Raw genomic sequence first — 55,072 nt, 5'->3', positions numbered from 1 at the left:
ATCTTCTTCTGAAGCTGTGCCATATTTCTCGTCATAGGCGGACAGACAGTGTTACAGGAGGTGAATACGAAATCGGCAATCCATACTTTCCCTTCCATACTTTCCATACTGAAGGACTCCTTGGCCTGGGTAGTGGCTTCAAAACTCCCGGTTTCCCAGTCCACCGGGTCCTCAAGTTCTTTTTGGCCGCATGCTGCAAGAAACAAAGTGAATAATATAAGAATCCATAGTTTTTTCAACGAGGGTGAAGCTCCTTTCCGTATGTATCTTTTATTAGTGTAACTACTCGCGTGGCGATGTACAATGAACAAATTGAGAACTTTCACTTTTTCTCCACACGCCCTCCTCCCCCTGCTTAGGCCAGCGCTTCTAAACGGAAGTTTCCGCTTTTCATGATCCAGCTGCAGCGTCCAGAAATTCATGTCACAAGCAGCTCGGACCAGTGAAAGGAAAGGTCGTCTTTCACGTGACCGGTCTGCTTGTGCCTTCATTTCTAATCGGACGCTTCCGCTTTTCTTTGTCCAGCTGCAACTTCCAGAAGCTCATGTCCTAAGCAGTACCCTTATTTTCGGGATAGGGCACCCGAAAAGTAAGCCTCCTGCTTACGCCAGCGCTTCTAAACGGAAGTTTCCACTTTTCTTTACACCTGTTCGATGTGCAGATATACTGTTACGAAACGATAAGCGGAGGGGTTTATTCATGAGAGATTCATCATTTTTCACTAAAGTTGTTCATCATAAAGCTGACCAGACGGCTGCGGTCCACAGTAAGGCGACGCCTATTTATCAGACTTCGGCCTTTACGTTCAAGGACCTGGATGATCTGGAGAAGTATTATGAAGGAGAGACATCCTACCTTTATTCCAGGGAAAGAAACCCGAATCCGGAAGAGCTGGCCGAGGGTGTTGCTGCTCTTGAAGAAGGAAGCGCGGGAGTTGCAGCAGCTTCGGGCATGGCAGCGATATTTGCGGGAATTCTTTCCGTCGTAAAGCCCGGCGATCATATCGTAGCTGCTGAGGATGTGTATGGCGGGACGCACAACCTTCTCTCTCATGAATTGCCTTCTCTCGGCATTGAAGTAACGCTCACATCTTTCCGTGACCAGAAAAGCATAAAAGGGGAAATACGCCCGAACACGAAATTGCTTTATTCAGAATCAGTGACGAACCCGTTCCTCCGGGTGGAGGATATGACAGTTCTTCAGGAAATCGCCGGTAAAAATGATTTGAAAATTATGATAGATAATACGTTTGCCACACCTTATCTGCTGAGGCCTTTACAGCAGGGCGCCGACCTCGTCGTCCACAGCGCCACGAAGTATCTCGGCGGTCACAGTGATGCGACAGCAGGAGTGCTTACAGGAGAAAGAGAGCTCGTAGAGAAAGCACGCCGAAAAATTGTCTCCCTCGGCTCTAACCTGAGTCCGTTTGAAGCATGGCTGACGTATCGCGGTACGAAAACGTTAGGAATCCGTATGGAAAAACAGTCCCGGAACGCCCAGGCTCTTGCAGATGCCATGCAGAGAAATGCAGATGTGGAGAAAGTTTATTACCCGAAAAACGTATCGGCAGAAGGTAACGGCGCCATCGTTACGATAGCACTGAATAAATCTATAGATATGAACACCTTCTACCGGACGCTCGGCTGGATCAAGATTGTGCCGAGTCTTGCCGGAGTTGAAACGACCGTTTCTGTTCCTTCACGTACGTCTCATCGTACCCTTTCCGATAAAGATAAAGAAAGATTCGGAATCGACGACCACATTGTCCGGGTCTCTGTCGGAATCGAAAGTTCGGACGATATCTCCGCTCAGTTGGAACAGGCAATCGAAGCCTCTAAATAAGAATTTTCTAAAAATTATTGACTTTTTCGGATGCTTCCGTATATAATGCAAAGCATACCATTTAATTGAATAGCGACTCTTATCAAGAGCGGCTGAGGGACTAGGCCCTGCGAAGCCCGGCAACCTTCAAACATCGGTTTGAAAAGGTGCCAATTCCTACAGATCTTAGAGGTCTGAGAGATAAGGGGAGGATGTAAGTATATTTAACGTAAACCTCTTCTTATCGAAGGGGTTTTTTGTTTATATCTCTTCACTCAGACCCTCTGCCATACATTATACAGGAGGGATTTTTTATGACTGAACAATTTGGAAATTACGATCTGGACACGCTTGCCCTGCACGGGGGACAGGAAGTGGATCCGGCAACGGGTTCGAGAGCCGTACCGATCTATCAGACGACGTCCTACGTATTCGATGATACCGAGCACGCCAGGAACCTGTTTGGCCTGGAGGAGCCCGGAAATATTTATTCAAGAATCGGCAACCCGACCGTAGATGTTTTTGAGAAAAGAATTGCCCTTCTTGAAGGCGGTACGGCTGCTGTGGCTACTGCCTCCGGAATGTCCGCCATTGCATACTCAATACTGAACGTTGCCGGAGCAGGAGACGAAATCGTGGCGGCAGGTAACCTGTACGGAGGAACGTATAACTTATTTGCAAAAACGTTACCTCGTTACGGTATTGACGTGAAATTCGTCGATCCGGAAGATCCCGTGAACTTCAAAAAGGCGATTACGGATAAAACGAAGGCGGTATTTGCGGAGACGATCGGTAACCCGAGCCTGCACGTGCTTGATATTGAGCAAGTGTCTGAAATTGCCCACGAAGAGGGTGTACCGCTAATTATTGACAATACGTTCGCGAGTCCGGTCCAGTGCAAACCGCTGCAGTGGGGCGCGGATATCGTCGTTCACTCGGCAACCAAATGGATCGGCGGTCACGGTACAGCTATTGCCGGAGTAGTCGTGGACGGGGGTACCTTCGACTGGGCGAACGGAAAGTTTCCGGGCTTTACAGAGCCGGACGACAGCTACAACGGTCTCGTTTATTCGAGAGACCTCGGGGAGGTGGCATTTGCCACTAAATTCCGGGTGCAGCTCCTTAGGGATATGGGGGCGTGCCTCAGTCCTCAAAATGCTTTCCTTCTGATTCAGGGGCTGGAGACACTGTCTTTACGCATTGAACGTCATGCTGAAAATTCCCTGAAAGTGGCTAAGCATCTGCAGGCGCACCCGGACGTGGAATGGGTCTCCTACCCGGGTCTTGAGGGTCACCCGGCACATGAACTTGCCGATAAGTATTTGCAAGTCGGCTACGGAGCTATCGTTAACTTCGGTATCAAAGGAGGAAGAGAGGCCGGAAGAAAGCTGATCGATAACGTCTCTCTCTGGTCTCATGTTGCGAACGTAGGGGATGCGAAGTCTCTGATCATACACCCAGCGTCTACTACGCATCAGCAGCTGTCCGCAGAAGAACTGGCGGCAAGCGGAGTGACAGAAGAACTGATTCGTTTGTCCGTAGGAATCGAATCGGTCAAGGATATCATCAATGACCTGGATGAATCGATTGAGAAGGCGACGGACAGGGCGGCTGCAGGCAAGTCATAGGCCTGCATACTGCGCCTGGGCTCGAAAAAAAGTATATTTCTGCCGGATTAAGAAGAAAAGCACCGGTTTTGCATCTGGACATTTAGGGGAAAGGATAGGTAAGAGTCCAGTTTACAAAATGGGGTGAAGTCATGTTTTATTCGCTGACGTTTCAAAAAATCGTTCTATTCGCATCAATAGGTCTTATTATAGGTGGATTAATCGGTTTTGCAGGAGTACTGGGATTTGATCTGGATGGATCCATTTTCATCATTTCCGTACTGCTCAGTATGCTTCTTGTATTTGCTGCAGCAATGTTTGCGGAACTGTATCACATCCGGGAAGCGATCAACCGCTCCCGCAACCGCTAGGCGAGCCCGTTCAAACGGCTCGCTTTTTCTTTGGTATATTTATTTCACAAAAGAAACCAGGGGCTGAGTACGAGCAGCAGGAGATAAAATATTAAAATTACAGAAAAAACGATATAGCTTATTTTTGTGAGCTTTTTAAAAATGATGAAGAAAGTCGCCAGCACGGTTAAAATAATGCCCAGTGAATAAAGCAGTGCCATATGGATGTCCCCTTTCCTGTATGAATATACGTAGGTATTTCTATTGTTGCAAAGGAAAGGTTTGTATCTGCCCGCTTTAGGGAAACGGGAAGGAACCGGATACAGTCAGGAGCGTGGGCCATGATCGAATTGTTGTTTGGAGCTGTCTCCCTGGTGTGGCTGATGGAGTTCCTCGTTTACTCCTCGCCCGCGTCCCGGCAATCGGAGAAAGTATCTTTCTGGTATATCTTTTCAGCCATGCTCGTAGCAGTGGCAGTGATTCTTGGAGTGGATATGTGGAAAGTGGACGTCCCGGCAGTGAAATGGACGGGTCTCTTTTTTTACGGAGCCGGCGTAACGCTGCGTCTTTCGGGTATTATGCATTTGAAAGAACAGTTCACAAGGAACGTAAGCGTAAGAGAAGGTGATTATCTGGTCAGCAGCGGCCCGTATCGCATATTGCGTCATCCGCTATACACCGGACTGTTAAGCATTGTCATCGGTTTTGCGCTCAGTAACGGCAGTCTATTCGGACTTCTCGTGGGAAGCGTTCTTATAGCCGCAAGTCTTATATACAGAATTAAACTGGAAGAGGCGATGCTTACGAGACAGTACGGAGATGAGTACGCGCAGTGGTGCAGGATAAGATATCGGCTGATCCCTTTTCTTTATTAATATGGAGGTGCTAAGTATGGCGAATCAGAAAGCGGTAGTAGTAGGAGCAGGTCTAGGCGGTATGTCGGCAGCTATACGATTGAAGGCGGACGGTTATGATGTAACGGTTCTCGAGAAAAACGAAAATATCGGTGGAAAACTGAACCAGAGATCCGGGAAAGGATTCACTTTTGACACGGGTCCTTCCATCCTCACCATGCCCTGGGTCCTCGAGCAGCTGTTCGAAAGCGTGCATCGTGATATACACGATTACATAACTATCAAAAGGGTCGAACCTCAGTGGCGGACTTTTTTTGAAGATGGCAAACAGCTTGACGTAACGGGTGATTTGCCTACGATGCTTCAGGAGATGTCCAAAGTGACGGATCGCCCGAACAGTTCACTGACAAGCTTCTTATCGTACAGTCAGGATATGTATGACCTGTGCCTGAAGAGTTTCTATAAATACAGTATCTCGGGTCTCAGTGATCTCAGGAAACATCACTCCTTCAAAGAACTCATGCAGATGGACCCCATGAAGACGGTGGCTAAAGCGAACCAGGAGCATCTGGACAACAAGCATCTGGAGCAGTTATTCAATTTCCTCGTGATGTATGTCGGTTCCAATCCCTACTCCGCACCCGCAATTTTGAACCAGCTGGCGTATGTGCAGCTGGGGCTCGGCATCCATTATGTCGAAGGAGGCATGTATCAGATTGCGGAAGCAATGGGAAAAGTGATGGAAGAACTGAAAATAGACGTTCATCTTGAGACACCTGTCTCTCATATAGTGACAAAAGGAGAAGAAGTGACCGGTGTGGCTACTGCCAGCGGTACGATGGAAGCGGATGTCGTCGTCTCCAACCTGGAGGCGATTCCTACGTACCGTTACCTGGACGGCACGAAGAAAGGGAAGAAAGAAGCGAAACAGCTCGAGAAAAAATATGAACCGACAGTTTCAGGACTTGTATTATTACTGGGGACGAACAAAAAGTTCGAACAGCTCGAACACCACAATTTCTTCTTCTCCGACTACCCCGAGAAGGAATTCAAGGAAATTTTCGATAAAGGGAAGCCGGCCGAAGACCCGACTGTCTATATAGGTGTGTCGGCCAGATCGGATGAAACCCAGGCCCCGGATGGGAAAGATAATCTGTTCGTCCTTACTCACGTTCCACCTCTCGAAAATAAGAAAAGAAAAGGCTGGGACTGGGAAGCATACAGAAAGACGGTAATTGAGAAACTTGAACGTATGGGGCTCGAAGGCCTGGAAGACTCCATCGATTTTGAATACCAGTTCGCACCGGAAGATCTCGAATCCCTGTACGGGGCAAACGGCGGTTCGATTTATGGTGTCGTAGCGGACAAGAAGTCGAACGGCGGCTTTAAAGTACCGGCTCAGAGCGCTCTTTACGATAACCTCTACTTTGCCGGAGGTTCCACGCACCCGGGAGGCGGAGTGCCGATGGTAACGCTGTCCGGCCAGTTGACGGCGGATTTAATCAAAAGCAAACAACGATAGTTAGGAGTTCAAGTTTATGGCAGTCCTCATATTTTTAGGGTTTTTTGTTTCTGCAATCGCCACTTTTTTCATAGCTTCCAATCTTGCAGTGTTCGGCGATGCAGTAAAGGAGAAAACAAAAGCGACCTCTACTTTTGTGGGAGCTGTAATCGGCATAGCTATTTCTCTTCCGGAACTCACCTCGAGTGTGACGGCAGTTTTTATCGATACGCCGGGTCTTGCAGTCGGTAACCTGATAGGTAGTAATCTCTTTAACCTTCTGGGTCTGGCAGTGTTCGATATCATTTACCGGAAACATGAAATTATGACCCGGACTACGGTGGAAAGTAAACTGTACGCCTATCTCGTCATTTTTCTGACGATGATCGTTATAGTTGCCGTGGCTTTTCCGTTGCCCACCCCCTTTCTTCACGTAAGTTATTCTTCGGTCGCTCTCGTATTATTTTATGCAGTCGGAGCCCGATTCATTAATAAGCGTACGGAATACAAAGGACGTAAAGTGAAGAACGAAAAGAAGCAGGAAAGATACCGGGACTATACCAAAAAGCAGGTACTCACCCGCTTTATAAGTCTCAGCGTTGCCATTATGGTGATGGGGAGTATTTTAACGATTACGGCTGAGGAGATAGCACAAATCACCGGACTCGGCTCTTCGTTCATCGGTGCATTTCTCGTTGCAATCAGCACCTCTTTGCCGGATGCGTCGAGTGTAGGGACCGCTTTGAAGATGCGGAACTACAATCTTGCCATCAGTTCTCTGATCGGCAGTAATGCCTTTAATATCCTCATCCTGGCCATTACCGATGTAATGTATTTCCGGGGAAATCTTTTCAGTGAATCGAGCCGGGTCAATGTAATTGTAGCTGTAGCATCGGTCGTATTTGTACTTCTATTCCTGATCAGTATTTCCAGGAAGAACCCGAAGTATCAATTTACGTACATGATCCCTTCTTTTTTGATCATAATTCTTTACTTTGCCGTAACGTTCTTTTCGTTCCAGATGAAATAGGGAAGTATGAAACAGCATAAAAAACCGAACCCTTTAATCAGGGGTTCGGTTTTTTGCTTTTTATATGGCAGGCTGTAGGCATTTCTGTTTTTCCTTCCCTTCAGAAAACAAAGGACGATCCGAAGGTAACGAAAACCTGCTTTTCCTGCCTTTGGAGGGAAGAAATCGGCAGTGAAAGTCACGTTTTCGGCATAATCCTTACTTTCGTACAGCCTTGCTTCGTGCAAAGGGAACGATTCCTGCATAATGGTCGTCATTTTCTTCAAAACAAAGGACGGATCTCGTCGGGCTGCCCGTCGGAAACACTGCAGCCTGAAATCCGCCCTCTATAAATCTATTTCTTCCTGCCGAACGGGAACCACCAGTTCCAGTGTCCGAAAAGTTTCATGAGGCTTGGTACAAGCAGCAGACGGATAATCGTAGCATCGATGAAGATAGCGATGGCTATCCCGATGCCGATCTGCTTGACGGGAACCACACCTGTGAAGGCGAAAGCTCCTGTAATCACAATCATGATCAGGGCAGCGGATGTTATGATTTTACTCGTGTTCGCCACGCCTTCCACGGTGGAGTAGTGGTTGTCTTTCGTTTCCAGATAAAATTCTCTCATTCTTGATATGAGGAATACTTCATAGTCCATACTCAGACCGAATACAAGGCTGAATACGATGACCGGGAGAATCAGAGCAATGTCTGACTCGTTCAAACCGAGATGGCCTCCCTGGAAAAGCCACACGAGAATACCGAACGTGGAAGCAAGTCCTAAGATATTCATCAGAATCGCTTTGATCGGAATTAAAATGGACCGGAAGGCAAGCATCAGAATAAAGAAGGTGGAAACGATAATAATGGTCAGGACGAGCGGCAGTTTATCGAATATTTCATCGTATATTTCCTGGTTGAAAGCAGGGGAGCCGCCGATGCGTGCATCTTTCTCATCTTTCCACTCTCTGACAAGACTTTGAGCTTCTTCCGAATTGTCGGCTACGGAAAGATTCACCGGAAGGAGAAGCTTATCACCGGCGATGAACTGTTCAATAGCCGGTTCGAGGGCGCTTTTCGTCTGCGGGTTCTGAAGGGCAGCGTACAATTCCTCCGATGATCCGACATCGGACGCCGAATACAGGGAGTCTACGCTATCCACAATCCCAGGGTCCGAATAAGCATCGATCTTCTCTTTCATCTCTTCGAGTCCTTCTTTGCTGAGCCAGTCTCTTTCTTCGTTGACGACTACCTGAATCGTACTGTCGGAGTCGCTGAGGAAAGTGTCTTCGATCGTTTCATAGGCACTCCTCGAATCGTAGCTTTCGGGCAGTGCGTCAATCGTCGGGATAGAGACGCTCATGTTCGAGATCGGGATAATACCGATGAGAAGAACAATGAGAGATAAGAGCGCAGTCATTACCGGACGCTTCATAATACGTTTAGCGAAAGCTCTCCAGCGCGGTACGGTGTCTTTCTCTGCAGGAAGGACGCGCAGCTTGTTGATTCTCGGTCCGAGCAGCCGCAGGAGACCGGGGAGAAGCGTAAGTGACGTGAATACGGCGAGAGTGATCACTATAGTTCCTCCGAGCGCTATGTTCAGGAAGATGTCTACGTTAATGATACTCATGGCCCCGAGTCCGATAAATACACAGACCGCAGAAAAGATGATGGAACGGCCGGCCGTGCGGATCGTCGTCACAATAGCGTCATCAATGGACTGACGGGCCAGTTCTTCCCGGTAACGGTTGATGAACAGCAGTGCGAAGTCGATACTCAGCGCAAGTCCGATCATCGGAGCGATGTTCAGTATGAATACGGACAGGGAAATACTTTCCCCGGCAAGCGCCAGAAATCCGAATCCTGAAACTACTGTTACTCCTCCGATAATCAGTGGAAGCACTGAAGCGGTCAACGTTCCGAAAGCTATAAGAAGAATCAGTAAAGCGAAGGGCAGACCGATCAGTTCAGCATTTTTCAAATCCGTCTGACTGGCTTTATTGATGTCCTCCGATATGACCGGCTCCCCGGTCAGCGTTACTCCGGACGTATCTTCCGTAATAGAACGGATTTCGGAGATTTCTTCGGTGAGTTCCGTACTTTCTTCATTAAAATTGACGGCAGCGTAAGCAGTGTCGTCCTTATACATATCCTCCACGTCGAGAGGCGACTGAATAGAGGATGCTATGTTCAAATCCTCTATGCTGTTAAGCGTATCTTCAATTTTTCCGTCGTCCGCCTGCTCGAATAACACGAGGATGGTTGATTCGGGACGGTCGAAATCATCTGTAAGTATTTCCTGAACTTCTTCATATTCTCCGTCTGTGCGGAACCCGTCTCCTTCAAGGAGCGAGGGGAGGTCCAGGGCGAAATATCCAAGTACAACAAAAGCTATCAGCCATAGGGTCAGTAATAAGGCCCGAAGCTTCACGATGCCATGAGCTAATTTTTTCATAAAAGTTACTCCTTTTTTCTTAGACTCCTCTCCTTATTGTACTCATCTGAAGGAAAGAAATAAAATATAAAGAGTTACCGGCATGAGAAATCGGGGAAAGGTGAGAGGAGAGGTGATAGCTATGGATTTACCTGAAGAAGTAGTAGAAAGAGCGAAACGGAATATCGAGCCTTTTGATACGGAGGGATTCGTGCTTGGCAAAGGCCCGGTCCCCGCGGATATTATGATGGTGGGGGAAGCCCCGGGGGAAAATGAAGTATATGACGGGGAGCCTTTCACCGGAAGAGCCGGAAAAGAACTGGATAAACAGCTGTCCTATCTTGGCTGGACAAGGGAGGACGTTTACATTACGAGTGCGGTGAGAAGCAGACCCTACAAGTGGGAAAAACGGCCGAACTCGGAAGAAAAGCGGAAAGCGAACCGGAAACCGAACAAAAAAGAAGTGAAAGCTCATGCGGAACTTCTCGATTTGCAGATAGAGACAGCCGAACCGAAAGTGATTCTTCTGCTTGGGGGAGTGGCGTATCAGAGACTTGTGGACGAAAAAGGAAAAATTTCCGAAGTGATTGGAGAAAGACTGGAGACACCGATTTTGAAGTACGACCGGGAACAGGATACGTATATTCCTTCCGACGAGAAATATATCGTCATTCCGTTGTATCATCCGGCGGCCGTGTTTTATAATCCGGGAATACGAGACTCCATTTATGATTCTCTCGACCGTTTGAAAAGTTATTTGTAATAATATTCCTTCGAGAAGATCTTTCGGAGGGTTTACATATAACAGAATATCGGGCAGGGGTTCGTTTTTCAGCTATTACAGGAAAAAGGAGGGAGATAGTGACTGTTTTTAAAATAATAGGGATACCTATTATTCTTACTGGAGTGATTTTGGTGCTGGGGCCCCTTTTTGATTATAATATAGCAGAACGGATAAGTGCGGTTATTATAGCCACTTTATTTTGCTATTTGCAAGTTTTCATTTCATATAAGAAAAATAAACATACTGTTAAATGACTTACAGCTTAATTAAACAAACCAGGTTTATTTATTTTCATGAGATGGTGCCTGTAAAACAGTCGGCATTCAAAAACAGCTGGAATGCAGGGGAATAAAGAATTTCTCATTAATATGATTCTCCTTTTTCAAAAAACACCGGTTTATTTTGTCTGGATACCTTTCCCCTTTATCTATTTTAATCAAAACGTCTGTAGTCATGGGGCTGAGCCGGGAATCGAGTCTCTTATAGCACTGTCAATAGGTTTTCGTATAAGCTGCTTATAAAGAGGTAGGAAATGTGGTGTACACTCATATTAAAAATAAGAGACAGGCGTAGAAGCCTATCTCTTATAAATCATCAAATCCGTTATCTTCTGAAACTTTCGTGTACTGCCTCGATTTCTGTTCGAAGAAATCCGACTTCCCTTCATCAACGTTCTGATAGGCACGTATCCAGCGCATCGGGTTTTTCCTGTGCTCCGGAAACGGTCGTTCGGCTCCCATCTGCTGGGCTCTTGTGTTGGCTGTAAATCGGATATAGCTGTCGAGATCCATCATCGGAATACCCGGGAAGTCTTCTCCGATAATGTGGTGAGCCCATTCAATCTCAAGTTCGGCCGCCTGCCGGAAGGTTTCTGTCGTGAACTGACGGAATTCCTCGTCATCCAGCTGTGTCTGTTCTTTAAGCGTTTCGTTAAAGATACGTGAGAACAGGTGGACGTGAATCTGTTCGTCCCTGTTGATGTAGTTGATCATCGTGGAAGTGGAAACCATTTTCTGGTTGCGGGCCAGGTTGTAGAAAAACGCGAACCCGGCATAGAAGAACAGTCCTTCCAGAACGACGTCGTAGACGCAGGATTTCAGGAAATTTTCCGGTGAAGGGTCATCGATAAAATCCTGATACCCGTCCGTGATGAACTGGTTCCTTTTCTGCAAAATGGGATCGTGTTTCCAGTAATCGAAAATCTCCTCCTGTTCTGCTGAAGGAACGAGAGTGGAGAGGATATAAGAGTAAGACTGGTTGTGTACGACTTCCTGAAAAGAAAGTACCTGCATCAGTGCCGCGAGACTCGAGTCCGTAAGATAGTCCGCGATTTTCCCTGAGTAATCCGTCTGAATAGAGTCGAGAAAAGCGAGAAGGCCGATGATCTTTTTGAAAGACTGTTGTTCGCGGTCGGAAAGCTCCGGCCACTGCTTCAGATCGTTGCTCATATTGATTTCGTCCGGAATCCAGAAATTTTGCAGCATGTTTTTATACATAGGGTAAGCCCAGGCGAATCTGGTGTCGTCCCAATTAAGAACGTTGGATGTTTTCCCGTTTATAATACCGGTGGAACGGTTTGGAGCATCGTAATCGACGAGTGTCCTTTTTTCTATAGTCATAAGTATAGACTCCTTTCAAAATTCAAAGTGATAAGGCTAAGCGGAAGGCTAAGGGAATGGGGGGATCCCCCTGAGCCTCCCGCTTAGCCTGGAACCCCTGAACGGGTGGTTCCGCTTTTGTTTTATCCAGCTTCAACTTCCAGAAGCTCTCGCCATAAGCCGTAATCTTATTTTCGGGGAAGGTCGCCCAAAAAGTAAGCTTCCGGCTTACGTCAGCGCTTCTACCGGGAAGTTTCCGCTTTTATGGTATCCAGCTGCACCATCCAGGGGTCCGCTGTCTAAGCAGTAGCTTCTTTTTCAGGAAAAGTCCCCTGAAAAACGAATCTCCCGCTTAGCCCGGAACCCCTGAACGGGTGGCTCCGCTTTTGTTTTTCCAGCTTCAACTTCCAGAAGTTCCCGCCATAAGCCGTAATCTTATTTTCGGGGAAGGCCACACCCGAAAAGTAAGCTTCCGACTTATGTCAGCGCTTCTACCCGGAAGTTTCCGCTTTTGTTTTATCCAGCTACGCCATTCAAAAGCCCATAAGATAAGTGGTCCCTCCTCGTTCGGAACAGTTCATCCGAACCCCGGAGTGCCCGCTTATCTTAGAGCTTCTAAGCGAATGGCTCCGCTTTTGTTTATGAAGAGCAGCTTTCGCATTCGTCATAGGTGCTGCCGGAGGTGGAGCGTGTGTAATACGTCGTTTTCAATCCCTGAGCCCAGGCGTCGAGGTGAAGATTCAGCAAATCTTTGGCTTGGATGTCATTTTGTACGTACAGGTTAAATGATATGGACTGATCGATATACTTCTGTCTCCGGGCATTCTGAGCAATGCTCGTATGCTGGTCGATGTCATGGGCTGATTTATAGTACCAGTAGTTTTCCGGGTTCAGATCCGGTGCCGTCACAGGAATCTTGAAATCTTTCTTCTCCTCCGAATAGAATTTTTTGAAAATCGGATCGATACTGGCAGAGCTTCCTGCAATAAGAGAAGTGCTCGAGTTCGGAGCGACCGCCATAAGATAGCCGTTTCTCAGTCCGTTCCTGTTCACCTTGGAAGCGAGTGTTTTCCACTCGTCTGATGCCAGTCCGCGTTTTTCGAAAAAGGAACCTGTTTCCCAGTCGGAACCTTCGAACAGAGGATAACTTCCTTTTTCCCCGGCGAGCTCAGCACTCGCCCCGATAGTCAGATAGGCGATTTTTTCGTAAAGGTCATCGGCGTACTGGACGGCTTCCCCCGACTCCCAGGCGATTTTATTCTGTGCCAATAGATGCGCCCATCCGAACGTACCAAGGCCGATGCCGCGGTAGCGCTTGTTTGTCCGTTCCGCTTCGAGCACGGGGATGTGATTCTCTTCGATAACGTTATCGAGCATCCGCACCTGGATCGGAACGAGTCTTTCAAGAGCATTCGCCGGTACGGCTTTGCCGAGGTTGATGCTCGAAAGGTTGCAGACGACAAAGTCTCCAGGGTTGTGCACGGTAATGATTTGTCCGTTTTCCGTGTACTGGGCAGTCTGAGTCGTGGCACTCTGGTTCTGGGTTATTTCCGTACACAGGTTACTGCAGTAAATCATGCCTGCGTGGTTATTCGGGTTCGTCCTGTTCACTTCATCCCGGTAAAACATATACGGCGTGCCGGTTTCGAGCTGTCCGATCATGACGCGCTTCATAATGTCAATGGCCGGCACCTTCTCTTTGGACAATTCCGGCTCACGCACGCAGGCTTCGTACCGGTCGCGGAACGTCCCTTCCCCTTTTTGTTCATCGAAAGAGTCTTCCAGAGAGAAGCCCATCTTCGTTCTCACTTCGTGAGGGTCGAACAAATACCAGTCCTGTCTGTCCCGGACGGCTTCCATGAAAAGATCAGGCACGGAAATTCCGGTGAACAGATCGTGGGTTCTCTGACGTTCGTCTCCATTATTCAGGCGACTGTCGAGAAAAGAGAAGATATCTTTATGCCAGACGTCCAGGTAGACGGCGACGGCTCCTTGCCTCTGTCCGAGCTGGTCGACACTAACCGCCGTATTATTCAGTTGCTTCATCCACGGGAGGATACCGGAGGAGACGCCTTTGAAGCCTCGTATATCACTGCCCCGCGAACGTATTTTGCCAAGATAGACACCTATACCGCCGCCATGCTTGCTCAAATTCGCAATGGATGTATTGCTGTCATAGATCGACTGCAGACTGTCGTCCACCGTTTCGATAAAGCAGGAACTGAGCTGGCCGTGAGATTTCCCGGCGTTCGCCAGAGTCGGTGTGGCCACAGTCATGTAAAGGTTGCTGAGCGCCCAGTAGGCCTCTTTAATGTAATGCAGGCGTGAGGAAGAGCTCTCCCCGGCCATAAGATTCATTGCAATGATCAACCATCTTTCCTGAGGCAGTTCCATCGTTTTTCCATCTTTCATTTTTGCGAGATAGCGGTCATCCAGTGTCTTCAGACCAATGTAAGTAAACTGGAGGTCTTTGTTCCGGTCGAGCAGAGATTCAAGCTCCTCCACTTCTTTTTTGGTATAATGGGTGAGCAGGGACGGGGCGTAAATCCCTTCCTGGACGAGAGCTTCCATCAGCCCGTAAAGGTCGGTATACGGACTCTCCGTCCGCCGGTTTTTCTTCGCTTCGGTGTACATCGTCTCCAGATGTGCCCGGGCGGCGACATAGGTCCATTCCGGTTCGGTTTCGTCCATCTCCGCGAGTGTTTCCAGAACGACGGAAGTGCCGTCTGTGATTTTCGGGTAGACTTTTGAAAAATCGAGATGAGGGAACGTGCTCTGAAGCTGTTCGAGCCAATATTTCCAGTCCGCTGTTACGGTTGCTGACATAAGTAAGTCCTCCTTCAAGTACCTTTATAAAAAATAAAAAAATCCGCCCCCTGGACAGGAGCGGATGAAACCATGATACGGGTATATGTACGCATCATCGTTTCATCTTCTCCAACCCCGAAAAAGGTGAAACTTTCCGATGAAAAACAGACAGGTTTCCTGGCTCGTACCCGATCTTACTCCAGCCCTTCCCGTAGTAATCTACAGTGGAGATGCTGTTTCGCGGATACTTACAGTTGCGGGGGCAGCTCCGGTTTCTTACCGGATTCCCTATTAAGCTCTGTGAGCATCTGTTTTTCAATCTATATATTGTGTTTTTTAAAATATAATTACTATATATTGATTCTATCATACATAAGATTAAATGAAATAACAAGGAGGAAAAAATAATGATCGATAAAAGATGGCATGAGAAAGCGGAAGAGAAGTGGGATAATTTTTCCGGAAACTGGGGTCAGAGAAGTGAAAAAATGTGGAAAGAAGGAAGCAGAAAAACGGTTCTTCCATTTATGCAGTCCTTCGTATCTGAAGGATCTACGGTTCTTGATATCGGATGCGGCGATGGAGAGGGGAGCGAGATGCTGAGACGCTCGGGTTATGAGGTGACCGGTGTCGATATTTCGTCGAAAATGATTGAAATGGCAAAAGAGCGTTGGAGCGGTATCCACTTCCAGCAGGCCGACCTTGCCAAACTCCCTTTTGAAGATGGGGCATTCGACAGCGTAATGGCCATTAACTGCCTGGAATGGGTCGCGTCACCGCTGCACGGATTAAAGGAAATCCAGCGTGTCGTAAAGCCTGGAGGGGTAATGGTTGCCGGTATTCTTGGTCCTGCTGCCGGCCCTAGAAGTAACAGTTATCCGAGACTTGAAGGGGAAGACGTTGTGTGCAATACGATGATGCCCTGGGAATTCGAACGTTTGGCCGGCACTCACGGGTGGACGGTTGAGGGGATGTCTTCCGTACCTAAAGAAGGAGCTCCGGAGAATCTCTCCACGCCGATGCTGGAACAGGCAGTATCCTTCATGACGCTTTTCGCTTTGAAAAAGACGAGCGGGGCCGTTTCTGAACAAGGATGACCGCTGTTACTACAAGAATGAAACCGGTCAGTTGCCACAAGGTCAGAATTTCGCGGAATACGAAAAAACTGAGGAGCGTGGCCGCCACCGGTTCGATGGTGGCTATAATCGAAGCCCGGCTCGACTCGATTTTCTCGAGCCCTTTTGTGTACAGCAGGAAGGCAAGAGTGGTGGAGAAAAGGCCGATACCGCCGATATTCAACCAGACAGCCGGGAGAGTGAAAGTGCTTTTGATATCACCAAGTCCGGCAAATGGGAGAATGGCTATGCTTGCGAATACGAATGTATACACCGTCACCGTTACCGAAGAATACTTCCGCAGGGCATACGTTGCAAAAATGCTGTACAACGCATAAAAGAATCCGGACCCGAGCCCTGCCAGGACTCCGTACAGAGAGAGATCGAAGCCGGAGAACGGGATTAGTCCGACGACGAGTGAGCAGCCGATGAGCGTGATGGCGAGTGCGAGAATTTTGTTCCCGGTAAACAGTTCTCCGAACAGGAACCGGGAGAATATCGTAACGAAGGCGGGGGCGGTGTACAACAGGGTAACAGCGACAGCTATGGAAGTTTCCTCCATAGCTATAAATAGACAAAGATTGAAGAACACGATACTGATAATACCTGTACCGATAAAATAGTGGCTGTCTTTCCAGTTAATCCGCAGGTCTTTCTTCCCGTTAAAATATGTATAAATGAGCAGCAGCAGAGCGGCACTGCTTACCCGGACGGCCACCACCTGGACAGGCGTGAAGCCGTAGTCGTACAGAAATGTGACGAACAGACCGATAATCCCCCACAGAGCAGCCCCGGCTGCGATGGAGATCATAGACATGTTTCTGCTCATGGTAACCGCCTCCCGCGCTAATAAATAATAGTTCTTTCCATCTTACCAGTTCGTTACAGTTATGAGAATAAGGATTCGGAAAACCGCCGGTCACTTAAAAGAACCTCTGATGAATTGCTCATCGGAGGTTCTTGAAACAGAGGACGGTATTTTATTTGTCTTCTCCGCACGTAAAGCAGTACAGCTGTTTATCTTCCGTAACGATGCCGTCCAGGAATCCGTCCTTACAATAAACTTCTTTTCCGCAGGAAGCGCAGTAGCCGACGAATTCTTCCACAATACCCCTCCTTTTTGGATAAGAGTTACTCAGTTACGACTTCCACTTCCCAGTTTTCGTTAACATAAAGGCCGACGACTTCGGCTCCGAGGTCCCACGTTTCAATCAGTTCCACGGCGCGTTTTATTTCTTTTTCCTTCTGAGAGCGGTCCGCCGGATTCCCGGCGCAGTCGTGATGCCCCGCGATTGTGATTGTTCCTGATCCATGTTTCTCTGTAGAAACGAGAACTTTTTTCTTAATCTCTTCAAGCTGACCGGCACTGCCTTCGAGCAGAACTTTATTGGGACCGGCTTCCGTAATCATATCGATGTATTCCACCCCGTATGTATCTTTCATCCAGTTGATGACCGGAAGCTGGACTCTGCCGTCCATACAGTTAATTGAAGTAGCAAATGACATTGATAATTCCTCCTTGTTTATAACGTTTACCCGATTGCCATTTAATTATAGCGAATTTTTTGACGAAAAAAAACCTTCCGCCACTCCCCGGAGTTTAGAAGGAAAGAAGAAAGGTAATAGTGGGTAAAGAACTTTAAAGCAGCCGAAAGGGGATTATAAAATGAATCAGGAAGAACTGAAACAGCATATCAGCAATATTATGAAGGATAACAAAGTGGGAACGCTGGCTACTGTCAAAAATAATAAGCCTCATACCCGTTATATGACGTTTCAGCACGACGAGAATCTGACGTTATTCACTCCGACGGACAGAGAGACGTACAAAGCGGAAGAAATCGACGAGAACCCGTTCGTCCACATCCTTCTCGGATATGAAGGGGAAGGCTACGGAGACGGATTCCTTGAAATCCAGGGTCAGGCCAACATTCGTGATGACCAGGACATCAAAGACCGAGTGTGGAGTGACCACATGAAACACTGGCTCGGCGGGAAAAACGATCCTGATTACATCGTACTTGAGATTTTCCCTGAAACGATCCGCCTCATGAATGAAGGCGATGAAACTCCACAACAGCTGGATATGTAAAAGAAAAGCGTGCAGGCGAAGTGAACCTGCGCGCTTTTTTGATTTTTATTGCACCAGTTTTTCGTAGGCCAGCCGTTTGCTGCCTTCCGTTAAATAAATGACTCCGCAGTAGGTGTAGCCGTGGCTCAAAAGCAGTTGCTGCATCGGTACGTTCCGTTCATGCGTATCCACTTTCACGCTCGGAATAGCACGGTCACGGGCCATCTTTTCTGTCTCTTTTAACAGAAGAGAGGCAAGGCCCTGTTTTTTCCTATCGTTCTTCACTGCAAGCCGGTGTATGACGAGATAATCTTCCCGGCTCATCCATTCCCCCTCGTAAATGGTACGGTAAGTCATTTCCTCACGGGGGGAGATGACCGTACTCGCTATAATCTTTCCGGATTCAGTGAGTACGTAACTTTCCCCGCGCCTGATGTCTTCCGATATAGTTGCTTCATCGGGATAACCGTCTGTCCACTGGCTGATGTTCCGTTCCCGGAACTGCTGCTGGGCTTCCTGTATAATAGGCATGATTTCTGCGACGTCTTCCGCGGCTGCTTTTCTGAATTCCATACTCATCTCCCCTGTCATTCTTCAATATGGTCAATCATCTGTTCAAGCGTCTGCATAACGTGATCGTCTTTGAACGTATAATAAATACTTGTCCCTTCCCGGCGATGCGTCACCAGCCGGTAGAGCTTGAGGGTGCGCAGCTGATGAGAGACTGTAGACTGTTTCAAGTCAAGGCTGGAAGCTATGTCAGAGACCGAGGCTTCTTTCTGACAGAGATAATGCAGAATACGGATCCTCGTCGGATCGGACAGTACTTTAAAAGTGTCGGCCGTTTTCTGTATCGTCTCTTCTGTAACAGAGTCACTCATGTTTATCCTCCTCAGCCATACTGCATAATTCATCTTCGTATTCTATTTCAATGGTAACGTGATCCAGACGGATATCTTCAAGGATGGAAGTGATCGCTTTCTTTGCCCTGCACACTTCCTCCTTCGTCGCTTCTGCAGCTACTACGGCATGGGTGGAAAAGGCATGGTTTTCCCCGTCCAGAGACCACAGATGGGTGTGGTGGGCGGATTTGACTTCCGGGACGTTGCGGATTTCTTTTGTTATCCTGTCGAAGTCCAATGATTCCGGCACTGCTTCAAGGAAAAGTCGCATCGTTTTGATTAGATTGATTATGATGTTGTAAAGGATGAAAAGCGTAATACCGATGGAAGCAAGCGGGTCCAGGATAGGCAGGTCGAAGAAAGTCATTACAATTCCGACGACCAGCACGGCTGCCCAGCCGAGAACGTCTTCGAGCATGTGCCATGACATCACCTTCTGGTTCATGGAATCTCCGCCACGGAGCCGGAAGACAGCTGCACCGTTAACGATGATACCGAGGACGGCGAGACCTATCATTCCGAGGGTATTCGGTGTCTCCGGATTCCACAGCCTCGGTACGGCTTCCGTCAGGATGAAAATAGAGCCCGTGATCAGTACGACACTGTTAATCAGGGCCGCCAGCAGGGAAAAGCGTTTATAACCGAAAGAATAGTTGTTTGACTGGTCCTTATTCGAGTATCTCTGAAGAAACCAGGCGAGACCAAGCGAAAGAGAGTCCCCCAGGTCGTGCAGAGCATCCGAGATGATAGCGATACTGTTTGTGAGAAGACCACCGATCAGTTCTATGATCGTAAAGAAAAAGTTAAGGAAAAAAGCGACCTTAATATTTCCGGTGGTCTCATGATGATGATGGTGGTGTGACATTGAGGTGCCTCCTTATATGACTATATGTTCATATAGTAACATACATTACGGATCATACAAACGTTCCAGCTGCTCATCCTAGGGGGGGTATGTTTGAAAGTATTTATAAAAGTGAATAAACAGACTGAATATGTTTACGGAGGAGATAACAATTATGAAGACATACACTAATCAATATATAAATGGAGAATGGGTCAAAGGTTCGAGCGACAAAACTATTGAAAATAAAAACCCTTACAATGATGAAGTAATTGCAACTATTCCGTCCGCAAGTGCCGGAGATCTGGATAAAGCCTACGAAGCTGCAGCACAGGCCCAGCAGCAGTGGAAAGAGAAAACTCCTGCAGAGAAGCGGGATATTTTTTTGAAATGGATCGATCTGGTCAAAGAAAGAAAAGAAGAAATCGTGGAGTGGCTGATCACGGAAGCCGGAAGCACGCGGGTGAAAGCGGAAGTCGAATACAGCGCGGCTCTCGATATCATTACGGAATCAGCTTCTTTTCCGACACGCATGAAAGGGGAGATCATCCCTTCCAACACTCCCGGAAAAGAAAACAGGGTGTATCGTGATCCGAAAGGCGTAATCGGTGTAATAGGGCCATGGAACTTCCCGTTCCACTTAACAGCCCGTTCACTTGCCCCCGCGCTCGCCAGCGGGAACGGCGTAGTCATTAAACCGGCCTCCCACACTCCGATCACTTCCGGTCTTCTGCTTGCTGAGCTTTCGAAAGAAGCAGGTTTCCCTAAGGGACTTGTCAACGTAGTAGTCGGAAGAGGTTCTGAAATCGGTGATGAATTCATCACTCATCCGATTCCTGAAATGTTCTCTTTCACCGGTTCCACGGAAGTAGGAAGTCACATCGGGGAACTGGCCGGGAAAAACATCAAGGATACAGCTCTTGAACTCGGTGGTAACAACGCTATGATCGTGCTGGAGGATGCGGACGTGGACAGAGCTGTCGAAGCCGCCGTGTTCGGCAAATATTTACACCAAGGCCAGATCTGCATGTCCCTGAATCGTCTCGTTGTGCATGAAGATGTACACGATGAATTTGTTCAGAAATTCAAGGAAAAAGTGGAAAGTCTCCCGTACGGTGATCCTCAGGACGAGAAGACGATGGTAGGACCTCTGATCGCCAAAGACGAGGTGGATCGTATTCTTGAAGGCATCGATCAGTCGGTACAGGAAGGCGGAAAACTGCTGACCGGAGGTAAAGCGGAAGGAAATGTACTGCTTCCGACCATACTGACTGATATGGATAACGAAAAAGCACTGGCGAAAGAAGAAGTGTTCGGTCCTGTAGCGTCGGTTATTAAAGTCTCCGGTGAAAAAGAAGCGATAGAAGTCGCAAACGGTACTCCTTACGGGCTGTCCGGTTCAGTATTCACAAAAGATGTGAACCGGGGCGTGGAAGTAGCCAAACAGGTGAAAACAGGTATGATCCACATCAACGATCAATCTGTAAACGACGAAGCACACGTAGCATTCGGCGGTGAGAAACAGTCCGGTATTGGCCGTTTCGGTGGAGAATGGGCCCTGGATAAGTTCACGACAGTGAAATGGATCGGTGTCATGAACGGGTACCGCGAATTTCCGTTTTAAAGAGTCATACTGTTTTTAAAAACCATCCGGAAGTCCGCGGTTCCAGACGGTGAGTCCTCTCTCCTCGGGCCGTGCTTCCCATTGCGGATGGTTTCACTTTTATACTTAGGGGGTTACGTTGTGAAATTAGTTATAATTGGCGGGGATGCTGCCGGGATGAGTGCAGCGATGCAGGTAGTGCGTAAAACGGAAAACCCCGAGGTGGTAGTGCTCGAAAAAGGGGAGGTCTACTCTTACGGTCAGTGCGGTCTTCCCTACGTCATCAGCGGGACCGTACCTTCGACGGACGACCTGATCGCCAGGGACGTGGAAACGTTCAGAGATAAATACGGTATCGATGCAAGAGTGAATCATGAGGTCACTTCTGTGGATTGCAGTAAACGCAAAGTGTATGGTATCAATCAGGACGGTGAAAAGTTCGAAGAAAGTTATGATGAACTTCTCGTGGCTTCGGGGGTCAGTCCCATGCTCCCTCCGTGGAAAGGAAAAGATCTCCAAGGAGTGCACGCCCTGAAGACGATACCGGATGCGAAAGAGATTATGGCGGATCTTTCCGAAGATGTGGAGAAAGTGACGGTAATAGGCAGTGGTTATATAGGTCTTGAAGTAGCCGAGAACTTCAGAGAAATCGGCAAAGATGTCCACATCATTACCCGGAGTGATTATCCGGGTTCCATGGTCGATGGTGATATGGGCAAACTGATACAAGAAGAAGCCGAAAAGCAGGGTGTGAGAATAACCCGGAACAGCTCGGTGGAAAGACTTGAAGGGGAAGAGTATGTGCAGAAAGTCGTGACGGAACAGGGAGAATTTGAAACCGACCTCGTTGTTGTGGCTACGGGCGTCACACCTAACACAAGCTTTATGAAAGGGACGGGTATTTACACTGCGAAGAACGAAGCTATCGAAGTGAACCGTTTCATGGAAACGAATCTTCCGCACGTTTACGCAGCGGGAGACTGCGCTGTGCAGTACCACCGACTGAAGAAAAGAAATGACTTTATCCCCCTCGGCACTCATGCCAATAAACAGGGACGAATTGCCGGACTGGTGTTGAGCGGCCACCGTAAATCATTTAAAGGGATCGTGGGGACGTCCATTCTGAAGTTCTTCGATCTTACGATAGGCAAGACCGGCCTTTCGGAAAAGGAAGCGGAGGAAGAAAATATACCGGTGGAAAAAGTGTACATTGAAGCAACAAACGCTGCCGGATATTATTCCGATGAAGAACCGATGTCGATAAAGATGCTCACAGAACCGGAGACCGGAAAGCTTCTGGGAGTACAGATCATAGGACCTTACGGCGTGGATAAACGGATTGATGTTATGGCTACCGCTCTTTATAATGAAATGACTGCAGAAGACCTGCTCGATCTCGACCTTGCTTACGCACCTCCTTACAATAGTGTATGGGATGCTTTGCAGCAGGCGGCAAGACGCGTGAAATAAAATCGGAAGGAGGAAGACAGCAATGGCTGAAAAAGGCTGTGTGAAATGCGGGAGTACGAAAGCCGGGATGAAGGAAGTGACTATGAACGGTCCGGGTGTTTCAAAGATGTTCGATACGGAAAGTAACGATTTTATCGTAGTTTCCTGCGAAAACTGCGGGTACTCGGAATTTTTCAATAGAGACGTCTCGGAGGATTATAACGTGTTCGACCTTTTTTTCGGGAAGTGAGAATGGAAGTTAATTCCTGAAAACAGTTGTCCAATTCCTGTCGCTCGAGTATGATAGAAGAAACACTATACAGCGGAGGTGTGGCTATTGATCAACATGAATGATTTCCAATCCATGATGCAGATGCAGGCGACGAAGAACGTTCAGGGAAACAGAGGGGTGGAAAGTCCGGGAGCCGGTCTGCAGCAGATGTTGTTTCAAAATATATTGAAGGCTTCTATGGACACGCTGCTGTCTTCAGCGGAGGAGAAAGAAGCACAGACCCCGGTTCAGATTTTTATCGGTGTCCAGGCACCTCCTATTACGGAAATCTCCGGTGAAGAGGAAAGCGAAAAGAGCGACGTGGACGGTCTGATCCGTGAAGCTTCCGAACGTTTCGGGGTGCGGGAAGATCTCATACGTTCCGTAATACAGGCCGAATCGAATTTCAACCCGGAAGCTGTAAGTCATGCAGGAGCACAGGGGCTTATGCAGCTGATGCCCGGCACGGCTGATGCTCTCGGGGTCAGGGATCCGATGAACCCGGAAGAAAACGTTATGGGAGGCACTAAATACTTACGTGATATGCTTACCCGCTACGATGGAAATGAGCAGCTGGCTCTTGCAGCCTATAACGCCGGCCCCGGCAACGTGGATAAATATGGCGGAATCCCTCCCTTTCAGGAAACGAAAAATTACGTAAATAAGGTTCTGAATATCGTGTAATCAGCGAAAATACTGGATGCAAAGAAACCCGAATAAAAGTTATTCGGGTTTCTTTGTGTCCTGAGGTCAAGCGACGGACGTCCGGAGTGCTTCAAGCCGGAACTTTGCCTCACAACACTTTTTCAGGCTTTCTTTATGTCCGCTCTGTAAGGGGAGAGGTCCCGTCCCATCTCGAGATAACGGAGAAAAATCTGCGACATTTCAATGAGCCTGTTTTTTACTTCTTCATTCTCCAGCTGTTTATCTTCCGTGAAATGTCCGGGGTGGGCATAGACATAGTTTGGCGTGATAAGGCACCGGAAATAGTCCAGAACCGGTTTGAGCTGGTTCTCAATGACGAGGTGGTGCTGCAGTGTGCCGCCAACGGCAATGATGGAAACAGGTTTGTAACGCATGGCGAGCGGGGAAATAGCATCAAACACGTTCTTCAGTGCTCCCGGTATTCCTCCCTGAAACACAGGGGTGGCTATGACATAGCCATCGGCCCGTTCGATGGAAGAGATCAGTTCCTTCATATCATCGTTGTACTCCTCGGGGGGACGGCCATCGACGAACTGAAGGTTATAGTGTTTCAGATTTATATTATTTATCGTTATGCCCGGTACGTTTTCTTTTAAATAGGTTTCCACAGGGGACAGCATCCGCTCCGTTTTCGTACCGGTAAGCGTACCGTTCAGTAATACAATATTCACGTTCGTTCCTCCTTCGCGAGAGACACACTTCTACTTAATATAGTAAAGCATACAACTTTCATAGGCAATTAAGAAAAATGGTGGTGAGATTTATGAAGATGTGGAGAAGGATCAGGTTTCTTTTCAATTTCCGGAAGTCGATTCCGTTTCTGCTTTCCTTTTTCCGCTCCGGGGAAGTGAGGGGAGCGAAGAAAGCAGGGGCTTTACTGTTCGTGACGTTATATTTTCTGTTTCCCTGGGATGTGATCCCCGACTTCCTGATATTTTTCGGGGTGATCGATGACGTGACGGTACTGACGTTCATCCTTCAGCGGATCGTACAGATGGCTCCCGCTTCCCTGAAAGAAGACTATAAGTTATGAGTGGATGTTTAACCCCTCCGTTTATAAGGTATACAACAGAAGGGAAGAGAAATTATCAAATTCAAGGAGTGATTCATTTATGAGCGATGTAATGTTCACAGCTCACGCAACGGTAAAAGGCGGCCGGAACGGTCACGTAAAATCCGATGACGGTCTGATCGATCTTAATCTGGCACAGCCGGGAGAAAGTAATGAAACAGGATCCAACCCGGAACAGCTCTTTGCAGCGGGTTATTCTGCATGCTTTGACGGTGCGCTGAATTTGGTAGCGGACAAGAAGAAAAAAGATATCGATTCCGAAATCACAGGTGACGTCAGCCTGATGAAAGATTCTTCGGATGGAGGACTTAAAATCGGGGTCGTCCTTAACGTTACAGTGAAAGGTGTATCCCAGGAGGAAGCGGAAGAGCTTGTTAATGAAGCTCACAAAGTCTGCCCTTACTCCAAAGCGACAAGCGGTAACATTAACGTGGAATTGAACGTAAAAGCTGAATAGTATGCTGTAAAGGTCCGGGCGTTTTCTGCGTCCGGACTTTTTTATGTGCAAAAAATAAGGTATGATAAAGGGCGAATGTATGTTTTGGGGAAAGAGGTTTTTTAATATGATGGCACCAGGCCACCAGGTCGTAGGGTTCACGTTCGGCGTAGCAGCCGTAACTATGCTGCCCGCCCTTCCATTCCTTCCCGAGCGACCGTTAGAAGTAATAGCGTTTTTTTTGTTTGTGCTGTTCGGGGCTCTCGTACCCGATATCGATACTCCCCGTTCAAAACTCGGGCAGAAGTTCTGGAGAATTCTTATCACCATTTTCACGATTACCCTTATCGTCTACCTGTTCGCTCCTTCCTTTTTTGATACATATAGAGAACCGCTGAAGACGTTCGTGATGCTGCTGCTTCCTGTGCTTCTCATGATACGTGGACACCGGAAGATGACTCACTCTCTATTCTTCCTTCTGTTTCTCGTTGTGTACAGCTATTTCGTCCAGTGGCTGCTCGGTCTGCCATGGTATTATTTCGGTGGTCTGATCACGGGGAGTGCTTCCCATTTGTTCGCCGACTATATTACGAAGCGGGGCATCCCTCTTTTCTACCCTTTCAGTAAAACTCACTATTCTTTTTTCATTACGTTCAGAACGGGATCTATCGTCGAAAAAATTCTTACCTTTCTTCTCGTAATTGTAAATGTATGGTACTTACTGTTGGCTTTGTAGAATAGTTTGGTACAATGAAACAGGCAACTATAAATGAATATGAAGGAGTATTGGCGTATGTGGGAATGGAAAAATATATACAGAGGCCTCATGATGGGAGCGAGCGACGTTGTTCCCGGGGTGAGCGGAGGCACGATAGCCGTAGTTTTGGGGATATATGACCGTCTGATCGAAGCGGTGAACGGTTTTTTCAGTAAAGAATGGAAACGTCACCTGAAATTTCTTCTGCCCCTGGGGCTTGGAATCATAACTTCCATCCTCATGCTTGCGAATCTGATCGAATGGCTGTTCGAGCACTATCCGGCTCAGACGAAGTTTTTCTTTCTGGGTCTGATTATCGGAGTTCTTCCGTTTCTCAGCCATAAAGCGGATGTGAAACATAAGTTCAAAACGAAGCACTATATCCTGATGCTTATAGGGGTCGTGCTCGTCAGTTCGCTCGCCTTCTTTCAGCCTGAAGAGTCTGGAGCGATGAGTAATCTGTCGTCAGGTGCTTATATTCTTCTGTTCTTCTCGGGGATGATTGCGAGCAGTGCGATGATTCTGCCGGGGATCAGCGGCTCTTTCCTTCTCCTGATCATCGGAGTATACTCCACGGTTATCGAAGGGATTTCAAACTTCCAGCTGGACGTTATGGCCGTCGTCGGAGCGGGTATCGTGGTCGGTATCATCGTGATGAGTAAAATCGTGAAGTTCTTCCTCGATCACTATCCTTCCGGAACGTACGGGGTGATTATCGGGCTTGTGCTCGGATCGGTGACGGTCATCTTTCCGGGAGTGCCCGCCGGTGCTGTTCCGGTGCTTATCAGTATCCTTGCGTTCTTGGGCGGTTTGCTTGCCGCGTGGGGACTTGGTCGTGTAGAGTATAAATAACAGAGAGAGGAAAGGGGATAAATAATTATGAAAGAACTTAATACTACAGAACAGTTTCAGGCTGCAATCGAATCGGAAGAGCCCGTCATTTTGAAATTCGAGGCGGACTGGTGCCCGGACTGCAAACGGATGGATATGTTTATCGGGGATATCCTGGAAGAATACAACACGTACGAATGGTTCGTAGTCGATCGTGATCAGGTGCCGGACATTGCCGAGAAGTATGAAGTAATGGGGATTCCGAGCATCCTCATTTTCCAGAAAGGCGAAAAAATCGGTCACTTGCACAGCGCCAATGCGAAGACTCCGGAGGAAGTGGAAAGTTTTCTCCAGGAAACTCTTTAATAATAGAGAAAGGACCCGCGGTGGAAACACCCGGGTCTTTTTTTGGCCTGAATCGGGATAATGCCGGTAACAAAAAGCTGCAGGAAAAATTCCTGCAGCTACAGCATGATGTGATCGAGATAGGTGGTAATGAAAGTCTGCTCCGTAACGAAGAGCTGACCGTTCGATAAATGGAATGATTCCGAACCGTCATCGGGGAAGCCGAACATTTTCCTGAACACTTCCGCACTCTTCTTACGGTCAAGTCCGGTCCCGTATTCGACCGTCGTATCAGCCAGAGGGTTGATGTAGACGGAATCCTGAGGGAAATTATCCCCTTTCCATTCGATCAGAAACGGCAGCGGTACGGACGGGTGGGCAGGAAAAAGCATGCGCCACTCAAGCAGTGTCCCGTCTTCCTGCTCCCGGGAACCGGGGAAAGGACCTTCGTAGTCGATTCCCTGACGATTGTACATCTCCAGAAAATCATCCATAGCGTCGGTGGAGAGAGCAATCTGGATAGTGCCTCCGGTAGGCTCCTGAAGCATCTGACGTATGAGAGGGTTTTCGGACTTTCCGGCTTTCTGAGTATCGTTAACTCCGAGCCACTCGATATAGAAACGATTATCGAAAAAGCAGAGGTCGTTATGCGTCCCCCAGCCCGGATGTGACCCTCCCTCTTTTCCCTGGAGGCCGTAGCGGGAAGTGAAGGAAAGCCTCTCTTTTTCGGTATCGGGTGTAGTAATGACGATATGGTCGATTGCAAGCATGGTACTATCCCTCCTGTGTCAGGTTAAAAGCATCTGCAAGCAGTTTGTAAGAGTGAAGTCTCTCTTCGAACGGGTGGACGATGGTGTTCACCATTATTTCATCTACTCCGTAGGCATCGGCAAGAGATTCCAGTTCCTGTTTCACTGTTTCTTTATCTCCTACTACCATCCGTTTCCGGTTTTCCCTGATTCTTTCCTGCTGGAAGAAAGAGTAGGAGTAGTTGAACGCTTCTTCCGGTGTCGGGAAGTGATGACGTACGCCTCCCTGTTCAATCAGCAAAAGAGCCAGATCAAGGCTGGAAGCAAGATATTCGGCCCTCTCCTGTGTATCCGCACAAACAGCGAATACGGAGACGTTCCCTTTAGGTTCCGTCTGCTGGATGGAGGAGGTGAAATGGTTGTTATACCTGTCCATCGCGCCCATGCCTCCGTGCCCGTTGATGAAATGGGCGAAAGAGTAGGAAGTACCGAGGTCCGCTGCCAGGCGGGCACTCGTTCCACTGGATCCGAGCATCCAGAGTTCGGGGGACGTATCTCCTTTTGGAGTAGCGTAAATATTCATTCCTGCAGGGTCTTCCCCGTGCAGGTAACTCATGAGCTGCTCCACCTGTTTCGGGTAATCCTCGACCCTGGGGAGTTTACCGCGGTTCAGTGCCAGGTTGACGTTCGGCATGCCGCCCGGCGCACGTCCGACACCAAGGTCGATACGGCCGGGATGAAGCGTCTCAAGGACGCGGAAACTTTCCGCTACCTTATAGGCGCTGTAGTGAGGGAGGAGAACTCCTCCCGTCCCGACGCGGATACGTTTCGTATGTGCGGCGAGATGGGTCGCCAGAATCTCAGGGGCGGAGCCCGCCAGACTGTTCGTACTATGGTGTTCAGAGACCCAGAGGCGGTGATAGCCGAGCCGATCGACGTGAGCAGCGAGTTCCGTCGTCTGCCTCATAGCTTCCTGCGGATCCGAGTCTGATAATATCGGTGACTGATCCAATACACTCAGTTTCATAAGTATCGTTCCTTTCATTTGTGTAAAAAGTAATAAAAAGCTGACTTTCCCTGTAGGAAAAGCGTTACTTTAATCGTGGCACCGGGAACCGGGAAATGCAAACAAAAGACCCTCCCCGGGCGGGAAGGGAGAGTGGATTATGAGAATATAAGCGATACGGGCGGGCCGGGTATTATCTGTTTATAAGACCGAGCAGCCCGTAAGTGAACATCGTTTCCGGGTCTCCGGAAAAGAGACGCTTCATGTCCAGATGTTCGGTGTCGAGAGGCGAGACGAACGGAGTGCCGGCGGTGAGCGTCCCTTTGTTCTTTACCGCCAGCCACTCATCCGGCTGCATCCCTTCCATTATTTCTGTCTTTTCCCCTTCGCTTAACCCGGTCGCCACCGGTCTTTTCTCTAAGATCCCCTCTTCATTCATTATCCAGACAAACGGAGGGGTCTCTGTAACGAGAGTCTTTTCGAAAACAGCGGTCGTCTCCGGAGACGTGGCCGTAATGATGTCCAAATTGGTGTGATATCCGGCAAGGAGTTCTTCGGTGTCTGTCGTGATAGCCGCTTCGAATCCGTAGCTGCTTTCCTTATCCAGACCGGACTCTTCGGGGAATTCGTGGAGGAGTGAGACGTTTCCTTCTGCGATCCTGTCACCCTCCGGAGTTTTCGCCAGCACGGACATTCCCTCCGACACTTCTGTTCTATCGGATTCGGAGAGTTTCCCCTGAATAAGCAGTTCGCTGGACTGGATAGTAAGTACAGGGTTGTTGAGAGTTTCGGCTACGTCGGAGACCGTCCCTTCAAACGTACTGGTGACGGCTATAGTCTCGCCTCCCTGCTCCAGCTGATTCAGCCGGTCTTCGAACATAGCCAGCTCGGCCTCTTTCCGGGTGAGCTCCATTTCTTTTTCTGCTGTCTGTTCTTCCTTCTCAAATTCGGTTTCTACGTAAGTGGAAGGAGCGGGATAATCGTAACTCTCATCTTCTATGTCGGTGTCCGGCTCCTCGATATCGTAGAACCTGACGTCTCTGAGGTAGTCTTCGATGGCCCTGATTTCCTCTTCCAGAAGCGTAATCTCCGACTCCAGTTCTTTCCGTTCCGCTTCGTAATTTTTCACTTCATACTCGTACAGTTCTTCCCCTTTTTCCACTTTGTCTCCTTTTTGGACAAGAAAGCCGCTGAAACTCCCCTTCTCTTTATCGAAGTACACTTCCTGCCGGTCAGCGGAAGCGAACACTCCTTTTGTTTCCACGTATTCAGAAACGTCTGTAGTGAAACTGCGCGACCATTCTTTTACATAGGATTTTTCGGCTACTTTGTCCTGGTGGTCGAAAAAGACAAGCAGGATGTTCGCTGCGATGAGCAGGATTACCGCTGTTCCGACTATACGTCTCTGGATTTTCTTCTTTCTCTTCATATGTACACCTCTTTCTTTTCTCTTTTATCTCAGCAGGTAAACAAGTTCCAGGTCGTAAAAACTCAAGGCTGCCGCTCCACTCCACAATAGAAGGTGCCACAGTATGAGGCCTGTCCAGATCCATGCCGGGCGGGTAGCGGAAATCTTTTTCAGGGAGGAAGCCTGGAACCAGATGATGAACAGCTGGAAGAGAGAAGCGGCTCCGGCGAAGCTGATGATCCACGTCTGTTCTGTAAAATAAGAAGCGATTATCCCGAAGGACAGAGGGGAGAGGGACCAGTCCAGTCCCGCATATGTAAGTAAAGGTATCCAGGTAATACGCTCCACAAGCATGATAAGCAGAACATTCATCTGTACGATCAGGATTTTTTTATAGGAAGTACTGTTGAACAGCCAAAAAATCAGAGTGGAAAAGAAAAGGATAAAAGTGAAAAACAGCAGGGAGTAGCCGATTCTTCCGATCATGAACCAGGCTTTCCGCCATTCATATTCAAAAAGGCTCAAGCCGGTCATGTTCGCCGAGACAGGAGCTGTTCCGAGTCCGATCCAGGCTGTCCAGACGAACGTAAGGATGGTGGCGGCAAGCAGGAAGATAAGGGTGAGCCACACCTTCCGCGTTTTCTTCGCTTCATTCAGTTTCCACAGTTCATCATCATGCCTGAAAAACATTTTCCATAAATTCACAGAATATACCATTGAGTCCATCCTTTTCGTCTAAGTGTAGTATGAAACCATTTTAACTGAATTTACTATAACTTACCAGTTGCCTTACAACTGTCTTGGCCCCATCTATTGTTTAAAGAAGGGCAGGAAAGGAAATGCTATCCATAGCGTACCTTTAAGGAGGAACATGACATGGCTAGTTTTGACAGAGGCTTACTGGTCTATCAGGCGAACGCCGGTCAGGCCGAAATCGAACATAATTTATCCCAGGTGCTGCCGGTGCTTGCAGAGGCGGTGAAAGAACTGAGCACCGTACAGACGGAGAGTATTGAAGATCTGCACGAGACGGCGAAACGGTACAAAGATGAGATCGACGTATTTTTCATCCTGGGCGGGGACGGTACGGTCCATGAATGTGTGAATATCTTTGCAGAAGAAGAAAACCCTCCCAGGTTCGGCGTGCTGCCGGCAGGGACGTGCAACGATTTTGCAAGGATGCTCGGAATTCCGATGGATTTGAACCAGGCCGCCCGGACCATTGTAAACGGGGAAACGAAAGCGGTCGACATTGGCAAAGCGGACGGTCGCTATTTTGCAAATTTCTGGGGAATAGGTCTGGTTACGAGAACGTCGTATAATATTGATGAGGAACAGAAGGACAGTCTCGGAGTACTGAGCTACTTCATAAGTGCTTTCAAAACGATGAGCGGGGCGGAGACGTTCGAGTATCAGCTGGAAATCGACGGCCGGAAGACGGAAGGCGAAGCCGTGATGCTTATGGTAATGAACGGTGCTTTTATTGGCACCCGCCAGGTTCCGGATCCCGAAGTGAAACTCGATGACGGTTATTTCAACGTAATGGTCATCAAAGATTCGAACTTCCGGCTGTTCCGGGAACTGATGACGATGAATCGTCCATGGACGAAGGAAGAGAACTTCCGGGAGCTGGAGTACAAAAAAGCTTCTCACATAAAAGTTACGACGGATCCGGTGGAAGAGGTGGACCGGGACGGGGAGATCGAAGGAGAGACTCCTTCGGAAATTACCCTCCTCCCGAAACACCTGTCTTTCCTTACCGGTGAGAGCGGGACTCACGTAGCTTTTGAGGAGTGAGGCTTGAAAGCGACGGCGATTCCGAGTGGATAGGTCACATTTTCGCGCGGCGGTTCTATCAGCACTCCTTCCTGATAGTAAAAGGAAGTCCGTTCGTATGCTGTGAACAAATCTCTGAACTCTTCCGATGTAAGCTGATGGACATGGAAAGGGGAACGGGTCGGCTTCCCTCTTCCCTGACCGAAGGGAGTGGAGACGAGAAGCGTTCCTCCCGGTTTCAGAAGACGATAGTAGTTACGGAGGAGCTTCTCCTCTTCCGCGATATGTTCAAGTGTTTCAAAGCTGACGATACAGTCGAAAGTACCGAGTTCATCCGGCAGAGTCTCCCCGGTCGCGTTATAGACGTGAAAGGAAGAATTCGGATGGTAATATCTCCCCCTGGCATAGCGGATAATTTCTTCATTTATATCCACTCCGATAACTTCCCTCACTTTTCGCTTTCTTCCTTTAGCAATCATGTGTGTGCCGTATCCGGCCCCGCAGGAAAGGTCCAATACCCTTCCATACATATAGCGGAGAGCAAACTGATAACGTGCCATATGTTCGAGAAGCATATTGTTTTCGGGTTTCGTGAATTCCGGTATGACCCTTTCTCCCGTATCTTTAAGCATGCCCTTCCACCGCCTCCCCCCGTAATGAGTATATATTCATTATGACACATACGCACTCAAGGCAACAGGTTTGACAATAGTAAATGAGGATATCTATACTTGCTAGTAACGATAATAACAGGAGAGGACGAAAGGCCATGGATGAACAGGAACTTTACAGAAAGAAAAAAGAGGACCCTTCTCTTAAATTGTTCGTAGTGCTGGCGAAGGCGGAGAGAGCGGTCGCCGATCTAGCTAAAGATGACATTCAGAAACATGGCTTGAACCCTACGGAGTTCGGAGTGATGGAACTGCTTTTTCACCAGGGTGAGCAGCCGCTTCAGAAGATCGGAGAAAAGATTCTTCTCGCAAGCGGCAGTATTACGTATGTAGTGGACAAACTCGAAAAGAAAGGCTACCTTGAACGTGTGCCCTGCCCTACGGACCGCCGTATCACTTATGCTGCAATCACCGGAAAAGGAAAAGAGCTGCTGAACCGTATTTTCCCCGACCACTGGAAGCGCCTTGAAACAGTTATGGGAGGGCTTACGACTGAAGAGAAGGAACAGATTATTCCTCTCATAAAAAAATTGGGGATGCACGCCGATGAATTGAAAAAGTAGGAGGGAAGTTCTCCTGCTTTTTTTGTTTGGGTTTCTGTAACGTCGGGAAAGGGTAAGGACAGGCATAGATATATGGCGGGGAGGTGTACTTGGATGAAAGTGCTCATTATTGGTGCTGCAGGGAAAGTAGGCCGGCTGGTAGTGGATAAATTGAGCCGGACGGCTTATACACCTGTAGCTATGGTCAGGAGTAAAAAGCAGAAGGAAACGTTTGAGAATCAGGGTGTAACCGCCGTGATGGGAGATTTGGAAAAAGATTTCGAGTCTGCCTATGCGGACGTCGATGCTGTGATATTCGCAGCGGGGTCCGGACAGGATACCGGGGCCGAGATGACGATTATAATCGATCAGGAAGGTGCGATTAAAGCGGTGGATCGGGCTGTACATTTCGGAGTGCAGCGGTTTGTCATGCTCAGTTCCATGGCAGCCGATCGTCCGGAAGCGGGAAGCCGCGAAATTAAGCACTACCTGTTTGCCAAGCATAGAGCTGATGAATACCTGAAAAATTCAGGCATACCGTACACCATTGTCCGGCCGGGACCTCTTACCAGCGAGGCAGGGACAGGGAAAGTATTCCTTAACGAACACGTGAACGGAGGGAATTCCATTTCTAGGGATGATGTAGCCTCCGTGCTCGTTGAAGCTTTGATGCAGCCGAAAGCGGAAAATAGAAGTTTTGATGTAGTGGAAGGCGACACATTCGTGGAAGATTTGTTTCGTAACTGATATAGAAAAAATAGGACGACCTGGAGGGTTAAATAATGAGTGAGGGAAGTATTGTGCTGTATACGAGCAAACCGTGCGGCCAGTGTGACAAAGTGAGGGACATGCTTGATTCCTGGGAGGTGACCTACGAAGAAAGAATGCTCTCTGAGGACCCCGGGTATTTGAAAACACTGCAGGAAGCAGGGGTCTACGGTACGCCGGTTACGTTTATAGGAGACGACCGGGTGCTCGGTGTACAGGAAAACAAACTGAAGAAAAAAGTGGGCGCATAGGAAAGGGACGGACGAAGCTCTGTCTCTTTTTTTATGCGACAGAAAGGTTTGTTTTATCATTGAAAAGGAATATAATGGTGGTCTGAAGGAAAACGGAAAACTTGTCGCGGATAGACAGGAAAAGAGGAGGAGTCTATGAGTAATAAACCGCCGATACATACGAAATTTTATTACGGCTGGGCGATCGTCTTCGTGGCCGCATTAAGCGTGTTCTTTTCCGGGCCGGGACAGACCTATTCAAATTCCATTTTTATCGACTATTATATTGAAGACTTCGGTTTCAGCCGCTCCACAGTGTCCGGACTGTATTCGGCCGCTACGCTGGTGGCAGGTATCACTTTGTTTACGGTAGGGAGAATGGTCGATCGTTTCGGTCAGAGGGTAATGATGATCGGGGTGGCTCCGGATTAGCACTCGCTTTGTTCTGGAACTCGGCTATTACCGGGCCGGTTATGATGTTCGTCGGCTTCTTTCTGATCCGGTTACTCGGGCAGGGATCGATGACGCTGGTTCCGAATACCCTGGTCCCCCAGTGGTTCATCAAAAAGAGAGGGCGGGCCCTCAGCGTAATGGCTGTCGGTACGTTCGCAAGTTCTGCCCTGTTTCCGCCTTTGAACGCATGGCTCATCGAATCTTTCGGATGGCGAAGTGCGTGGGTGATTCTCGGTGTCTCCATTCTGGTGCTGTTCATTCCGGTAACTGTATGGCTGGTTCGCAATCAGCCGAAAGATGTGGGAGCCCTTCCGGACGGGACGCCGCATAAAAAACCGGGGGACGAGGAGATCAGCGGTGAAATCAGCGAAGTGAGCTGGACATTGAAACAGGCAATGCAGACAAGAACGTTCTGGTTTATTCTCTTCTGTGTTATGGTGCCGGCTCTCGTGAACACGGCCGTCACCTTTCACATCGTATCGATTATGGATATGAAAGGTCTCGGGGTCGGCATAGCGGCTACAATCCTTACCGTGATGGCGGTCGTAGGTTTTCCGACGACTTTCCTTACCGGTTACCTGGCAGATCGTTTTTCCATCCATTACATACTGGCTATCACTTTCTTTGGGCACATCCTTTCGCTCGTCCTCCTGTTTTTTACAAGCTCGCCCCTTCTTGCCTTTTCTTTCGCGGTAGTATGGGGAGCGGTGAACGGGTTTGAAAGGATAGCCCTCAATATCGTCTGGCCTAATTATTTCGGCCGCACAAACCTTGGGAGTATCAAGGGTCTGGCACAGACGGTCATGGTTATAGGATCCGCCCTCGGCCCGCTTCCCTTTGGTATATTCTTTGATCTGTTCGGGGGTTATCAGGAGGCGATACTCGCTATCCTCATCTTCCCTGTAACGGCAGTGATTCTCGCTTTGTTGTCTCCGAAACCGGATCCTTTCGAATATGGAGTGACCGGCGAGGAATGAACGCAAACTAAAAAAAGCGGACGGTCCGGGAAACATACCCGGCCGTCCGCTTTTTTATGCTGGAGCTGCCTAGTCTTTATAAAAAGCCACGACGAGCCCGCCTTCTCCTGAATACGTGGAGATCAGAGGGCCCATTTCGGTGATCATCGATGATTTGAACGGATAGGCGGACTGGATTTTTTCCAGCAGGGCTTTTGCATTCTCTTCATCATTACAGTGGGAAATGGCGATCGTTTTGTTTTCAAAGCCCCCTGTATACTCCCCGATCTGTTCCACAAGGCGACGTACCGCTTTTTTGCTTCCGCGCACCTTTTCCGTAACGTCGATGTCCCCCACTTCTTCGGTCGCTTTCATGAGAAGTTTGATATTGAGGGTTTTGGCGATGGCCCCTTTCACACGGTCCAGTCGTCCGCCTTTGATGACGTTCTCGAGCGTCTTCAGAACGAAGAGGGTCGTCGCTTTCTCCAGACGCTCTTCCATATGGGCGACAAGGTCCGGAAAAGACATCTCTTCATTAATCCTATTCACGGCATCGTCTGCCAGAAGAGCCACACCGCAGGAAGCGGTCTTCGTGTTGATGACGGCGATCGTACGGTCCGGTTCCTCCTCCAGAAGCATTTTTTTGCCCATTTCCGCATGCTCGTACGTACTGCTCAGCCCCTGCGTCAGGGCCAGGTTCAGAATCGGCACGTCAGATTGGACGGCTTTGAACGCTTCGTAGAAATCGTTGGGGCTCGGAGACGAAGAGCGCGGGAGTTCATCGGCAGCCTTCAGTTTCCTGTAAAATTCAGGGAGATCAAGGTCGACGCCGGTCTTGTATTCCTCTTCGCCGAAATGGAGGTTGAGCGGAACTACTTTGATATCATGTTTTTCAATGAAAGAGGAAGGAACGTCAGCTCCCCCGTCGATAACGATTTGAACTGTCAAAACGGTTCACCTGCTCTCTCTTAAAGTTGATAATATAATAATTGTAACAGAAACTTACCCCCGTTTCCTCGCCGAATACGTCAGGGTCGGTTTTCTTTTTACGCTCGTGCTCAACAGAAAAATCATCAGTCCGAAGATGACGACGGCCCCGCCGAGGAGCTGCGTCCAGCTCAGATTTTCTCCGAAGAGAAAGTAAGCGAGTATGGAAGCTCCGACAGGCTCGAGCAGGACGGCCATAGATATTTTGGACGTGCTCACCCATTTTAATGACCAGTTCAGCAAAGAGTGGCCGAGGAAGGTAGGAATGAGTGCAAGAGACAGGAAGACAAGCCACTGATTCCCGTCATAACCCGCCAGGGAAGCGGGGGAGGGAAGGTTGTAAATAAGTAAGGCCACGGCCGCCATCCCGTAGACGAGCCACGTGTACGAAGTGAGAGTCAGACGCTTTCTTACGCTCTGTCCGATCAGGAAGTACCCGGTTACCATCATTCCTCCGAGAAGTGCAAGCACATCCCCGTACAAAGCCCCTCCTCCTGTCTGGAAATCTCCCCAGCCGATCACGACGCTCCCGGTGATGGCGATCATCATACTTAAGACGGCCCCTGCCGAAAAACGTTCCCGGAAAAAGAAATATGTTCCGAGGAAAGCGAAAATCGGCTGAAGGGAAACCAGAACGACAGAGCTTGCGACAGATGTATATTTTAACGATTCGAACCATAAAATGAAATGAGCTGCCAAAAAAATACCGGCCAGCATTGAAGATAACGCATCTTTCCTTGTAATGGACGATAAGTGATGCCGATGTTTCAAAAGCACCCATGGTGTCATGATCGCAACGGCCAGGCCGAGCCGGTAAAAGGCTATGACAGCAGCGGGTACATCTCCTGCGAGCCTGACGAATATAGCCGAAGCGGAAATGGAAAGGACCGCTACGGCAAGGACGGCATATATAGCTGTAGGAGGTCTTTCCAACGCGATTCCTCCTTTATTTATGAAAGGTATTATCATTCTACCACATAATATGATTGAAAAATAAGGAGAAAGGGTGTAGAATGATAATAGTCAATTAACAAGTGAATCCGTTTGACCACAAAAGCCCCTCCAGAATAAACAAGTGGCAGAAGGCTTTTTTTATTGCGATAAAGGATTTTTACACAAAAGGAGTATGCAAAGAACGTGACTAAATTTAATTCATTAGGTTTATCAGATCCGATTTTGAAAGCTTTAGATCATATGGGATTTGAAGAAACGACACCCATTCAGGAACAAACGATCCCTCTTGGAATGGAGGGTCATGATGTTATCGGCCAGGCTCAGACAGGTACTGGTAAAACAGCAGCTTTCGGAATCCCTATGATCGAAAAAGTAGACAAGCAGGTGCGCGGCGTACAGGGTCTTGTAATTGCCCCGACACGCGAACTTGCCATTCAAGTAGCGGAAGAGTTGAACCGTCTAGGTAAAAACGCAGGAGTACGGTCACTGCCAGTGTATGGCGGTTCGAACATGGAACGTCAGATCCGTGCACTTAAAAACAACGAAATCGTTGTTGCTACGCCGGGACGTCTCCTCGATCATATCCGGAGGAAAACAATTAAGCTTGAACAGGTACACACTTCTGTACTTGATGAAGCAGACGAAATGCTTAACATGGGCTTCATCGAAGATATCCGTGACATTCTGAAAGCTCTCCCGACAGAGCGTCAGACGCTTCTCTTCTCCGCTACTATGCCGAAAGAGATCCGTGATATTGCAACAACGCTCATGAACACGCCGAAAGAAGTTAAGACCAAGTCAAAAGAAATGACTGTATCAAATATTGATCAGTATTATGTGGAAATTGCCGAGAAGCATAAATTCGACGCATTGACACGCCTTCTCGATATTCATGCACCGGACCTTGCGATCGTTTTCGGTCGTACGAAACGCCGTGTGGATGAAGTGGCAGATGCCCTTCAGGTTCGCGGATTCCGCGCAGAAGGTATCCACGGAGACCTTACTCAGGGTAAACGTATGTCCGTATTGAAGAAATTCAAAGAGGGCCGGATTGAAATCCTCGTCGCTACCGATGTGGCAGCGCGTGGTCTCGATATCTCGGACGTGACACACGTCTATAACTTTGATATTCCACAGGATCCTGAAAGTTACGTGCACCGTATCGGCCGTACCGGTCGTGCCGGACGTAAAGGGGAATCCATTTCTTTCGTCACGCCGCGTGAGAAAGATCAGCTGAACCTGATTGAGAAGCTGACGAAGAAGAAAGTCGATAAACTTCGCGTTCCTTCTTACAAAGAAGCTCAAAAAGGTCAGCAGGATATCGCGGTTACGAAACTTACCGAAAAAATGGATGCCGATGACATTAACGACTACAAACAGTCGGCCAGAGATCTTATGGATCAGTACGAGGCGCAGGATCTCGTAGCGGCAGCTCTGAAAATGCTGACGGTGGAAAGACAGGAAACACCGGTACGCCTTTCCTCAGTACAGCCGATCAGCACGAGAAACGCTAAAGGTGCCAAAGGCGGAAGATCTAATCGTGGAGGAGGCGGCCAGGGCCGTAACTCCCAGCGTGGCAATTCGAACAAACGCCCTTACAACAAGGGTGGAAACAAAGGAAGAAGCAAAAACTTCAATCAGAACAACAAAGGTAAATGATAAATAGAGGATACGTGGTTCGGCTGTGCGCCGGGATTCGCGTATCTTCTTTTTTTATGCTGTCATTTTCCGGATATGAAAAAGACTGCCGGAGAATGGTTCCCCGGCAGTCTGTACATGAAGGCATCAGCGTTTTTTATGTTTGAATTTATGTCTCGAGCTGAGTATAGAAATGATGAGAGAAGCTCCCAGTACAATAGAAAGAAAGAACAGTCCCCACAGAAACCATGAAAGCAGCTGGTACCCTTCATCCGGACGGAATACGGAAAGAAGCAGGGAAAGAGCAATAATGAATGAGGCGAGAAGCAGCGTGACTGCAATCCGGTTTACCATCATGTGGAAATGGGCGACTATATTCTCCCATCCCTTCGGTTCCACCCCGACGTTCATCCCTTTCCGCATCATCCGCTTGATCATGAGCGGTGTTTCCGTTCCGATGTCTTTCCAGAGTTTTGCATACCTCCACATATCCCGGCTTACATAATCCGGACGATACCTTTCTTTCATCCATCGCTTCCCCTGCTTTTCGATGGTGTTGTGCAGTTCGAATCCGGGATCGATTGCCCGGGCGGTACCCTCCGCCATGATGAGCGTCTTGAAAAGCAGAGCGGAGGTGGGTGGAAGTCTCAGGTGATAGCGGCGGAGAAGGGTGAAAATTTTGCCGAGCACCTCTCCGAGCGAAATATCTTCAAGTACGCGTCCGGAAGTCCGGTACAGCAATCGCTTAATGTCGGAGATGAGAGCATCTATGTCCGTGCCCTGGACGGGTTCGATTGTAATATCGAGAAGAGCGTCGGTGAGAAGTTCAGCATCGTTCGACGAGAAAGCAAGGGCGATATTCATCAGCTTCTGCCGGGTTTGCTGATCAATGGAACCTACCATGCCGAAATCAAGAACGATCAGTTCGTGGTTTTCGTTCAGAAGGAAATTTCCCTGATGGACATCCGCATGGAAAAATCCGTCCTCGAAAATCATTTTGAACAGCACCTCGGCGGAAAGTTCGGCGATTTCTTTTCTCGTTTTCTGAAACCCGGGATCCTCTTCATGTTTTTCACGGAACTCCCCGAACCGCAGACCCTCCATGTATTCCATCGTCAATACGCGGGAAGTGGTCCGTTCGGGGTCGGTGAACGGGATGATGACGTCCGGCCAGTCCTCGAAGTTACGGGAGATCTGACTGATATTTTCGGCTTCCCTCAGAAAATCGAGCTCTGCCCGCATCGTGCCTGCGAATTCGTAGTACAGATCCTCAATCTGTCTCGTTTCTTCGATTCCAGGAAAATGCACGAGCCGGTGGCTGAGCCTCGACAATATTTTGAGGTCCAGCTCCACCTGCTCGGTGATCCCCGGCCGCCTCACCTTCACAACTGTTTCCGTCCCTTCGATCGTTACGGCTTTGTGTACCTGACCTATAGAGGCGGAGGCCAGTGGTTTCTCTTCTATGTGTCTGAAATGCCGGGAAATCTCCTCCAGTTCTTCTTCAAGAACGCCCCGGACGCTGTCGAATGGCAGAGGAGAGACACCGGTCTGAAGCTTTTCAAGTTCAGCGGTTATTTTTTCGGGTAACAGGTCGTGACGGGTGGAGAGAATCTGGCCGAATTTGATGAACGTCGTACCGAGCTCTTCAAAAGCCTGCCGCAGGTGGACGCCTGTTGTGGCCCGGTTTCTTGCTTTTCTGAGACCGGCTCCTTCAAGAACCTGGCTCAGTCCGTGCCTTGAAAATACTTTCAGAACTTCACGATACCGCCTGGATGCTGACAGTTTCATAGGCGCCTCCTTTCCAATTTATCTTCAAAAGAAAAGAAAAAGTGCTTTTCCACGTTTTTTTATCGGAAAAAGAATCCGGGTTTGATGTTTTTCAGCAAAGGAGGAGCCAGTGCCAGCCCTCCTATGAAGCCGAATAAGTGGCCGAGAACGTTGATGTTCGGCTGCAAAAACGTCATAATTAGTCCGAGAACGATGATTACGCCGATTATCTGGGAACTGGCCTGATCCAGAAGGTCTTTCCGGGCAAACAGCATGTAAGCATAGACCCCGAACAGCCCGAAGATGGCTCCGGAGGCCCCGAGATGGGAATAAAACGCCCCGGGGTCTGCGGCATACGTTCCTATATTTCCGGCAATACCTGCCAGCAGGTAGGCGATGATGAATTTCACTTTTCCGAGCATACGCTCAAGCGCCGGCCCGAACAGTACGAGAGTGAAAGAGTTGAAAAGCGTATGGGAAAGTCCGGCGTGAAGGAAAATCGGAGTAAGAAGTCTCCAGTACTCCCCTTGACTGACCAGGAAGTTGTTTCCAACCCCGAGTTGCTTCCATTCTACCGCAAAAGGGAAAGAGAACACATCCATTATCAGCCACAGAAGGATGTGCAGGCCGGTGAGAAATGCGATAACCGGATAAAGCTTGAGGAAATCATTGAAACTTTCGGTACGTAAAAACATGGGCGGTCTCCTTTGTGTACAACATGTACTTTTTAAGTGCTGCCTGCTTTAGGGGAAAGCACGTTTCCCTCATCCCGGACGAGGGGAAATTACTATAATTAAAGGACAGGATGAACAATGATTACAGGCATCGGAATAGACGTTGTGGAAATTGGTCGTATTACAAAAAGTATAAAGCGAAACCCCCGGATTATTCAACGAATATTGACTGACCAGGAGCAGAGGAGATACTACTCCCTCTCCGAAAAGAGGAAAAAAGAATTTATGGCGGGACGGTTCGCTGTCAAAGAAGCTGTCGGTAAAGCGCTCGGAACCGGGGTGGGACGTATAGGTTTCCGGCAGATTGAGACGGAGGCGGACGGTTACGGTAAACCCGTTCTTACTGTGAAAGGTCGGGAGGAAGTGAAATTTTTCGTCTCCATTTCCCACAGTGAGCACTATGCAGTGGCGAACGTGGTAGTGGAGAGAATATAACTTTCGTTAGCTTGTCCGAATAAAAAAACGATCCGGGAGGGATGAATGTGCAGATAGTGCGTGCAGAGGAAATGTATGAGTGGGACAGACGGGCGATGGATGAGTACGGACGGGAAGGCTATATTCTGATGGAAAATGCGGGGCGAACCCTCGCCGGGAGAATCCGGGAGAAATTTCCGAAGGACGAGAAATTCCTCGTGCTGATCGGGGGAGGCAACAACGGAGGGGACGGCTACGTTATCGCCAGAATTCTGAAAGATCAGGGATTTGACGTTACAGCCGTCCAGGTAGTGCCTGATGAGAAAATCGAAGGAGACGCCCTTTATCACAAAAATGTGTATATGAAGAGCGGGTATGATCTTGCTGAACTCACGGAACAGGAATGGAACCGAGGCACAGTAGTTATTGATGCCATGCTCGGAATAGGGGTGAAAGGTCCTCTGCGGCCTCCTTTCGATGATCTCGTCCGCGACGTGAACCTGTCCGGGATGCACAGGGTCAGTATAGATATCCCATCCGGCTTGCCTGCAGATGAAGGGGAAGAGGAATTCGAAGCGGTGAAAGCGGACACGACGTTCATCGTCCAGGCACCGAAGCTTTCTCTTTTTACCGAACATACCTCGGGTTACTACGGGGAGGCGGAAGTGGTGGATATCGGTCTCCCGCCTCTGTCAGTCACGGATCCGGCAAGGGAATGGCGGGCGGAAGAAGATGTGAAAGAAGGCTACCCTCGATTCCCTGCCTCTGCCCATAAAGGTTCCCGGGGAAAAGGACTTTTGATCGGAGGAGCACAGATGATGCCCGGTGCCCTCGTAATGGCAGCGAAAGCTTCCATAAGAGCCGGTGCCGGTCTGACGACGGCGGCGACTGTGCCTGGCAACATCCCCTCTGCGGCAGGTTCCCTCCCTGAAGTGATGTTTATGGGTACGGAAGAGGTAGATGGAGTTATATCCGGGATAGATACTGACTCGCTCACGGGGAAAGATGCAGTCGCTGCAGGTATCGGCATGGGACGAAAAGAACCGGGCCGTGCTGTTATGGAAACACTTCTTAAAGAGACGAAGGTGCCCCTTCTGATCGATGCGGACGGTCTGTATCACCTCCGCTTCCTGCTGGACGTGCTGAAAGAAAGGGAGGAAGTGACCGTAGTTACTCCGCATGTGAAAGAAATGGCCGACCTTACCGGTGAAAGTACGGGAGAAGTGAAACGGAATCCTTTTTCGATAAGCAGTAAATTCGCGCGTGACTACGGAGTTTATGTCGTTCTGAAAGGGCCGCATACGATCATAACGGCTCCGGATGGGCGGCAGATTGTGGAATCCTCCGGAAATGAAGGTCTGGCAAAAGGAGGGAGCGGCGACGTGCTCACCGGTATCCTGCTGACGATGCTGATGCAGCATGAACATCCTCTGGAAGCTCTTGCGAACGGCTGTTTTCTCCATGGGAAATCGGCCGAACTGCTGACAGCGGGAGAGAGAACGGTGTATGATCTGCTCCCGACGGACGTTGTGGAAGGGTTGTCCTCCGTTTTTCGTACGTATATTAAGGAATAGGGGAAAGCGTTGATTTACCGGGTGAGACGGTAAAGGCGCATAAATGACGAAAGAAACCAATAAAGTGGGAGATGGAAGAGATGGAAGAGAAGTTTTACCGGGATTCTTTTGCGGAAGTCGATTTGGATGCCATACATTATAACGTCCGGCAAATGAGAGGGCGTCTATCTGAAAAGACGGGTGTTTATGCAGTTGTGAAAGCGAACGGATATGGGCACGGGGACATCCAGGTGGCCCGGACCGCTATCGAAGCGGGGGCTGAACGTCTTGCCGTGGCACTGCTGGATGAAGCGTTCCGGTTAAGAAAAGCCGGCATAACCGTGCCGATCCTGGTCATGGGGTATACGCGCCCGGAAGATGCTTTGCTTGCTGCCAGGGAGAACATCACCGTGACCGTGTACCAGAAAGAGTGGATTGAACGGGTCAGAGACACGGGAGAGACTCCTTTGCACGTCCATCTTAAACTCGATACGGGCATGGGAAGGATCGGAGTCCGGTCGGAGACGGAGATGGAGAGTGTGCTCTCCGCCCTTCGCAGCACAGAAAACGTGCAGCTTACCGGCGTATTCACTCACTTTGCCACCGCGGATGAAGGAGATCTGTCTCATTACAGGGAACAGAATGAACGCCTTGCCCGTCTTCTTGAATATTTCGGTGAGTCCTGGAGCGGGGAAGTGGACGTACATACGGGGAACAGTGCAGCCGGCATGAGATTTCCTGGACATATGTTTCAATATGTGAGGTTCGGAATCGGCATGTATGGTCTTTACCCCTCCGGAAAGGTGAAAGAGGAGAGGCCGATAGATCTGCAACCTGCCTTCTCCCTTCACAGTACACTCATCCACGTTAAAAAACTCGAGGAAGGGGAAGCAATCAGTTACGGCGCCACCTACCGGACTGACCCGGGTGAGTGGATCGGAACGGTCCCCTTTGGGTATGCGGACGGCTGGATCCGCAAACTGCAGGGGATGGAAGTGCTCGTGAACGGAAAGAGATGCGAAATCGTGGGACGTATCTGTATGGATCAGTTTATGGTGCGTCTGGATGAATGTTATCCGACGGGAACGGAAGTGGTCCTCATCGGCAGGCAGGAAGATGAGGAAATAGAGATGGACGAGGTCGCCGATTATGTGGACACGATCAATTACGAAATTCCGTGCCTCATCACCAGTCGCGTTCCGAGGATTTTTAAAAGAAATAATGAGGTGATTTCCACGTCTCACAGACTCCAGCATCCTCTCGTCTGATCTTCAAATAGCTCTTTGCATTCACCCCTCTGCAATGGTACTATTATAATTAGCAGATGACTGGATTTTTTAGAGAGAATCGTGGAGGTGTATCGTTTGTCAGAGAGCATGGAGGAAATTGTTCTTAAAGTTCCGGAGACCCTTCTGAACGAAGTGGACAGTTACACAATAGAAGAAGAGTGCGATCGAAATGATTTTCTTTGTCAGGCAATAAGGATGTATTTGCGTGAGAAAAAAGAACGGCAGATTCGGGAATCTATGTGTCAGGGGTATATGGAAATGGCTAAAATCAATCTAACTATCGCTTCAGAAGCTTTCCAGGCTGAAGAGGAGGCGGAGCACACCCTCGAGCAATTAGTGAGCGGGGTGTGAATCCTTTGATGGTCAAACGAGGAGACGTTTATTTCGCTGATTTGTCACCGGTAGTAGGTTCTGAACAAGGGGGAGTTCGCCCCGTGCTTGTCCTGCAGAACGACATCGGGAACCGTTTCAGCCCCACTGTAATCGTAGCGGCAATTACAGCGCAAATACAAAAAGCTAAACTGCCTACTCACGTAGAGATCAATGCAGAAAAGTATCAATTTGAACGGAATTCTGTTATATTACTGGAACAAATCAGAACAATCGATAAACAGCGTTTGACAGACAAGATTACACATCTGGATGAATCGATGATGCTTCGTGTGAACAAAGCCTTACAGATCAGTTTGGGGCTTATCGATTTTTAGGAGACTGCTTGCTGGCAGTCTCCTTGTTTATTAAGGAAATTTTTAACACAATATTCAAAATAATACATTTCGGGCATCAATAATACTTAATGTATTCCGTTTAGTACACCTGACAAAGTATTTTTGTTAAAATAAAGGCAGTAATAAATTCAAACGAAGCTTTCCATAGCGTGGAGGTAATGATAGATGGAGAAGATTTTAAAAGACGTAGTATTGGATAACAGTGATGAAATAGTACGGATGTGGATTGAACAGGTAAAGAAGAATCAGGGCGGTGCCTTTTACCAGTCGCTTTCCGATGAAGCACTCGAAAATACGAACCGGGAGTTTGCGAACGCGATTTTCGAAGGCATCCAAAAAGGAAAGATAGCTAAAACACCGCTTGATGAGTTTGCGGAGAAACTGATTAACCTCGGCTGGCCGCTTACGTATCTAACAGACGGGATGCAGGTCTTCCGCAGGAGCGTTGTTAAGTTCATTATCCACAAATGGGAGGATCTTGATTTTTCGGAAGCCGACAATTATTACGAACTGGGTGACGACTACTTCCCGTGGGTGCTTGAGAAAGTGGATGAATGGGTGGACCCGCTGGTGAACGAACTGGTGTCCGAATACTCGGGCAGCTGGGAGAACATCGTCTCCCTTCAACGGATGGCTCTCCAGGAACTCTCCGCTCCGCTTATTCCGGTAATGGACAACATTACGATCATGCCTCTGATCGGTACTATAGATACCGAGAGGGCAAAAATGGTTATGGAAAGCCTGCTCGACGGAGTGATCAAACACAATGCCGAAGTCGTACTGATTGATATTACGGGTGTGCCGGTGGTCGACACGATGGTGGCTCACCATATCATTCAGGCGGCAGAAGCAGTACGTTTAATCGGCTCCCGCTGTATTCTCGTCGGAATCCGTCCGGAGATCGCTCAGACGATCGTCAACCTGGGCATCGACTTAGGGAAATTCCCGACGAAGAGTTCCTTGAGGAAAGGGTTCCAGACGGCGCTTGAGCTTACAAACAGGGAAATAGTCGAAGGTACGAACCGTGAAGAAGAAATAGAAAATCTTATAGATTCCCTGGATAGGAGTGAAGAAGAATGAGAATTCCAATTCTGAAACTGCACAATTACCTGCTGATATCCATACAGACAGAACTCGATGACAAAACGGCTATCCAGTTCCAGGAAGACCTGCTTGAAAAGATTCATTCAAGTGGAGCCACGGGGGTAGTCATTGATCTGACTTCTGTCGATATCGTCGACTCCTTCATCGCCAAAGTGCTCGGCGATGTCGTAACGATGTCCGACCTCATGGGGGCAAAAGTCGTACTCACCGGTATACAACCAGCTGTCGCAGTGACCCTGATCGATCTTGGCATTCATCTGCAAGACGTACCGACTGCGCTGGATCTTGAACAAGGGTTGATAAAGTTGCGTCAAGAATTGGAGGAGTAAGGTATGAGCGATCAGTCCTGTGTATATATAAAAAAGGAATGGGATATCGTGGCGGCAAGACAGATGGGCCGGGATATCGCTACACAAGTAGGTTTCAAAACGGTGGATCAGGCCAGAATCGCAACAGCCATCTCAGAGCTTGCCCGTAACATATACCTGTATGCCGGCGCCGGTAAGATTTGTTTTGAAGCTATTGAAACCGTTCAAAAGAAAGGGATAACTATAAAAGCTACCGATGAAGGGCCCGGAATCAGTGATCTGGCCCAGGTGATGGAAGATGGGTACTCCACCTCCGGAGGTCTTGGTGCAGGTCTGCCCGGGGTGAAGAGGCTGATGGATGAATTCGATATCATTTCGAAGTCCGGCGAAGGAACCACAATCGAGTCTACGAAATGGCTCCGATAACAAGGGAGGGTGAATAATGAACACGTTAAAGCTGGACCTCGAGAACTACCGGCATCTGCTCGATGAGTACATCCGTACGAAAGATGAGCGTGCTCTTTATCAGGCGGAGCAGTTCAGTAAGCAGTCGATGCAGCAGAACATTTCTCCGGAAGAGATAATAAACGTGCATCTGCGTTCGTTGCAGGAACTATACCCTGAACTGCCTGATTATATTCTTGATTCCTTCGATTTTTTAATGGAAACGATGATGTCTTATGGTCTGGCTTATCAGGAATTTCAGGCTCTGCGTGAAAAACAGCTGGAGCTCAAGTCTGAAATAGCCGTCGCTGCCAATATGCAGAAAACCTTATTATCTACTGTGAAACCCGAAATGGAAGGGGTGGACATTGGAGCGTTAAGTGTCCCCGCCAGACAGATGAACGGAGATTACCACCATTTCGTTGTGGATGATGAAGGTTCGCTGGGTGTTGCAGTAGCCGACGTAATAGGAAAAGGGGTACCTGCGGCTTTATGCATGTCCATGATCAAATACGCGATGGACAGCTTTCCGGAGATGCGTATGGATCCGAAGTATATACTCGGCAGCCTGAACCGGGTCGTTGAAAGAAACGTGGATTCCAATATGTTCATTACGATGATGTACTGTATGTATAACACGGAATCCAGCACCCTCACGTACGCCTCCGCAGGGCACGAACCGGGTTTTTATTACCATAAAGAAAAAGACGAGTTCGAGGAGATCTCCGCTCCCGGACTTGTGCTGGGTGTATCGGCTGATGCCATGTATGAACAATACGAAAGAAAGATGGACAAAGGCGATATGCTTGTGCTGTTGACGGACGGGGTCACGGAATGCCGCAAGGGGGATGACTTCATTGAACAGGAAGAAATCCTTGAAGTCATCCGTGAGTATAAACACCTTTCGTCTCAGGAAATTGTAGAAAGTGTTTATAAATACTTCGAGCGGCTGCAGGATTTTCAACTGCGGGACGATTTCACACTGATTGTCCTGAAAAGGGATGTTTAGCCGGTCGTGAGTGTGGGAATGAAGATGATTAGTTACTTTGAGGAAATACAGGGAGGAGTGTCTTAAGTGAATTTGAGCATAGATGTTACAAAGCCCGAAGAGAAGCATTCGGTTATGACTCTGGACGGGGAAGTGGACGCCTTTACGGCTCCGAAACTTAAACAGGAGCTGCTTCCGCTGACGGAAACGGAAGGTGCCCTGGTAGAGGTGGATCTTGGTGCGGTCAACTATATGGATTCTACCGGCCTCGGCATTTTCATCAGCGCCCTTAAGTCCACGAAAGAACACGGGTCCGATATGAAACTGGTTCATATGCACGAACGGGTTTATCGGCTGTTCAAGATAACCGGTCTTACGGAAATAATGGATATCAACACATCAGTCAGAGGTGGAATGTAATGGTTAATGCTTTTGATTTCATTGAAGTGAAAGTTCCTGCAAAACCGGAATACATCGGAGTAGTCCGTCTTAGTATCTCCGGTATTGCAAGCCGCATGGGATTCAATTACGAAGACATCGAAGATCTGAAAGTCGCAGTATCAGAAGCGATCACAAACGGTGTGGAACATGCGTATAAAAGTGATGAAGATGGTGAGTTGACTATAGGTTGCGGGGTTTATGAAGATCGTCTGGAAATCATGGTGGCCGACCATGGAGGAAGCTTTAATCTGGAAGCCGTCAAAGAAGAAATAGGACCATACCAGCAGGAAGATAACGTGGAAGAACTCCGCGAAGGCGGATTCGGTCTGTTTCTTATTGATGCCTTGATGGATAAAGTGGAAATCAAGAGTGAGCATGGAGTGATCGTACTTATGACGAAGTATCTCCATGAAAACGAGGTGGGCCGTGATGGCGACCAAGTCTCAACATCACAATGATGAAGTATACGAGTGGATAGCGTATCTTCAGGAACACCCGCGTGATGAGGAAATACAGGAGAAAATCGTACTCACCTATAATGATCTTGTGGAATCTATCGCACGGAAGTACAGCAAAAACAGTACTATCCACGAAGATCTTGTACAGGTAGGAATGCTCGGACTGCTGGCCGCTATCAGAAGATATGACCCGTCGTTCGGGAAATCGTTTGAATCGTTCGCCATTCCTACGATCATCGGAGAGATAAAACGTTTTATCCGGGATAAGACGTGGAGTGTACACGTACCAAGACGTATTAAGGAGCTCGGGCCGAAGATCAAAAAAGCATCGGAAGAACTGACGAGTGATCTGCAGCGTTCCCCTTCCGTACTGGAAATTTCCGAATATCTCGAAGTTTCCGAGGAAGATGTGCTGGAAACGATGGAGATGGGCAAAAGCTACAAAGCTCTATCTGTCGATCGTAAAATAGAAGCGGATTCTGACGGAAGTACGGTGACGATCCTTGATCTCATCGGTGATCAGGAAGATGGATATGAAAATATCGATCAGCGCATGCTGTTGGAGAAAGTACTCCCTATTCTCAGTGAAAGGGAGCAGGAGATTCTTCAGTGCACGTATTTCAAGAATATGAGCCAGAAGGATACCGGAGAACAGCTCGGCATTTCACAGATGCACGTTTCCCGTCTGCAGCGCCGCGCCCTGCGTAAACTGAGAGAAGCTCTTCAGTCCGAATCATCCGAGGCGTTCCGCTGATGTCGGATACAGCTTTGAATGTGGCAACGTATCAAAAACCGAAGCAGGGAAACTACTACTGCGGAGACAGCTTCATCTATAATGAAACGGAAAATAATTTCATCTGTGCACTGGCAGACGGTCTGGGCAGCGGAGAACTGGCCAAAGATGCTTCCAAAGCTGTTATGAAGGTGATAGAAGAGAATCCGGACGATACGATCCGATCACTCATCGAGAAATGTAACCGTGTTCTTGACGGAAAAAGAGGCGTAGTGCTCGGCATCCTTCGTATTGATAAGAAAGAAGGAACGTATGCCTATTCTTCCATCGGGAATATAGGTATTGTCGTTGTCGACGGCTCCGGCAAAAAAAGCAGGAATATCCCGCTCCCCGGTTTTCTCGCCGGCTACCCCAGAGAGTTGAGGGTGAAACGCGGAGATCTCGAGAAGGGAATGCGGTTCCTTGTATTTTCGGATGGCGTGGATGAGAGGAAGTTATCCAAGCTCTTTTACCAGGCTCGTACCGTGCAGGATCTTATCGAGCAGTATGATATCGAGTTCGGGGAGTCGCGTTCGGATGACACGACCCTTATTGCAATGGAATACAACTGAGTTCCTCATTTCCGCAGGCGGGAATGGGGAATTTTGTATTTCGTGTAACATCGTAATCCCCGGTTTGGACCGGTGAATTTCTGTTAAAATGAAAAGAAGAACGTTTAGGGAGGAAGAATGAGTGGCAGAACAGACATTGATTCAGAAAGTAGCAGGACAGACATCCATCAAAGAATCTTCCGTCAAGGAAGTACTGGCTTTACTCGAAGAGGATTTTACAGTGCCATTTATCGCCCGGTACCGGAAAGACATGACGGGCGGTCTGGATGAAGTCCAGATCAAGGATATTGAGGACAACTATACTTATGAACAGAACGTACGTAAAAGAAGAGAAGAAGTAACGCGCCTGATCGATGAGCAGGGCAAGCTGACGCCGGAACTTGAGAAGGAACTTCAGGAAGCTTCGAAACTGCAGCGGATCGAAGACCTTTACCGTCCATATAAGCAAAAGCGCAGAACGAGAGCAACAGTAGCGAAAGAAAAAGGGCTGGAGCCGCTCGCTGAACTGGTATGGAACAAATCTGATTTATCCATCGAAGAAGAGGCCCGGAAGTATTATTCCGAAGAGAACGATTTACATACGCTTGAAGAGGTACAGCAGGGAATACAGGATATCGTGGCAGAGTGGGTGGCGGATGAGCCGGAATACCGTGATCATATACGGAATAAAACGTATGACGGCTCTCTTACTTCCGAAGCTAAAAAGAAAGAGAAGGATGAAAAAGGGATTTACGAAATGTATTACGAATTCCAGGAGTCCCTTAAAGCGGTAGCCTCCCACCGCGTGCTCGCCCTGAACCGTGGAGAGAAGGAAGATGTACTGAAAGTGGCGGTGCTGCCGCCGGAGGAGAGAATACTCGACTATCTCCACCGGAAAACAGGAAGTGCCGGGGAGAAGACGGGCATTCTTCACGCAGCTGTCGAGGACGGGTACAAGCGGCTGATCAAACCTTCCGTGGAGAGGGAAATACGGAATGAACTGACGGAAAAAGCGGAAGAACAGGCGATTGACGTGTTTTCGAAAAATTTGAGGAGTCTTTTGCTGCAGCCTCCTCTCCAGGGAAAAACAGTTCTCGGCATCGATCCGGCTTACAGAACCGGGTGTAAACTGGCCGTCGTGGATGAGACCGGTAAAGTTCTTGATATTGCAGTCATTTTTCCGACTCCTCCCCGTAAGGATTATCAGGGGGCGGAGAAGAAAGTACAGGAATTGATGAAAAAGCACGATATTGAACTTTTCGCCATCGGTAACGGAACAGCTTCCCGGGAAACGGAACAGTTTTTCGCAGGACTGATTCAGAAACACAGCTGGGACGCTCCTTACATGATTGTGAATGAAGCCGGGGCCAGTGTGTATTCGGCATCGAAACTTGCCCGCGAAGAATTTCCGGATTTTCAGGTGGAAGAAAGAAGTGCCGTCTCGATTGCCAGACGGGTGCAGGACCCGCTCGCCGAACTGGTGAAGATCGACCCGAAATCGATCGGGGTCGGACAATACCAGCATGACGTCAGCCAGAAGCGACTGAACGAATCGCTCACTTTCGTCGTGGAAACGGCAGTGAACCAGGTAGGAGTGAATGCCAACACCGCCTCTTCCTCTCTCTTGCAGTACGTATCCGGACTGAATAAAACAGTCGCCGGAAATATTGTAAAAAAACGAGAAGAGCTCGGGAAGTTCGCTACCAGGAAAGACTTGAAAAACGTACCGAGGCTGGGAGCGAAAACGTATGAACAAAGTATCGGATTTTTAAGACTGCCGGAAGGGGAGGATCCTCTGGACCGGACGCCGATCCACCCGGAAAGTTATCCGGCGGTCCGTAAGCTGTTGGCAGAGCTTGACCTGGAAAAAGAAGACGCCGGGTCTGACGTACTCGCCGGGAAGCTCGCGGGTATAGATCTGAAACATACGGCGGAGCAGCTTGATGTCGGAGAGTGGACCCTTTCAGATATAATTGAATCGTTGAAGAAACCGTCGCGGGACCTTCGGGATGATCTTCAGAAGCCTCTGCTGAAAACGGACGTGTTGACGATGGAGGATCTGGAAGCCGGTATGGAACTTGAAGGAACGGTGCGGAACGTCGTGGACTTCGGAGCTTTCGTCGACGTCGGCGTGAAACAGGACGGACTCGTCCATATATCCAAACTGGCGCAACGTTTCGTCAAGCACCCGATGGACGTAGTTTCGGTCGGAGACGTAGTGACGGTCTGGGTCGAGGAAGTCGATCTGAAAAAACAGCGCGTAGCTCTGACTATGGTGAAAAAATCCTGAGTTTGGGGTGCGGCTAAGTACGGGCAGGCCTTCCGCGGGAGGTCTGCCATCTTTTGTGAAAAGAGGAGGGATGGAAGTATGGAGGATGAGCAGCTGCTGGAGTGGACGAAAGAAATATCGCGGAGAGAGTTTGCGCGCGAGTTCCGTGATGACATAAGATTCAATCCCCGTCTCCGTACTACAGGCGGAAGATATATCCCGAAGGAAAGACGTATTGAAATCAATCGTTTGTACCTGGAAGAATGCGGTCCGGAAGAACTGGAGGGGATCATAAAACACGAGTTGTGTCATTATCACCTCCATATAGAAGGAAAAGGATATCATCACCGGGATGCAGACTTCCGTCGTTTAATGGAAGAAACGGGTTCACCAAGACATTGCACTCCGCTCCCTTCCTCGAAAAAACAGGACTTCCACCATTACAGATGTCGGAGATGCGGTGTTACGTACAGACGGAAGCGCCGGGTGAACACGGATAAATACAGATGTGGCAGATGCAAAGGTATTTTAGAAAAGGTGGATGATGGATATTGACGAATTTGAAGCCGCGTGTTAAGTTAGTATAGCCGTTGAAAGCGGAACGGCGAAAAAACATATTTTCATGCAAATATGATTGACATAAACTTTCATATCATGTAAGATGTTTTACGTCGCTGGTTATTGCGACATCATATTCCACCGTAGCTCAGTGGTAGAGCAATCGGCTGTTAACCGATTTGTCGTAGGTTCGAATCCTACCGGTGGAGCCATATACGGAGAAGTACTCAAGTTGGCTGAAGAGGCGCCCCTGCTAAGGGTGTAGGTCGCGTAAGCGGCGCGAGGGTTCGAATCCCTCCTTCTCCGCCATTATATGGCCCGTTGGTCAAGTGGTTAAGACACCGCCCTTTCACGGCGGTAACACGGGTTCGAATCCCGTACGGGTCATTAGTCCGGTCCGGTAGTTCAGTTGGTTAGAATGCCTGCCTGTCACGCAGGAGGTCGCGGGTTCGAGTCCCGTCCGGACCGCCACTATTTAAATGATTGGGCTATAGCCAAGCGGTAAGGCAACGGTTTTTGGTACCGTCATGCGCTGGTTCGAATCCAGCTAGCCCAGCCATTTTTCTTTTTTGATTTTTCTCTTGACTTTCAAGTATGGAAATTATAAAATAGTTTTTGCGCTTGAAAAACGGATATAATTGAAAGTTTTTAACAGGGAGCCATTAGCTCAGCTGGTAGAGCATCTGACTTTTAATCAGAGGGTCGGAGGTTCGAGCCCTCCATGGCTCACTTCCCTGCGGGTGTGGCGGAATTGGCAGACGCGCTAGATTTAGGATCTAGTGTCTTACGACGTGGGGGTTCAAGTCCCTCCACCCGCACCATTTCATTTCTTTATATGCGGTCGTGGCGGAATCGGCAGACGCGCTAGGTTGAGGGCCTAGTGGGAGTTAATCCCGTGGAGGTTCAAGTCCTCTCGACCGCATTCATCAGTATATAGGCGCCCGTAGCTCAATTGGATAGAGCGTCTGACTACGGATCAGAAGGTTAGGGGTTCAAGTCCTCTCGGGCGCACTGTTTTCTTCTTACGGGAAGTAGCTCAGCTTGGTAGAGCACTTGGTTTGGGACCAAGGGGTCGCAGGTTCGAATCCTGTCTTCCCGACCATCGTTACTTCCAATAACTTAATGCGGGTGTAGTTTAGTGGTAAAACCTCAGCCTTCCAAGCTGATGACGGGGGTTCGATTCCCCTCACCCGCTCCATTTTAACTAATGGGCCTGTAGCTCAGTTGGTCAGAGCGCACGCCTGATAAGCGTGAGGTCGGTGGTTCAAGTCCACTCAGGCCCACCATGAATTAGATCTTTGAAAACTGAACAATGTTTTATGCCATGCGTCAATTTTTTGAACGAATTATGATTGAGCTAATCAATCTCTTTTATGGAGAGTTTGA

General features: G+C 48.6%; 62 protein-coding genes, 12 tRNA genes and 2 riboswitches (1 of these 76 cut by a window edge). Of the genes, 53 read left to right on the top strand and 21 right to left on the bottom strand.

Annotated features, from left to right (window positions below):
* A protein-coding gene (locus BW931_RS09700; protein WP_076571906.1) for an SCO family protein crosses the window boundary here: on the bottom strand, nt 1-239 show its 5' portion. Its footprint begins 331 nt before the window's first position; only the first 239 of its 570 coding nucleotides appear in the window; the start codon lies at nt 237-239; the stop codon falls past the left edge of the window.
* A gap of 460 nt (nt 240-699) precedes the next feature.
* Here BW931_RS09700 and BW931_RS09695 point away from each other — a divergent pair, with 460 nt between their 5' ends.
* The 3 genes from BW931_RS09695 to BW931_RS09685 all read left to right on the top strand — a co-directional run bounded on the left by BW931_RS09695 (nt 700) and on the right by BW931_RS09685 (nt 3,799).
* The gene (locus tag BW931_RS09695; RefSeq protein WP_076571904.1) at nt 700-1,842 is read left to right on the top strand and encodes a trans-sulfuration enzyme family protein; all 1,143 of its coding nucleotides are present in this window, start codon (nt 700-702) and stop codon (nt 1,840-1,842) included.
* 76 nt (nt 1,843-1,918) lie between these two features.
* Nucleotides 1,919-2,029, top strand: a riboswitch (SAM riboswitch).
* Between the two features lie 106 nt (nt 2,030-2,135).
* Nucleotides 2,136-3,449, top strand: a complete 1,314-nt coding sequence (locus BW931_RS09690; RefSeq protein ID WP_076571902.1) for an O-acetylhomoserine aminocarboxypropyltransferase/cysteine synthase family protein — start codon at nt 2,136-2,138, stop codon at nt 3,447-3,449.
* 131 nt (nt 3,450-3,580) lie between these two features.
* Nucleotides 3,581-3,799, top strand: coding sequence for a hypothetical protein (locus BW931_RS09685; RefSeq protein ID WP_076571900.1), 219 nt, complete (start codon nt 3,581-3,583; stop codon nt 3,797-3,799).
* Nucleotides 3,800-3,843: 44 nt separating this feature from the next.
* Here BW931_RS09685 and BW931_RS13540 read toward each other — a convergent pair whose 3' ends face one another.
* Nucleotides 3,844-3,999 carry a hypothetical protein gene (locus tag BW931_RS13540; protein WP_159435691.1) on the bottom strand — a complete coding sequence of 52 codons (156 nt, stop codon included), beginning with the start codon at nt 3,997-3,999 and terminating at the stop codon, nt 3,844-3,846.
* 120 nt (nt 4,000-4,119) lie between these two features.
* On the opposite strand from BW931_RS13540, the gene BW931_RS09680 reads away from it, so the two are divergent.
* From BW931_RS09680 to BW931_RS09670, 3 genes are read left to right on the top strand one after another with little or no spacing between them, the layout of a single operon-like run.
* Entirely contained in the window at nt 4,120-4,653 is a 534-nt protein-coding gene (locus tag BW931_RS09680) for a methyltransferase family protein (protein ID WP_076571898.1), read from the top strand.
* 16 nt (nt 4,654-4,669) lie between these two features.
* On the top strand, nt 4,670-6,154 hold the full coding sequence (locus BW931_RS09675; RefSeq protein WP_076571895.1) for a phytoene desaturase family protein: 1,485 nt from the start codon (nt 4,670-4,672) through the stop codon (nt 6,152-6,154).
* Nucleotides 6,155-6,170: 16 nt separating this feature from the next.
* Nucleotides 6,171-7,163, top strand: coding sequence for a sodium:calcium antiporter (locus tag BW931_RS09670; RefSeq protein WP_008590979.1), 993 nt, complete (start codon nt 6,171-6,173; stop codon nt 7,161-7,163).
* A gap of 334 nt (nt 7,164-7,497) precedes the next feature.
* Here BW931_RS09670 and BW931_RS09660 read toward each other — a convergent pair whose 3' ends face one another.
* The gene (locus BW931_RS09660) at nt 7,498-9,600 is read right to left on the bottom strand and encodes an MMPL family transporter (RefSeq protein ID WP_076571893.1); all 2,103 of its coding nucleotides are present in this window, start codon (nt 9,598-9,600) and stop codon (nt 7,498-7,500) included.
* An 82-nt stretch (nt 9,601-9,682) separates the two neighbouring features.
* Between BW931_RS09660 and BW931_RS09655 the strand changes: the two genes are divergently transcribed.
* On the top strand, nt 9,683-10,342 hold the full coding sequence (locus tag BW931_RS09655) for a uracil-DNA glycosylase (RefSeq protein ID WP_234972617.1): 660 nt from the start codon (nt 9,683-9,685) through the stop codon (nt 10,340-10,342).
* Nucleotides 10,343-10,440: 98 nt separating this feature from the next.
* Entirely contained in the window at nt 10,441-10,617 is a 177-nt protein-coding gene (locus BW931_RS13535; protein WP_159435689.1) for a hypothetical protein, read from the top strand.
* Between the two features lie 330 nt (nt 10,618-10,947).
* Here the strand turns inward: BW931_RS13535 and BW931_RS09650 are convergent, their stop codons facing one another.
* Nucleotides 10,948-11,982, bottom strand: a complete 1,035-nt coding sequence (locus tag BW931_RS09650) for a ribonucleotide-diphosphate reductase subunit beta (RefSeq protein ID WP_008590990.1) — start codon at nt 11,980-11,982, stop codon at nt 10,948-10,950.
* 618 nt (nt 11,983-12,600) lie between these two features.
* Entirely contained in the window at nt 12,601-14,787 is a 2,187-nt protein-coding gene (locus BW931_RS09645) for a ribonucleoside-diphosphate reductase subunit alpha (RefSeq protein ID WP_076571887.1), read from the bottom strand.
* Nucleotides 14,788-14,919: 132 nt separating this feature from the next.
* Nucleotides 14,920-15,096: riboswitch (cobalamin riboswitch) on the bottom strand.
* A gap of 80 nt (nt 15,097-15,176) precedes the next feature.
* On the opposite strand from BW931_RS09645, the gene BW931_RS09640 reads away from it, so the two are divergent.
* Nucleotides 15,177-15,866 carry a class I SAM-dependent methyltransferase gene (locus BW931_RS09640; RefSeq protein ID WP_076571884.1) on the top strand — a complete coding sequence of 230 codons (690 nt, stop codon included), beginning with the start codon at nt 15,177-15,179 and terminating at the stop codon, nt 15,864-15,866.
* Here BW931_RS09640 and BW931_RS09635 read toward each other — a convergent pair.
* The 3 genes from BW931_RS09635 to BW931_RS09630 all read right to left on the bottom strand — a co-directional run bounded on the left by BW931_RS09635 (nt 15,811) and on the right by BW931_RS09630 (nt 17,390).
* A complete protein-coding gene (locus tag BW931_RS09635; RefSeq protein ID WP_076571882.1) occupies nt 15,811-16,713 on the bottom strand; it encodes a DMT family transporter in 903 nt (300 codons plus the stop codon). The genes BW931_RS09640 and BW931_RS09635 overlap by 56 nt on opposite strands.
* A gap of 151 nt (nt 16,714-16,864) precedes the next feature.
* Entirely contained in the window at nt 16,865-16,990 is a 126-nt protein-coding gene (locus tag BW931_RS13790; protein WP_008590996.1) for a hypothetical protein, read from the bottom strand.
* Between the two features lie 25 nt (nt 16,991-17,015).
* The gene (locus BW931_RS09630) at nt 17,016-17,390 is read right to left on the bottom strand and encodes a carbonic anhydrase (RefSeq protein ID WP_008590997.1); all 375 of its coding nucleotides are present in this window, start codon (nt 17,388-17,390) and stop codon (nt 17,016-17,018) included.
* Nucleotides 17,391-17,550: 160 nt separating this feature from the next.
* On the opposite strand from BW931_RS09630, the gene BW931_RS09625 reads away from it, so the two are divergent.
* On the top strand, nt 17,551-17,976 hold the full coding sequence (locus tag BW931_RS09625; protein WP_076571879.1) for a pyridoxamine 5'-phosphate oxidase family protein: 426 nt from the start codon (nt 17,551-17,553) through the stop codon (nt 17,974-17,976).
* 45 nt (nt 17,977-18,021) lie between these two features.
* On the opposite strand, the gene BW931_RS09620 is transcribed toward BW931_RS09625, so the two are convergent.
* Genes BW931_RS09620 through BW931_RS09610 form a run of 3 tightly spaced genes read right to left on the bottom strand, consistent with a single transcriptional unit; the run spans nt 18,022 to nt 19,722 of the window.
* Complete coding sequence (locus BW931_RS09620) at nt 18,022-18,528, bottom strand: GNAT family N-acetyltransferase (RefSeq protein ID WP_076571876.1); 507 nt, start codon at nt 18,526-18,528, stop codon at nt 18,022-18,024.
* A gap of 14 nt (nt 18,529-18,542) precedes the next feature.
* On the bottom strand, nt 18,543-18,836 hold the full coding sequence (locus tag BW931_RS09615; RefSeq protein WP_084193908.1) for an ArsR/SmtB family transcription factor: 294 nt from the start codon (nt 18,834-18,836) through the stop codon (nt 18,543-18,545).
* Nucleotides 18,829-19,722, bottom strand: a complete 894-nt coding sequence (locus tag BW931_RS09610) for a cation diffusion facilitator family transporter (RefSeq protein ID WP_076571872.1) — start codon at nt 19,720-19,722, stop codon at nt 18,829-18,831. Before BW931_RS09610 ends, BW931_RS09615 begins: the two co-directional genes overlap by 8 nt.
* 154 nt (nt 19,723-19,876) lie before the next feature.
* On the opposite strand from BW931_RS09610, the gene BW931_RS09605 reads away from it, so the two are divergent.
* The 4 genes from BW931_RS09605 to BW931_RS13825 all read left to right on the top strand — a co-directional run bounded on the left by BW931_RS09605 (nt 19,877) and on the right by BW931_RS13825 (nt 23,708).
* Entirely contained in the window at nt 19,877-21,325 is a 1,449-nt protein-coding gene (locus tag BW931_RS09605; protein ID WP_076571869.1) for an aldehyde dehydrogenase family protein, read from the top strand.
* A 120-nt stretch (nt 21,326-21,445) separates the two neighbouring features.
* Entirely contained in the window at nt 21,446-22,774 is a 1,329-nt protein-coding gene (locus BW931_RS09600) for an FAD-dependent oxidoreductase (protein ID WP_143541875.1), read from the top strand.
* A 22-nt stretch (nt 22,775-22,796) separates the two neighbouring features.
* Nucleotides 22,797-23,003 (top strand): zinc ribbon domain-containing protein, encoded by a 207-nt coding sequence (locus BW931_RS09595; protein WP_008591009.1) that lies wholly within the window; start codon nt 22,797-22,799, stop codon nt 23,001-23,003.
* Nucleotides 23,004-23,099: 96 nt separating this feature from the next.
* Nucleotides 23,100-23,708, top strand: a complete 609-nt coding sequence (locus BW931_RS13825) for a lytic transglycosylase domain-containing protein (protein ID WP_407690203.1) — start codon at nt 23,100-23,102, stop codon at nt 23,706-23,708.
* 122 nt (nt 23,709-23,830) lie between these two features.
* On the opposite strand, the gene BW931_RS09585 is transcribed toward BW931_RS13825, so the two are convergent.
* Nucleotides 23,831-24,400: an NADPH-dependent FMN reductase gene (locus tag BW931_RS09585; protein WP_076571864.1), complete on the bottom strand. Its 570-nt coding sequence runs from the start codon at nt 24,398-24,400 to the stop codon at nt 23,831-23,833.
* A 92-nt stretch (nt 24,401-24,492) separates the two neighbouring features.
* Here BW931_RS09585 and BW931_RS09580 point away from each other — a divergent pair, with 92 nt between their 5' ends.
* The 5 genes from BW931_RS09580 (at nt 24,493) to BW931_RS09560 (ending at nt 27,191) form a co-directional block, all read left to right on the top strand.
* A complete protein-coding gene (locus tag BW931_RS09580; RefSeq protein ID WP_008591014.1) occupies nt 24,493-24,762 on the top strand; it encodes a YkvA family protein in 270 nt (89 codons plus the stop codon).
* A gap of 79 nt (nt 24,763-24,841) precedes the next feature.
* Nucleotides 24,842-25,258, top strand: a complete 417-nt coding sequence (locus BW931_RS09575; protein WP_008591016.1) for an organic hydroperoxide resistance protein — start codon at nt 24,842-24,844, stop codon at nt 25,256-25,258.
* 106 nt (nt 25,259-25,364) lie between these two features.
* Nucleotides 25,365-25,973, top strand: coding sequence for a metal-dependent hydrolase (locus tag BW931_RS09570; protein WP_008591018.1), 609 nt, complete (start codon nt 25,365-25,367; stop codon nt 25,971-25,973).
* A gap of 57 nt (nt 25,974-26,030) precedes the next feature.
* On the top strand, nt 26,031-26,846 hold the full coding sequence (locus BW931_RS09565) for a DUF368 domain-containing protein (RefSeq protein WP_008591020.1): 816 nt from the start codon (nt 26,031-26,033) through the stop codon (nt 26,844-26,846).
* Between the two features lie 27 nt (nt 26,847-26,873).
* Complete coding sequence (locus BW931_RS09560; protein ID WP_076571862.1) at nt 26,874-27,191, top strand: thioredoxin family protein; 318 nt, start codon at nt 26,874-26,876, stop codon at nt 27,189-27,191.
* A 98-nt stretch (nt 27,192-27,289) separates the two neighbouring features.
* Here BW931_RS09560 and BW931_RS09555 read toward each other — a convergent pair whose 3' ends face one another.
* The 4 genes from BW931_RS09555 to BW931_RS09540 form a co-directional block, all read right to left on the bottom strand.
* Nucleotides 27,290-27,940 (bottom strand): VOC family protein, encoded by a 651-nt coding sequence (locus BW931_RS09555; RefSeq protein WP_076571860.1) that lies wholly within the window; start codon nt 27,938-27,940, stop codon nt 27,290-27,292.
* A 4-nt stretch (nt 27,941-27,944) separates the two neighbouring features.
* Nucleotides 27,945-28,946, bottom strand: a complete 1,002-nt coding sequence (locus tag BW931_RS09550; RefSeq protein WP_076571858.1) for an LLM class flavin-dependent oxidoreductase — start codon at nt 28,944-28,946, stop codon at nt 27,945-27,947.
* A 172-nt stretch (nt 28,947-29,118) separates the two neighbouring features.
* Nucleotides 29,119-30,354: an efflux RND transporter periplasmic adaptor subunit gene (locus BW931_RS09545; RefSeq protein ID WP_076571856.1), complete on the bottom strand. Its 1,236-nt coding sequence runs from the start codon at nt 30,352-30,354 to the stop codon at nt 29,119-29,121.
* Between the two features lie 24 nt (nt 30,355-30,378).
* A complete protein-coding gene (locus tag BW931_RS09540; RefSeq protein ID WP_234972615.1) occupies nt 30,379-31,038 on the bottom strand; it encodes a hypothetical protein in 660 nt (219 codons plus the stop codon).
* 171 nt (nt 31,039-31,209) lie between these two features.
* On the opposite strand from BW931_RS09540, the gene BW931_RS09535 reads away from it, so the two are divergent.
* Nucleotides 31,210-32,130: a diacylglycerol/lipid kinase family protein gene (locus tag BW931_RS09535; RefSeq protein WP_076571852.1), complete on the top strand. Its 921-nt coding sequence runs from the start codon at nt 31,210-31,212 to the stop codon at nt 32,128-32,130.
* On the opposite strand, the gene BW931_RS09530 is transcribed toward BW931_RS09535, so the two are convergent.
* Nucleotides 32,109-32,741 carry a class I SAM-dependent methyltransferase gene (locus BW931_RS09530; RefSeq protein WP_008591036.1) on the bottom strand — a complete coding sequence of 211 codons (633 nt, stop codon included), beginning with the start codon at nt 32,739-32,741 and terminating at the stop codon, nt 32,109-32,111. The two genes, BW931_RS09535 and BW931_RS09530, sit on opposite strands and share 22 nt — an antisense overlap.
* Nucleotides 32,742-32,878: 137 nt before the next feature.
* Here BW931_RS09530 and BW931_RS09525 point away from each other — a divergent pair, with 137 nt between their 5' ends.
* From BW931_RS09525 to BW931_RS09510, 5 genes are all read left to right on the top strand, one after another.
* Complete coding sequence (locus tag BW931_RS09525) at nt 32,879-33,343, top strand: MarR family winged helix-turn-helix transcriptional regulator (protein WP_076571850.1); 465 nt, start codon at nt 32,879-32,881, stop codon at nt 33,341-33,343.
* 93 nt (nt 33,344-33,436) lie between these two features.
* Nucleotides 33,437-34,069: an SDR family oxidoreductase gene (locus tag BW931_RS09520; RefSeq protein ID WP_076571848.1), complete on the top strand. Its 633-nt coding sequence runs from the start codon at nt 33,437-33,439 to the stop codon at nt 34,067-34,069.
* A 35-nt stretch (nt 34,070-34,104) separates the two neighbouring features.
* On the top strand, nt 34,105-34,341 hold the full coding sequence (locus BW931_RS09515; protein WP_076571846.1) for a glutaredoxin family protein: 237 nt from the start codon (nt 34,105-34,107) through the stop codon (nt 34,339-34,341).
* 135 nt (nt 34,342-34,476) lie between these two features.
* A complete protein-coding gene (locus tag BW931_RS13820; RefSeq protein ID WP_327288583.1) occupies nt 34,477-34,752 on the top strand; it encodes an MFS transporter in 276 nt (91 codons plus the stop codon).
* Between the two features lie 8 nt (nt 34,753-34,760).
* Nucleotides 34,761-35,750 (top strand): MFS transporter, encoded by a 990-nt coding sequence (locus BW931_RS09510; protein ID WP_327288581.1) that lies wholly within the window; start codon nt 34,761-34,763, stop codon nt 35,748-35,750.
* A 69-nt stretch (nt 35,751-35,819) separates the two neighbouring features.
* Here BW931_RS09510 and BW931_RS09505 read toward each other — a convergent pair whose 3' ends face one another.
* Together BW931_RS09505 and BW931_RS09500 are read right to left on the bottom strand one after the other, a co-directional pair.
* Complete coding sequence (locus BW931_RS09505; protein ID WP_076571844.1) at nt 35,820-36,677, bottom strand: DegV family protein; 858 nt, start codon at nt 36,675-36,677, stop codon at nt 35,820-35,822.
* Between the two features lie 54 nt (nt 36,678-36,731).
* Nucleotides 36,732-37,649, bottom strand: coding sequence for a DMT family transporter (locus tag BW931_RS09500; protein ID WP_008591046.1), 918 nt, complete (start codon nt 37,647-37,649; stop codon nt 36,732-36,734).
* Between the two features lie 204 nt (nt 37,650-37,853).
* On the opposite strand from BW931_RS09500, the gene BW931_RS09495 reads away from it, so the two are divergent.
* Nucleotides 37,854-39,329: a degradosome RNA helicase CshA gene (locus tag BW931_RS09495; protein WP_076571842.1), complete on the top strand. Its 1,476-nt coding sequence runs from the start codon at nt 37,854-37,856 to the stop codon at nt 39,327-39,329.
* 126 nt (nt 39,330-39,455) lie between these two features.
* On the opposite strand, the gene BW931_RS09490 is transcribed toward BW931_RS09495, so the two are convergent.
* Together BW931_RS09490 and BW931_RS09485 are read right to left on the bottom strand one after the other, a co-directional pair.
* A complete protein-coding gene (locus BW931_RS09490; protein ID WP_076571840.1) occupies nt 39,456-41,096 on the bottom strand; it encodes an ABC1 kinase family protein in 1,641 nt (546 codons plus the stop codon).
* A gap of 59 nt (nt 41,097-41,155) precedes the next feature.
* Nucleotides 41,156-41,770, bottom strand: coding sequence for a rhomboid family intramembrane serine protease (locus BW931_RS09485; protein WP_076571838.1), 615 nt, complete (start codon nt 41,768-41,770; stop codon nt 41,156-41,158).
* A gap of 117 nt (nt 41,771-41,887) precedes the next feature.
* On the opposite strand from BW931_RS09485, the gene acpS reads away from it, so the two are divergent.
* The 27 genes from acpS (at nt 41,888) to BW931_RS09350 (ending at nt 54,972) form a co-directional block, all read left to right on the top strand.
* The gene (gene acpS, locus BW931_RS09480) at nt 41,888-42,244 is read left to right on the top strand and encodes a holo-ACP synthase (RefSeq protein ID WP_076571836.1); all 357 of its coding nucleotides are present in this window, start codon (nt 41,888-41,890) and stop codon (nt 42,242-42,244) included.
* 47 nt (nt 42,245-42,291) lie between these two features.
* Nucleotides 42,292-43,797: a bifunctional ADP-dependent NAD(P)H-hydrate dehydratase/NAD(P)H-hydrate epimerase gene (locus BW931_RS09475; protein ID WP_076571834.1), complete on the top strand. Its 1,506-nt coding sequence runs from the start codon at nt 42,292-42,294 to the stop codon at nt 43,795-43,797.
* 80 nt (nt 43,798-43,877) lie between these two features.
* On the top strand, nt 43,878-45,044 hold the full coding sequence (gene alr, locus BW931_RS09470) for an alanine racemase (protein WP_076571832.1): 1,167 nt from the start codon (nt 43,878-43,880) through the stop codon (nt 45,042-45,044).
* A gap of 108 nt (nt 45,045-45,152) precedes the next feature.
* Nucleotides 45,153-45,416 (top strand): CopG family ribbon-helix-helix protein, encoded by a 264-nt coding sequence (locus BW931_RS09465; RefSeq protein WP_076572030.1) that lies wholly within the window; start codon nt 45,153-45,155, stop codon nt 45,414-45,416.
* Nucleotides 45,417-45,421: 5 nt separating this feature from the next.
* Complete coding sequence (locus BW931_RS09460) at nt 45,422-45,772, top strand: type II toxin-antitoxin system PemK/MazF family toxin (protein ID WP_008591062.1); 351 nt, start codon at nt 45,422-45,424, stop codon at nt 45,770-45,772.
* Between the two features lie 186 nt (nt 45,773-45,958).
* A complete protein-coding gene (locus tag BW931_RS09455; RefSeq protein WP_076571830.1) occupies nt 45,959-46,873 on the top strand; it encodes an RsbT co-antagonist protein RsbRA in 915 nt (304 codons plus the stop codon).
* Entirely contained in the window at nt 46,870-47,226 is a 357-nt protein-coding gene (locus tag BW931_RS09450; RefSeq protein ID WP_008591068.1) for an STAS domain-containing protein, read from the top strand. The genes BW931_RS09455 and BW931_RS09450 overlap by 4 nt, the downstream gene beginning before the upstream one ends.
* 3 nt (nt 47,227-47,229) lie before the next feature.
* Complete coding sequence (locus tag BW931_RS09445) at nt 47,230-47,631, top strand: anti-sigma regulatory factor (protein WP_076571828.1); 402 nt, start codon at nt 47,230-47,232, stop codon at nt 47,629-47,631.
* A 16-nt stretch (nt 47,632-47,647) separates the two neighbouring features.
* Nucleotides 47,648-48,658 (top strand): PP2C family protein-serine/threonine phosphatase, encoded by a 1,011-nt coding sequence (locus tag BW931_RS09440; protein WP_076571826.1) that lies wholly within the window; start codon nt 47,648-47,650, stop codon nt 48,656-48,658.
* A 66-nt stretch (nt 48,659-48,724) separates the two neighbouring features.
* On the top strand, nt 48,725-49,057 hold the full coding sequence (locus BW931_RS09435) for an STAS domain-containing protein (protein ID WP_076571824.1): 333 nt from the start codon (nt 48,725-48,727) through the stop codon (nt 49,055-49,057).
* Nucleotides 49,057-49,536 carry an anti-sigma B factor RsbW gene (rsbW, locus tag BW931_RS09430; RefSeq protein WP_008591078.1) on the top strand — a complete coding sequence of 160 codons (480 nt, stop codon included), beginning with the start codon at nt 49,057-49,059 and terminating at the stop codon, nt 49,534-49,536. The genes BW931_RS09435 and rsbW overlap by 1 nt, the downstream gene beginning before the upstream one ends.
* Nucleotides 49,508-50,290, top strand: a complete 783-nt coding sequence (gene sigB / locus BW931_RS09425; protein ID WP_008591080.1) for an RNA polymerase sigma factor SigB — start codon at nt 49,508-49,510, stop codon at nt 50,288-50,290. The genes rsbW and sigB overlap by 29 nt, the downstream gene beginning before the upstream one ends.
* Nucleotides 50,290-50,880 (top strand): SpoIIE family protein phosphatase, encoded by a 591-nt coding sequence (locus BW931_RS09420; protein ID WP_076571822.1) that lies wholly within the window; start codon nt 50,290-50,292, stop codon nt 50,878-50,880. The genes sigB and BW931_RS09420 overlap by 1 nt, the downstream gene beginning before the upstream one ends.
* A 121-nt stretch (nt 50,881-51,001) precedes the next feature.
* The gene (locus BW931_RS09415; protein ID WP_008591084.1) at nt 51,002-53,149 is read left to right on the top strand and encodes a Tex family protein; all 2,148 of its coding nucleotides are present in this window, start codon (nt 51,002-51,004) and stop codon (nt 53,147-53,149) included.
* A gap of 78 nt (nt 53,150-53,227) precedes the next feature.
* The gene (locus tag BW931_RS09410) at nt 53,228-53,683 is read left to right on the top strand and encodes a SprT family protein (protein WP_076571820.1); all 456 of its coding nucleotides are present in this window, start codon (nt 53,228-53,230) and stop codon (nt 53,681-53,683) included.
* 140 nt (nt 53,684-53,823) lie between these two features.
* Nucleotides 53,824-53,898: transfer RNA gene (locus BW931_RS09405), tRNA-Asn, on the top strand.
* Between the two features lie 5 nt (nt 53,899-53,903).
* Nucleotides 53,904-53,995: transfer RNA gene (locus tag BW931_RS09400), tRNA-Ser, on the top strand.
* 6 nt (nt 53,996-54,001) lie between these two features.
* Nucleotides 54,002-54,073, top strand: a tRNA-Glu gene (locus tag BW931_RS09395).
* A gap of 7 nt (nt 54,074-54,080) precedes the next feature.
* Nucleotides 54,081-54,157: transfer RNA gene (locus BW931_RS09390), tRNA-Asp, on the top strand.
* A 13-nt stretch (nt 54,158-54,170) separates the two neighbouring features.
* Nucleotides 54,171-54,245 (top strand) — tRNA-Gln (locus BW931_RS09385).
* Nucleotides 54,246-54,342: 97 nt separating this feature from the next.
* Nucleotides 54,343-54,415 (top strand) — tRNA-Lys (locus BW931_RS09380).
* A 7-nt stretch (nt 54,416-54,422) separates the two neighbouring features.
* Nucleotides 54,423-54,507: transfer RNA gene (locus BW931_RS09375), tRNA-Leu, on the top strand.
* A gap of 16 nt (nt 54,508-54,523) precedes the next feature.
* A tRNA-Leu gene (locus BW931_RS09370) sits at nt 54,524-54,608 on the top strand.
* A 15-nt stretch (nt 54,609-54,623) separates the two neighbouring features.
* Nucleotides 54,624-54,697 (top strand) — tRNA-Arg (locus BW931_RS09365).
* A gap of 14 nt (nt 54,698-54,711) precedes the next feature.
* Nucleotides 54,712-54,788 (top strand) — tRNA-Pro (locus BW931_RS09360).
* Between the two features lie 22 nt (nt 54,789-54,810).
* Nucleotides 54,811-54,884: transfer RNA gene (locus BW931_RS09355), tRNA-Gly, on the top strand.
* 11 nt (nt 54,885-54,895) lie between these two features.
* Nucleotides 54,896-54,972, top strand: a tRNA-Ile gene (locus BW931_RS09350).
* The last annotated feature ends 100 nt before the right edge of the window (nt 54,973-55,072 follow it).

This window comes from Salimicrobium salexigens (assembly GCF_900156705.1).
Taxonomy (GTDB): domain Bacteria; phylum Bacillota; class Bacilli; order Bacillales; family Halobacillaceae; genus Salimicrobium; species Salimicrobium album.
This window is presented reverse-complemented; position numbering and strand designations above follow the sequence as displayed.

Excerpts from the sequence above, each read along its gene's own strand:
- BW931_RS09610 (WP_076571872.1), bottom strand. The coding sequence starts at position 19,722 with ATGTCACACCACCATCATCATCATGAGACCACCGGAAATATTAAGGTC.
- BW931_RS09675 (WP_076571895.1), top strand. The coding sequence starts at position 4,670 with ATGGCGAATCAGAAAGCGGTAGTAGTAGGAGCAGGTCTAGGCGGTATG.
- BW931_RS09680 (WP_076571898.1), top strand. The coding sequence starts at position 4,120 with ATGATCGAATTGTTGTTTGGAGCTGTCTCCCTGGTGTGGCTGATGGAG.
- BW931_RS09515 (WP_076571846.1), top strand. The coding sequence starts at position 34,105 with ATGAGTGAGGGAAGTATTGTGCTGTATACGAGCAAACCGTGCGGCCAG.
- acpS (WP_076571836.1), top strand. The coding sequence starts at position 41,888 with ATGATTACAGGCATCGGAATAGACGTTGTGGAAATTGGTCGTATTACA.
- BW931_RS13820 (WP_327288583.1), top strand. The coding sequence starts at position 34,477 with ATGAGTAATAAACCGCCGATACATACGAAATTTTATTACGGCTGGGCG.
- alr (WP_076571832.1), top strand. The coding sequence starts at position 43,878 with ATGGAAGAGAAGTTTTACCGGGATTCTTTTGCGGAAGTCGATTTGGAT.
- BW931_RS09690 (WP_076571902.1), top strand. The coding sequence starts at position 2,136 with ATGACTGAACAATTTGGAAATTACGATCTGGACACGCTTGCCCTGCAC.
- BW931_RS09420 (WP_076571822.1), top strand. The coding sequence starts at position 50,290 with ATGTCGGATACAGCTTTGAATGTGGCAACGTATCAAAAACCGAAGCAG.
- BW931_RS09445 (WP_076571828.1), top strand. The coding sequence starts at position 47,230 with ATGAGCGATCAGTCCTGTGTATATATAAAAAAGGAATGGGATATCGTG.
- BW931_RS09560 (WP_076571862.1), top strand. The coding sequence starts at position 26,874 with ATGAAAGAACTTAATACTACAGAACAGTTTCAGGCTGCAATCGAATCG.
- BW931_RS09625 (WP_076571879.1), top strand. The coding sequence starts at position 17,551 with ATGAATCAGGAAGAACTGAAACAGCATATCAGCAATATTATGAAGGAT.
- BW931_RS09605 (WP_076571869.1), top strand. The coding sequence starts at position 19,877 with ATGAAGACATACACTAATCAATATATAAATGGAGAATGGGTCAAAGGT.
- BW931_RS09570 (WP_008591018.1), top strand. The coding sequence starts at position 25,365 with ATGATGGCACCAGGCCACCAGGTCGTAGGGTTCACGTTCGGCGTAGCA.
- BW931_RS09580 (WP_008591014.1), top strand. The coding sequence starts at position 24,493 with ATGAAGATGTGGAGAAGGATCAGGTTTCTTTTCAATTTCCGGAAGTCG.
- BW931_RS09660 (WP_076571893.1), bottom strand. The coding sequence starts at position 9,600 with ATGAAAAAATTAGCTCATGGCATCGTGAAGCTTCGGGCCTTATTACTG.
- BW931_RS09410 (WP_076571820.1), top strand. The coding sequence starts at position 53,228 with ATGGAGGATGAGCAGCTGCTGGAGTGGACGAAAGAAATATCGCGGAGA.
- BW931_RS09450 (WP_008591068.1), top strand. The coding sequence starts at position 46,870 with ATGAGAATTCCAATTCTGAAACTGCACAATTACCTGCTGATATCCATA.
- BW931_RS09595 (WP_008591009.1), top strand. The coding sequence starts at position 22,797 with ATGGCTGAAAAAGGCTGTGTGAAATGCGGGAGTACGAAAGCCGGGATG.
- BW931_RS09645 (WP_076571887.1), bottom strand. The coding sequence starts at position 14,787 with ATGTCAGCAACCGTAACAGCGGACTGGAAATATTGGCTCGAACAGCTT.
- BW931_RS09555 (WP_076571860.1), bottom strand. The coding sequence starts at position 27,940 with ATGCTTGCAATCGACCATATCGTCATTACTACACCCGATACCGAAAAA.
- BW931_RS09550 (WP_076571858.1), bottom strand. The coding sequence starts at position 28,946 with ATGAAACTGAGTGTATTGGATCAGTCACCGATATTATCAGACTCGGAT.
- BW931_RS09620 (WP_076571876.1), bottom strand. The coding sequence starts at position 18,528 with ATGGAATTCAGAAAAGCAGCCGCGGAAGACGTCGCAGAAATCATGCCT.
- BW931_RS09490 (WP_076571840.1), bottom strand. The coding sequence starts at position 41,096 with ATGAAACTGTCAGCATCCAGGCGGTATCGTGAAGTTCTGAAAGTATTT.
- BW931_RS09575 (WP_008591016.1), top strand. The coding sequence starts at position 24,842 with ATGAGCGATGTAATGTTCACAGCTCACGCAACGGTAAAAGGCGGCCGG.
- BW931_RS09630 (WP_008590997.1), bottom strand. The coding sequence starts at position 17,390 with ATGTCATTTGCTACTTCAATTAACTGTATGGACGGCAGAGTCCAGCTT.
- rsbW (WP_008591078.1), top strand. The coding sequence starts at position 49,057 with ATGGTTAATGCTTTTGATTTCATTGAAGTGAAAGTTCCTGCAAAACCG.
- BW931_RS09465 (WP_076572030.1), top strand. The coding sequence starts at position 45,153 with ATGGAGGAAATTGTTCTTAAAGTTCCGGAGACCCTTCTGAACGAAGTG.
- BW931_RS09485 (WP_076571838.1), bottom strand. The coding sequence starts at position 41,770 with ATGTTTTTACGTACCGAAAGTTTCAATGATTTCCTCAAGCTTTATCCG.
- BW931_RS09530 (WP_008591036.1), bottom strand. The coding sequence starts at position 32,741 with ATGCTTAAAGATACGGGAGAAAGGGTCATACCGGAATTCACGAAACCC.
- BW931_RS09655 (WP_234972617.1), top strand. The coding sequence starts at position 9,683 with ATGAGAAATCGGGGAAAGGTGAGAGGAGAGGTGATAGCTATGGATTTA.
- BW931_RS09455 (WP_076571830.1), top strand. The coding sequence starts at position 45,959 with ATGGAGAAGATTTTAAAAGACGTAGTATTGGATAACAGTGATGAAATA.
- BW931_RS09695 (WP_076571904.1), top strand. The coding sequence starts at position 700 with ATGAGAGATTCATCATTTTTCACTAAAGTTGTTCATCATAAAGCTGAC.
- BW931_RS09525 (WP_076571850.1), top strand. The coding sequence starts at position 32,879 with ATGGATGAACAGGAACTTTACAGAAAGAAAAAAGAGGACCCTTCTCTT.
- BW931_RS09440 (WP_076571826.1), top strand. The coding sequence starts at position 47,648 with ATGAACACGTTAAAGCTGGACCTCGAGAACTACCGGCATCTGCTCGAT.
- BW931_RS09670 (WP_008590979.1), top strand. The coding sequence starts at position 6,171 with ATGGCAGTCCTCATATTTTTAGGGTTTTTTGTTTCTGCAATCGCCACT.
- BW931_RS09615 (WP_084193908.1), bottom strand. The coding sequence starts at position 18,836 with ATGAGTGACTCTGTTACAGAAGAGACGATACAGAAAACGGCCGACACT.
- BW931_RS09520 (WP_076571848.1), top strand. The coding sequence starts at position 33,437 with ATGAAAGTGCTCATTATTGGTGCTGCAGGGAAAGTAGGCCGGCTGGTA.
- BW931_RS09685 (WP_076571900.1), top strand. The coding sequence starts at position 3,581 with ATGTTTTATTCGCTGACGTTTCAAAAAATCGTTCTATTCGCATCAATA.
- BW931_RS13540 (WP_159435691.1), bottom strand. The coding sequence starts at position 3,999 with ATGGCACTGCTTTATTCACTGGGCATTATTTTAACCGTGCTGGCGACT.
- sigB (WP_008591080.1), top strand. The coding sequence starts at position 49,508 with ATGGCGACCAAGTCTCAACATCACAATGATGAAGTATACGAGTGGATA.
- BW931_RS09565 (WP_008591020.1), top strand. The coding sequence starts at position 26,031 with ATGTGGGAATGGAAAAATATATACAGAGGCCTCATGATGGGAGCGAGC.
- BW931_RS09640 (WP_076571884.1), top strand. The coding sequence starts at position 15,177 with ATGATCGATAAAAGATGGCATGAGAAAGCGGAAGAGAAGTGGGATAAT.
- BW931_RS09535 (WP_076571852.1), top strand. The coding sequence starts at position 31,210 with ATGGCTAGTTTTGACAGAGGCTTACTGGTCTATCAGGCGAACGCCGGT.
- BW931_RS09650 (WP_008590990.1), bottom strand. The coding sequence starts at position 11,982 with ATGACTATAGAAAAAAGGACACTCGTCGATTACGATGCTCCAAACCGT.
- BW931_RS13825 (WP_407690203.1), top strand. The coding sequence starts at position 23,100 with ATGAATGATTTCCAATCCATGATGCAGATGCAGGCGACGAAGAACGTT.
- BW931_RS09545 (WP_076571856.1), bottom strand. The coding sequence starts at position 30,354 with ATGAAGAGAAAGAAGAAAATCCAGAGACGTATAGTCGGAACAGCGGTA.
- BW931_RS09635 (WP_076571882.1), bottom strand. The coding sequence starts at position 16,713 with ATGAGCAGAAACATGTCTATGATCTCCATCGCAGCCGGGGCTGCTCTG.